Origin of the sequence: Brachybacterium sp. HMSC06H03, assembly GCF_001807385.1 — a bacterium.
GTDB classification, from domain to species: Bacteria; Actinomycetota; Actinomycetes; order Actinomycetales; family Dermabacteraceae; genus Brachybacterium; species Brachybacterium conglomeratum.
Window position 1 is genome coordinate 51,618 of the sequence record NZ_KV788689.1, and the last position, 48,828, is coordinate 100,445.

Below are 48,828 nucleotides of genomic sequence, written 5' to 3' on the forward strand. Positions count from 1 at the left end.
GGATACAGCAGTTGCGGCCCGAACATGCTGTGGGTGGGTGGACGTTGATTAGACGGGGAGTCATCACTGCCTCTTTGCATCGGTGGAATCGGGCATGAAAATAGCCGCCCCGGTGTCGGGTGCGGCTTCGGTGCGTTCGTGGCGGGAAGGGGCGTTTACTCGCCAGTAGAGGCGGCGTCTGGCTTCGGATCACCCTCGTACTGTGCGAGCTCGCGCGACGTCGCCATGTACACCTCGAATCTCGCGGCACGGTCGGCACGCTCAGCCTCGATCCGGTCGAGCCGCGCCTGCAACAACCGGTTCGCCTCGGCCAGCTCCACAGCACGGCCATCCGGAGCGCCAACGTTATGCTTGTCGTCCATCCCGTCGAGATAGCCGCGCCAGTACGGGTCCGACTCGGCCAACAACTTTAAAGTGTCACGCCTGCTGTTCACGGGGGCCTCCTACAATTTTTCTTATCTTCGGGTTTGAGTAGCGCGATGACGGCGTTCTCCTGCCGGTGTAGTTCGGCGTGGAGCGCGGCACGATTCCCGGACTGGCCGAGACGGAGCGTGTTCATCGCCCAGGCGTACTGTTCGCGCCGCTCCTCGATGCTCAGCCGGACCATCCGCTGCCCATCGTCATCGCGCGGGAGTAATGCCCCTCGAACGCCAACTGGATGTTTCCGGTCGGGCCGTGACGGTTCTTCCCAACCTTCATGAACAGCTCACCGGGGGACTGGTCGCGGTCCTGATGCAGAAGGATCACAACATCCGCGTCCTGCTCAATCGACCCGGACTCGCGCAGGTCTGCGACACCAGGCAGCCCGCCATCCCTTCCGGCGCTATTGCGGTTCAACTGCGAGAGAAGCACGACGGGGACCTGCATCTCCTTCGCCAGCATCTTCAGCGACCGGGAGAATCCGGCGACCAGCTCGTGGCGGGGCACGGACGACTTGCCTGCGCCCTGCATTAGCTGCAGGTAGTCCACGACGATGCCGGACAGGTGGCCTCGGCGTGCCATTGTGCGGGCGGTGGAGCGGATCGCGCCGGGGGTGAGCGTCGCCCGGTCGTCCAAGTGGATGTTCGACGCGCGCAACTGCTCGGCATGGGCCTGGATGCGTTCGGCCCTGTGCGGCTCCATCCCGCCCGGATCAAACGTGGACAGGGGCACGGTGGCAGTCTGTGCGATGAGGCGCTTCATGATCTCGTCACGCGTCATCTCCAGGCTGGAGAACAGGACGTGCCCGCCGTCGTGCTTCACCATCGCGTCTGCGAGCTGTAGACCAACAACGGACTTGCCCACACCGGGGCGAGCACCGATGACGTACACGGCACCGGGGCGCAACCCGCCGATGAGGTGGTCGAGGTCAATCCATGGCGTCGGGATCATCTTCACGGACTTCCCGACCTCGGCGAGGAACTCGTCGAAGTAGTCGCCCGCGCGGATGCCAGCAATCGACGTGCCGATCTTCGCGGCGGCGTCAATCTCGGCACGCGACACCTCAGCCACATCCGTGAGCTGATCGAGGTCGGCCTCCTGCGCGAGCTGGGCGACACGAGTCCCCGCAGCCCTGAGACGATCCCGCAGCGCCTCCTTCGCCACAATGTCGCCGTAATAGTCCGCCGACGCGCCCATCGGGGCCATGATCGCCATCGACTGCACATCGTCGGCAGTAAGGCCCTCGATGCGTGCACGTGCCGTGATGGCGGTGACGTCGTGAGGCTTGCCCGCCTGGTGCTGTGCACGGATCAGCGCCCACAACTCGCCCAGGCGCTCGTCCCGGAAGTCGTCAGGCTCGAGCAGGTCGAGGTCATCGAGTGCGCGCCTGTCATTGAGCGCGATCCCGATAACAGCCGCCTCGGGAGACGGGTCAAGCATGAGTCACCAATCCTTCATGGGGTCGAGTCCCGCGCTAGTCCTCTTGACCCAGTCGCGGGAGAGCCAGTTAGTGAACGCGCGGTCCCAGTTCGCGTACCGCATGTCCTTGGCGAGAGCGTTGTTGCGGAACTTCTCTGCCTCGTGGTCGAGGTCGATCCGCTCCTTAGAGCACTTCTCGATGTGAGAGGGGGAGGGAGTCCATGACTCGGGGAGGGGGCGAGATGGGGTGCGACGCGATCCCCCTCCCTCTCTCTTTCTCTCTTTCTCTCTCTCTGCATTGCTCGAATCGTCGCCAAGCATTGCGGGATGCAATGCATCGGGCATGCGAGTCGCATCGGTGGGGGTGTCCTGCTCGGCTCGCTGCCGCTCCCACCGCTCCTTCGCCGCCTTCGATGCACGCTCAGATGCTCGCTTCGCCTTCGCGGCGGTGCGGTTGTGCTGTAGGAAGTCGTGCACGTAGACCTTGTTCGGCTCGGGCTGCTCGCATGTGGGGCAGTCGTGTCCCGGCTCGTGCCACATGCCCGCGTCGATCAGCAGTCGGTCGTCGTCCTTCGTCCCGCCAACCTTGCGGCGCGCGATGCCGGGGGCGATATGCCCGTCGGTGAGGTGCTGTGCGCAGTACAGGACGGATGCGAGATGCATAAGCGCCGCAGTGCCGGATGCATCGAGTACGTCGAGCATCTTCGGGTTGTCGAGGTAGCCGGTATCGACTGGTGCCCATCCGCGCTGGTCCTTAATCTGCGGCTCGGCCATCGTTCTCCTTCCCGTCGTCTCGGAGGATTGACGGCGTGACGTAGTGCCCGCCGTCGTATTCGGTGTCGTGGTCGTCGGCGAGAGCGCCTATGGCGTACAACTCATCTAGGAATGTCACGCCGCCTCCTCCTCGCTTGTCCAGATAACTTCTCGGCTCACCCCGGAGCGGCGCGCGCCAGCAGTGCCCTTGATGTCTCGAAACTCCCGGAACGGGAGCCAGTCGGCACCGAAGTTCTCGCACACGACCGCCTGGCCGCTCCGAGAGCGGCACCAGTCGGCCAGGGCAGGAAAGTCGATACCCTGCGCGCCGTGCTTGTACGCGCGTCCCGCATCGGCGTAGGGCGGGTCCACAAACCACGTCGCCTCCATGTTCGGAAGGGCGCTGTAGTCGCGGTTGGTGACGATCCAGTGCCGGACGTGCCGCTGCTGGGATGCGATGCGGGCGCGAACGCCCTCCCCCCATGCGTTCTCGCCCAGGGTCTCCATGTCGCGGACCCACTTGGAAGGCTTCTTACACGGCCTTGCCGCGCCCTTGTTGAGCCACCACCCGATGAGCCAACGCGCCTCTTGGGGGAGGTTCAGGTCGTCGGTGGTCTCCCATGTGCCGTCGTAGAGGGGAAGTGTCAGAATCTCGGCCTCGGGCGCGCGGATGATGTAGTCCCATGTTCCCGCGATCACGGGGTCAAGGTCGTTGAGGATGACGTTCTTGGCGGGGTGTCGGAGCGCGTAGCCAGCCGCCCCGGCGAACGGTTCGATGATCGTTGCGTGCGCGGGTGCGGGGTAGTGCTTCGCTGCTCGCCACTTCCCGCCGAAGTAGGTGAAGAACGGGCGTAGTGTTGTCATTCGTCCTCCAGGAAGTGTTTAGCGGCACCGAGAGGGTCGTTTTCCTCTGGGTGCCGCTGCAGGTATTCGATTAGGTTGGCAGCCCGCGCTTGGCGTTCGTCGCAACCGGGGCAGTTGTCGTCACTCACAGTGCGTCTTCCTCGATCATGTGTATGACGGTGCGGGGGTTGTCGCTGTAGCGTTTCCGGGGGAACCAGCTGGTGATGCGCGCGTCGTCGGCGATGATCCCGGAGATGGTGAGGACATCTCCTAGTGCGCGCTGCAACTTGTCGAGGTCGGGTTTCACGGACGGCAGTTCGCGTGTGACGGTCTTTCCGCGCGGGAGGTAGAAGGTCACGTCCACGTGTAGCGGCCCGTCCCAGGGTTCCCATGCGCCGAACCATGTGCCGATGTAATGGTCGAGGGCGATGCTGGCTTCTTTGCGCCATGCCTTGAGTCGCGGGTTCGCTTCGAACATCGTGCGTGTCTTCCGGTTCACTGCCTTGCTGCCCTGGGGGATTGGCTCGCCGGGGATGATGATGGGGGACTCGCTCACCCTCGCTCCTTCCCCTCGAGGATGCGCAGGATCGTGTCGGGGTCGATCAAGGCCCGGTTGCGTTGCGCGGTGTAGGTGATGCGGCGGATTTGCGCGAGTATCAGCGCGGGACGATCCTCCATGACTAGTCCTTTCAGGCATGGTTAAGGCCCGCCGTTAAAGTTAACGACGGGCCGGTTTGGATTGCTTTGTACTTGCTGGTCAGGAATCCAGTGCGCGGATCGTGGGGCACGGCCAGTCGAGCCGCTCCCCGCTCTCGTCGCGGCAGTGGTCGCACAGCGTGTAGAGGGGGCGCTGGTCGCAGTACTCCTCGCCGTAACCGTCGGAGTCCACGTGGTGGTGTGCCTCGCGGTGCTCGTCGGTCGTGTCCGGGCAGTCATCCTCGTGCTCGTAGACGCCGAACTGCCGGTGCAGTTCCCGCACGGCCTTGATTCGCGCCTCGGCCTTCCAGAGATTCCCCTCGGCCTCGTATGCGCGGGTCATCCAGTAGTCAAGCTCCCGCTCCTGCAGGTCGATCTGCTGCTCGGTCACGGGGCCTCCTCGGGGTACAGCAGGTTCATTTCGTGCCGGATGCGACTTGCCACCTCGTCGGTGGGCATGTCCTGGTGCCACATGTCGAAGTCGTCTGCGAGGTCTTCCATCGCGGACCTCGCGGCGTCTCGGCGGACACGGGCGAGGAAACGGTCGAACTCCTGCTCGGCGTCGGAACGCCGAATGGTGGCGGGGTCGTAGTAGTAGACATAGGCACGCCGAACCGCCTTCTCGCTCGGCGTGTACTGTTCATCGTTCGTCGTCATGCCCGGTCTCCTGTCTCGTACTTGATGGCGAGGTTCATCGGTGGCCGCACCTTGGGCAGGGCAGACGCACGGGCACCATCTGCGGCGGCGGAGGGTCGAAGCGGACCTGTACCTGCCGACTCTCGCGCGCCTCGACAGCGGCCTGCACCTCGGCGGCGATGATCGGGAGGACAGCGGCGGCGTTGTGCAGGTACATCCGCTGCCAGAGGGGTGCGAGGTCACCGAAGTCGTCGGCCGGGCGGTCCATCTCGTCCTTGTCGCTCCGGTGGATCGCTCGTGCGATGCGTTCCTGTAGCACGGTGGTGTCGGTGGTCATTCGGTTCTCCTTAGATGTTGAGTGCTACGAGGATGGTCGTGAGTAGCAGTAGTGCGGTCGCGGTGGCCCATGCGGCGATGGTGACGGCGTGACGGTAGACGTTCACGCGTAGTCCTCCTCGATCAAGTGCGCCTCGAAATCTGGACCCCATTCCTGTACGCCGCCACCCGCCGACGCCTGGGAAAAGAACTCCCACTCGCCGCATGAGCAGTAGACGGTAATCTCGGCGGGCTCTTCGAGAGTGCCGGGGAAGTAGCCGCCCTTGGGGATGATCGGGTAGTGGTCGTTGATGCGTGCGCCGAAGCCATCAAAAGCCATAGCGGTGCTCCTTAGATGTGGGCATGTGTAAAGCCGCCCCGGTTGGGACGGCTCGTGTTGTTTCGTACCCCCGCGCCTTTCGACGGGCTGGACGCACATGGTATGCGTCGCGGGGGCTGCTACCCGGTCACGGTGTAGTGGTCACATGACCGGGCAGACTGTGGGGATTACGCGAGTAGCGCGCCTGCGATCCCCGCAGCGATGATCAGTGCGGGGAGTGCGGCGCTGATGATCAGGTACGGGGATCGGTTTCGGACCTGATGGACGATCAGCGCGCCGTACAGTGCGAGGAACGCCAGTAGGGCGAGCAGGGCGACCATCAGGCACGTGCCGGTGACGAAGCCGTCGATCAACCGGCATCACCGACGCTCGTCTCGATGTCCACGTCCGGAATGATCGTCTCGGGCCGGAAGATGATGCGCGGCTTGTACGGGTCCACGCTCTCGGTTTCGATCTGCTCCGACAGGTAAGTCACGTTGTCAGACAGGCCAAGGAAGTGCTTTTCGTACTGGTCGTCACCTACCTTGCATGTCACTTCGAGCTGCGAAACCGATCCATCGCCGCCCTGGTCCTCCTTGATTGAGCAGAACCCCTCGATGGTGAGGAGGTACGTGTCGGTGATGCCGTTGATGAACGTGATCCGCCGCTCGATCTCGAAGTTATCAGCGGCCACGGACAAGTTCCGCGACGATCGGTCGGCGGCGGAACAGGCCGCGAGGGTGCCGACCGCGAGGAGGGCGGCGGTTGCGGCGATGATCTTCTTGAGCTTCATGTGAGCCTTTCGGATGCAGTAGAGGCCCCCGCTGTTGCGAGGGCCTCTGGGGTGGGGCTGGTTCAGAACGGCGGGTCGGTGGGGAATCCCTGCTGCTGGGGCGCGGGCTGGTATCCCGATCCGGGCTGTGCGGCGGTCGGCCACTGCGCACCACCGCCCGTGCCCGACCCGTACTGCTGAGCGTTGTTCCACTGCTCCCCCTGCGGAGACGGGCGCGGCGAGGACTGTGCCTGCTGGATCGGGACGACGCCGAAGCTGTTGGCCGTCGTCTCCGTCCAGTTGCGCTTCTCGCCATCCTTCTCGTAAGCGCGTGACTTCTGCGTGCCAGCGATAGTGACGACCGCGCCCTTGACGAGTGCGGGGTTCTCGGCGTGACGACCGAACAGAGTCACATTGTGAAAGGTGACCCCTGAGTCCTCCCACTGCTGAGTGTCCCGGTTGAGCTGCCGGAAGTTCTCGGCGACCGTGAACGATGCGCGGGGCTTCCCATCGTTGCCGTACTTGATCTGCGGGTCAGCGGTGAGACGACCCTCAAAAGCGATCTGTGCCATGTGTTAGTGACTCTCCTCGGTGTTGCGGGTGTTGGGGGCGTGCTCGGGCTGGAAATACCATGCGTCGGGGCCGATCTCATCGGACCAGAATCCGTACTGCATCCCCGTGCTATCGACCAGCCGGATTTCCAGGATGGTGTCCTCGGCGGTGGGGCCATCCGGGTAGGGGAGCGTGTTGAGTAGGTCGGTGACCTTTGCGATGTACGCGAGCTGATCCGCGAACAGGTTGGGGGCGCTGCGTGGCATGTCAGCTTCCTTCGTTGGTGGGGGCGTTCTGCTGGATCATTGCCAGCTCTTCGGGGGTGGCGCCGTTCTGGGCGCGGTGCCGGTAGTAGTCCTGGTATTGGGCGAGCGTCTGCACGTCCTCAGGGATCGGCGGCGGGGTGGGCGCGTCGGGGAGGACTTCAACCCGGAACGCTTGCTTCTTGCCGCGCGTGATGGGGAGCTTCGCGGTGAACGGCTGCTCCATGCCAGACAGGGCGACGACGCGGATGCCGCCGACCTTCTCCCTCCCGAACATCACTTCGGGGTCGAGGGCGAGCTTGATGCGGCGTCCGGGCCATGTCGTGTCGTCCTCGCCCCATCCGATGGCGATGAGGCGGAGGTTGGTTGCGGAGGGCTTGAATGGCCGGTCGGGTGCTTCTGCGAGGTGGACGTTGACCTTTGCGCGGCCCTTCTCGTCTCGGTAGTCGCTGGTGCCCGCGACTGTGAAGACCTTTGGACCGGTCTCGTAGTCCACAGCGTTCTGGCGGTCACTCTGCGGCTCGATTGCTCTCGCAATGTCAGCCATAGATCACTTCCTCCTGTTCGTTGAACGGGTCCCACCATTCGGTGGCGGGGAGTCCGTGGGTGTTGTGTTCGTATCGGGCGGTTGCGCTGCGTGCGGTTTCTTCGAACTGCTCTGCGGCGGAGATGATTGCCGTCTGCCATCGCTCGTCCGGGTAGTCGCGGATGATGAACAGCGGCTCGCCAGGCAGGTAGGAGATGAAGTCGCACCATTCCCGCCCGGTGACGTGGAGGAATGCTTGGACCTGTGCACGGTTGTAGTCGGGGATCGCACCGGACAGGACGGTCGAGATGTGCACCTTCGCGGACGGGGACTTAATCTCGATCCCGCCCGTCTCGCCCACCAGTCCGTCCGGGGAGCTACCGAGCGTGTACGTGTCCGTGTCGAGGCGAGCAAACCCAACCTCGTCCACGTCCTGCCCGGTCCGCTCGGCGTAGATGCGGCGCGCCTCAGGCTCAAGCAAGGTGCCACGGGTCATCGCCCTGTTCGGAAACACAGGCTCGACATGGCCCGTGATGCGCTCCGCGATGAGTGTCTGGCAGAGTCCACGCGCACGGTCGTTCATCGCAGGCTTGACCGTCTTCGGGGTGATGAGCTGCCCGATGGTGGAGGCGGTGAGGATTCCTGCACGCGCTTCGAGCCATTCCGGCGTCCCCTGCTCGAGTTGGTCGAAGATCGTTAGCGCCATGCGTTTGCCTTTGCTGCGAGTCGGGTTGCGGCGTCGTTTGCTGTGGCCGCACTGGTGTAGCGGTCGGGGAGTGCGTGGTCGCTGTGTCCGATGAAGATTCGCCACCAGCCGCACCAGTGGCGGACGAGGGGGCGGGTCATCGGGTCACGGCCTTCCACAGCTCGAACGGGTGCGCCTGTGACGAGTCCTCGTGCACGGTTTCCCCGTCCACGACAACCTCGGCTCGACGCTCGGCGGTCCAGCCGTTCTTGATGTGCTGCGTGCCCTCACAGAGCCGCGCGACCTCGGAGGGGCGGAGAGCGGTGGTCATCGGTTCATCTCCTCGGCGATGCGGTCGGCGAGGTCGGCGATCTGCTGGGCGGTGAGTGACTGGTAGTCGAGGGAGTCGATGAGGAAGTCTTCCCATCGTTCGGCTCCTTCGGGGCGTGCCGGGGGATCGGTGAGAGCGGCCTCGAGGAGTGAGGTCATGGATTCGCGAGTGGTCTCATAGGGGAACGCCATTCGCCAGAACGTCATCCCCCGCTCGACCATCTCGTCGGTGATCGCGTCCGGGGTGAGGGGGCGGGGGGCCTGCACCTTCACGGGGGTCCACTTGCCTCGCCGCTGAATTTCAGCGTCACTCATCTTGACTAGACCGTTCGAGAGCCGCCATATCTTCTCGGACGGGTTGCGAATGGCGTCGGCGTCTCCGGGCTTTACGGCGATTGCGTAGTTCGCCTTCTCGAAATCTTGGATAGTGTAGTCGGTCATGTCATCTGCTCCTGTATTCGAGTCCATACGGTGTGATGTAGAGGTGTGCGCGGATGTGTCGGCCACGGAGTCGCGTGTATGCGTCTGCGTCGGCGGCGAGCATTCCCGCATAGGTGGTAGCGGTGAGGGTCATGCGGTGATCCATTTCGAGAGGCCGCGAATCATGTCGGCGCACTGTGTGTTTGTTGCGCGGCGGGAGAGGAGTGACTGGATGGCCATGCCTGCGATGACGCCCAGCTCGACCTGTTCGCGTTCGCGGTCTGCGCGGTTGGCGGCGGTGTCTCCGGTGGGGTCGGCGTATCCGCGATGTTCAGTAGCCACGCCGGGTCACCTCGCGCACGGCCTGGTATGCGATGGGGTCGCGGCGTCGCTGCCACGTCTCGTCCCATCGCTCGGGACGCTGGTACTCGGGAACGAACGGGTTGCGGGGGCGTGCATTCATGGCGGGCTGCTTTCGGGGTGCGGGGCGGTCAGCGGTCATTGGGGCGGGTGGCGAGGTAGGCGAGTCCGGCAATGAACCCGCCCACGCCAATGGAGACGAGGGCGAGGCCGATCACGGTCTCGGTCACGTATGCGAGGTTCATCGAGTCACCCCCACGCGAGCGCCCTCCGAGCGGTGGTCGGCGGAAGGCTCAACGATCACGGGAGACCCCTCCCTGCACGCGCAAGACGCTCCACCGCACATGCACTTGCAGCGCGGGTAGCAGCCCATCTCGTGACTCGAAACCCGCACAGTGGGCTTAGTGGGCTTGGACGAAGGTGCCTTAGTCGCGGTTGCCATCGGTGTTACCTCTTGTTCTGTTGTGCTTTGGAGCGTGTGTTGCGGGGTGCGAGCGTGGGTGTGGGCGGGTACAGGAATGCGTGCACGTCATCGACGGGGATGAGGTGTTTCCTGCCGACGGTGCGGGTGTTGGGGAACTTCCCGGCGCGGACGTATGCCTGGACGGTTTGGACGTTGAGGTGGAGTGCGTCGGCGACTTCCCGTGTCGTGTACAGGTGGGGAAGGTCAGGCATGGGTGCGGCCGATGTTCGCGTTAACGGCCCGCAGCTCGTCGAGGGTGGGGCGGGGTTCGCCGCGATGCGTGGGGGCGGATGTGCGGGCGTATGCGCGGTCTCGTGCCGCCTTCACGTCCACCTTCCCTGGCTTGCGGTGCGTGTGAACGATGGGCGGGCGGGGAGCCCAGCCGCGTCGCTTGTGCTCCGCGTCCTGCTCGGCGGGCGTCGCGTTCAGGTAGTCATTCAGGGTGTGCATGCTGCGATGTCTCCATTCGGTGACACTGGTGGGCAAATAAAAAGAGAGGTCAGGCGGTCTTGCTCTTGCGGGCGATGATCCGCTTTCCCTTTGCGGGGGTGAGGTTGACGGTCTTGGTGGTGGAGTCGCGGAACTCTCCGGCGTCTAGTGCGCCGGAGACGGTGCCGTGGAGGGTGATCGTGGGGGACACGGCGTTGACGTTCTCGGAGAACGCGGCGAGGGAGGCTGTGGCGCGGGCGTGGTTGGCGCGCCGGTTCTCGACCATGTAGTCGAGGTCTTCGGCGGTGAGCGCGCCGACGAGCTTGCGGCGTCCGTTGCCGAGCACGGCGATGGTGCGCTTGATTTCTGCGGAGCGCCAGCCGGTGGGGGTGTCCACGTCTCCGTCTGCGAGGGCGGCGAGGATCTTGTCTGCGGCGCGACCCTGCCTGTCGTCGTACTCCTCGATGGCTGCGCGTGCGGCGGTTGTCGCCTCGGGCGGGAGGCAGTGCCTGGCCTCGACGGCGAGAGCGGCCTCGCTCGCGGCCTCGGCCAGCAGCTCGCGCCGGTCGGCGTTCTCGTTGCTCGCGATGAGCTGGTGGTAGCACTGGGTGGCGTACTCGTTGAACGTGGGCTTGCGGGTCATGGCTGCTCCTCTAGGGCGGTGGCGTATTCGGTGAGGTACTGGGCGATGCGGCGGATGTCTGCGGGGTTGTGGTGCTTGTTGGGGAAGTCGGGGCGGGTGGTGGAGATGCGGTGGATTTCGAGGAAGTTTTCGACGTGCCGGGGGTCTCCGAGCATGTTCAGGCGGTTGAGCGCCCCGGTGAGGTTCTGGGCGTCGGTGTAGAGGTTGAGCATCCGCTCGCGCTCGGCCTGTCGTTCGGCGCGGTTCTCGGGGGTGAGGGAGTCGGGGGCGATGACTTCCCCGGTCGCCATGTCGATCACGCCGTCTGACTTGAGCTTGCGGACGACGTTGGCGCGGGACACGTTGCCCTCGTCGCGGGCGGTCGTGAGCGCGGACTCGAACTCGGCATCCGTGGCGTTGTCCGCCAGGGCGTAGATGCCGCGCTCGGGGTGCGTGAGGTCGACCTGTTTCGCGTAGTCGCTCGGGCTGCTTACTGCGCCGCAGGAAGCATGCTGCCCGTTGCTGCGAATCTCTCCGACCGCCTGCCCTTCCCGGATCGCGGTGCCGAGAGCGCGCTCCCAACGGCGCTGTTGCATCTGCGCTTCCAGCACCGTGTCCTTCGACAGGTCCAGGCGCTTAGAGAACTCGGCGGCGCGGACAGCGGTCAACTTCGCCGCCCCGATCCCCGCCGAAGCGAGGTCCGCGCCGGTCGTGGGGGACTGCGCGGTCACGTCGGACACGGCGCGCAGCATCTCGTTGCTGAACGTGAGCGCGTCCGTAATCTCCAACTCGGCCCGCTCAGGGTCGGACGCTTCGAGCGCGGCGATGCGAGACTTCCAGGCAGTCATCTCACCGGATGACGGGGCGGCGATGATGTCGCCTTCGATGATGTCTGTCATGGTGTCTCCGTTCGGTGACATACGTGGGCAAAAAAGAGAGGTGCCCGCCGAGACTTGAACTCGGAGTGCAGGCCGTTCCTGTCGGGCGGTGCTTGGTGGTGACCGGCAGCGGCGCCGGTGCGCCCCATGCAGTACGGGGGCGCTCGCTCTATCACGTCTACTCAGGTGATAGTCTGGGGAGTGTTTGGCTCGTGTGCCTTGGCCCTAGCTCCTGGCCATCTCGCGGCAGTCATAACGTCGTAGCGACTGCTGGCCGCGAGGGTGATGCTGTTCAGTTAGGAAGCTGCCCTGCCACTCGGTGCCGGTGCCTTCGCTGGTCCGTTCGTCCGGGGCGTTGAGACGAAGGTATGTCACCGCACGGTGACACGTCCACCAGATTCGGCCGATCTGTCCGATTCTTTGCCAATCCTTTACGCTACTGGCGGGTAGATCAAAGATGCGCCCAGCACTTGCGCGTCGTGTCACCGAACGGATACAGTTCTGTGCTATGAACGCAAACGACTCGACCGCCGCCGCGCTGGGCGCAATCATCCGCCGCGCAGCAGAGGATCGCGACATGACCCTCGTGGAGCTGGCAGAGCGGTCCGGCGTGCCGCGCGGAAGTCTCTACAGGTATATCGACGGCGACCGCGACATGACCCTGCCGACGATTGAGTCAATCGCCGCCGCGCTCGGCCTCGACCCGGGCGCGATGATTCAGGACGCGATACAGCAGGCTCGCCGGAACGCCCGTAGCGTCTGACAGGTCCAACAGGTCCCCCAGCGTCGCCGTCTCCCAATCCAGGGAGGCGGCGATCTTGCTGTGTGCGGGCGGGATGTGAGTGGTCACGCGTTCGTCCCCTTCGATCGTTCGAACACTTGTGCGAGCAGGGTACTGGGGCCGACCGACACCTGTCTGGCGAACGCGGTTACGGTCTGGGCACGACAAAACGCCCCCGCACAGTCCGGTGAGGGACCGCGCGGGGGCGTCAGTGATGCGAGGGGTTGTCAGGTGGCGATCTGGGCAGGCTTGAGCGCGTCGAGGCGGGCGGCATGCACGGAGGTCGGTCGAGTCTTCGACGGCACAAGATGGCCATACACGTCGGCGGTGATGGACACGGAGGAGTGACCGAGCGCGCGCGAGACCTCGAACAGGTCGGCACCCTGGGCCAGCATGTGCGATGCGGCGAAATGCCGCAGGCCATGGACCTTGGGGCGGGGCAGCAGGTTCGCGGCCTCGCATGCGGGCTTCCAATGATCGGCGTAGAACGTCTGATAGTTGACCGGCGCGCCCGCAGCGTTCGTGAACACGAAAGCGTTATCCGGGCCGCGCTCGCCCAGCGATGCGATGACGGCGGGGGTGGTCTCGACACGTCGGTAGCCCTTCGCGGTCTTCGGCTCGCCCAACTCGCGCCGCGATCCGCCGCCGTGCTTCCACGCCTGCGACACCGTGATCGTGTCCCTACCGATGTGCCGCCACTGCAACGCGGTCGCCTCACCCCAGCGCAGTCCCGTCGCGCCCAGCAGCCACACAAGCGGCTTGTACCGGTCACTCATCGCCGACCACAGCGCCACGAACTCGGCATCGGTGAGGATGTCCAGCTCGTGACGGCGAGGCTTCGGGAGGCGGACACCCTTCGCGGGGTTGTCGAGACGGTGCCCCCGCCGAACGGCATGCTCGAGGATCGTGGAGATGAGGCCGTGCTCGTTCGCCACGGTCTTCGGGGCGGGCGGTCGTTTCGTGCGCTTCGTGGGGGTGGTGGAGCGGTGCTTCACCCACGCTTCGATGTCGGCGCGGTCGATCATGTCCACGCCCACGTCGCCGGTGATGTCTGCGAGGCCGGAGCGACACAGTACGGCACGGTATTCATTGCCGGTTCCGGGTGTGAGGTCGACGGCCTGGTCGATGTAGTCGTTGAGCACTTCGGTCATGGTTGGCCCGCCCTCGTGGTGGGCTTGTGCGCGCTTGGCCCGCGCTGCTGCGCCGCCGATCCGCTCGACGAGGCCCTTGAAATATTCGGCCTGGTCTGCGGTGTCGAACGTCTCGGAGACGACACCGCCGCCCTTGTGTTCGCGGAACATGACGCGGTAGGCGACTGTGCCGTCTGCGCGTTGCCGGTGCTGGATGGATGCCATGACTACCCCTAAGTGTTGCCAAATCTGTTGCCCTTAGACGTTAATCGTAGCGGTTCGGGGCTGTGAGCAGGCAACTTAAAGTACCCCCAACGGGATTCGAACCCGTGTCGCCGGCGTGAAAGGCCGGTGTCCTGGGCCTCTAGACGATGGGGGCCCGGGGCGGTCGGAACCGCCCGTGCCAGAGCATACCCGCGCGCCCGGCGCCGACGCTCGCGGGTTCGGGCGAGGTGCGTGCTATCCGACACGGATCCGACCGGCCCGGAGGCCGACGGCCCCACGGCGCGGGCGGGCGTGGTTCGATGACCGCATGATCCAGATCAGCCGCGCGGAGTTCGAGGAGGCGGTCGACGACGCCCTGGACTCGCTGCCGGACGAGGTCGCCCGGGCGATCGCGGAGGCGGTCGCGATCCTCGTCGAGGAGGAGCCGACGCCCGAGCAGTCCCGCGGTGCCGAGCTGCTGGGCCTGTACGAGGGGGTGCCGCTGGATCGGCGCTCCGTGTTCGACGGGTTCCGCCAGCCGGACCGGATCTTCGTCTTCCGCGGACCGCTGCAGCGCCACGCCCGATCCCGCGAGCACCTGGTCCGCGAGATCGCGGTGACCGTGCTCCACGAGCTCGGCCACCTCTTCGGCATCAGCGACGAGCGCCTCCACGAGCTGGGCTGGGGGTAGGCCCCGTCCCGCCCCTCAGAGCTGGTCGGCGTCGAGGTCCGTCAGCCCGGCCTCGTGGGCGATGATCGCGATCTGCACGCGGTTGGTGCAGTCGAGCTTCGCGAAGATCTTCGAGACGTGCGCCTTCACGGTCGCCTCGCTCATGAACAGCCGCATCCCGATCTGGGCGTTGGACAGCCCCGCCCCGACGGCGCCGAGCACCTCGGTCTCGCGCTCGGTGAGCTGGTCGAGGCCCGGGTGGCGCTCCTGCCGGGAGCCCGGGTTCGCGTCGGAGAAGTGGGAGAGCATCCGGCGGGTCACGGTCGGGGAGAGCATCGCCTCGCCGCCGGCGACCACGTGCACGGCCCGGGCGAGGTCCTGCGGCGGGGTGTCCTTGAGCAGGAACCCGCTGGCCCCGGCCTCGAGCGCCTGGAAGACGTACTCGTCCATGTCGAAGGTGGTCAGCATGATGATCTTCGGCGCGCCGGTCAGCGCGGTGACCGCCTTCGTCGCCGCGATCCCGTCGAGGGTGGGCATGCGCACGTCCATCAGCAGCACGTCGGGCCGGTGCTTCTGCACCAGCGGCACCGCCTCGGAGCCGTCGGCCCCCTGACCTACCACCTCGATCCCCGGATCGGCGCCGAGGATCATCGCCAGCCCGGCCCGGACCAGGGAATCGTCGTCGATCAGTCCCACGCGCGTCACGTCGCCGTCGGCCACGGGATCACCGCCCTCACTTCGAATCGTCCGTCGTCGGTCGGGCCCGAGGTGATGGACCCGCCCGCATGGGTCACCCGCGTCTCGATGCCGGACAGGCCCATCCTGGCCCCCGGCAGATCCGTCGTGAACCCCTTGGGGAGCACATTACTGACCTCGATCACGAGGTCGGTGCCGGGCTCGCCGATCAGCGCCACCCGGGCCCGGGTGTGCACGGCGTGCTTGTGGATGTTGGTCAGGCCCTCCTGGACCACGCGGAAGGCGGTGCGCGCCAGGGGATCGGGGACCGGGTCGTCGATGAAGTCGAACAGGTCCACCGACACCCCCGCCTCCTGCGAGGTGGTCACCAGGCGCCGCACGTCCTCCCAGGTGGGCTGCGGGGCCAGCGGCGCCTGCTCCTCGTCCCCGCGCAGCACCCCCAGCACCTCCCGCAGCTCGGACAGCGCCGTGGTCGCGGTGCCGCGGATCAGGGAGGCGGACTGCTGGACCTGCTCGCGGCCCATGTCGGGGTTCACCTCGAGCGCCCCGGCCTGCAGGGCGACCAGGGAGATCTTGTGCGCGACGATGTCGTGCATCTCGCGGGCGATGCGGGTGCGCTCGGCGCGTCGGGCCTGCTCCTCGGCCGCGGCCCGTCCGGACTCGGCCTGCTCGGCCCGCTCCCGCAGCTCTGCCAGCAGCGCTCGCCGCACCGCCGTGTAGAGGCCGATCGAGGTCGACGCGGCCACGACCAGCGTGGTCAGCACGATCGTCATCAGGGCCGCCTCGGGCTGGTCGCCCATCAGCAGCAGCGGGGTGAGCGTGGCGGTGCCCGCTGCGAGCAGCGCGAACAGCAGCGTCAGCACGCGGTTCGGGCAGCGGGTGGAGAAGGTGTACGTGGCGATGATCAGCACGGTGATCGAGCCCGAGAAGGCATTGGCGATCTGCACCAGCGGCAGCAGCCACGGCCAGTGCCGGTGCCGGGCGAGCAGCGCGACGCCCAGAAGCAGCGCGATGACGCCCTGCCAGCGGCCGATCGCGGAGGTGGCGAGCAGCGTCGTCGCCGCCGCCTCCGCGGCGACGGCGACGACGATCAGCCCTTCCTGCCAGCGACGACGGGCGGGCGCTCCTGGGTGGTCCACCCGGTCACTGTAGCGGCGCATACGGGCCGCGCCGCCGCTCGGGACGGGGTCGGCGACCATCGTCGGACGGGGACCGTCAAGGAGCCGACGTTCGTCGCCCGCGCACGGACCCGTGGTCGCTGTCGCCGCGCCGCGGCGGGGGAGGAGCGTGAGGCCATGACCTCCACCACCGCCACCGCCCCGACCCTCGAGGTGCGTGCGCTGAGCAAGCGCTACGGCGCCCGCGCCGCCGTCGACGCCCTCTCCTTCTCCTGCAGCCCCGGCACGGTCACCGGCTTCCTCGGCCCCAACGGGGCGGGGAAGTCCACCACCCTGCGGATCCTCACCGGTCTCGCGGAGGCCGACGACGGCATGGCCCTGATCGGCGGCCGCCGCTACCGCGCGCTGGAGAATCCCGCCCGCACCGTCGGCGTGATGCTCGATGCGCGCGCTCTCCACGGCGGCCGCACCGGGATCGAGACCCTGCGCCTGACCGCCCGCACCCTCGGCATGCCGCGCGACCGCGTCGAGGAGGTGCTCGAGACCGTCGGCCTCGAGCAGGCCGCGACCAAGCGCGTTGGCGGCTACTCCTACGGCATGCGCCAGCGGCTCGGGATCGGCGTCGCGCTCATGGGCGACCCCTCGGTGCTCGTGCTCGACGAGCCCGCCAACGGCCTGGACCCCGAGGGGATCCGCTGGATGCGCCGCCTGCTGCGCTCCTTCGCCGACGCCGGCGGCACCGTGCTCCTCTCCAGCCACCAGCTGCGCGAGGTCGAGGCGACCGTGGACCGGCTGGTGGTGATCTCCGAGGGGCGCCTGGTGCGCGAGGGCCCGCTCGAGGAGCTCACCGCCGTGACCGGCACCCGCGTTGCCGCGCTGGACCAGGCGGCGCTGCGCCGTGCCCTGGACGCGCACGGCATCGCCTTCGAGCTGCGCGCCGGCGGCGAGCTCGCCGTCAGCCTCGCCCCCGAGGACATGGGCCGCCTCGCCCTGCGCGAGCAGCTCGTGCTCACCTCCCTCGGCGCGGGCGCCGGCACCGGCCTGGAGGAGGTGTTCTTCGCGCTGACCGGGCACGAGGAGCCCTCCGCCGACGAACTCGCCCCCGCCCTCTGACCTCCGCCCTCCGACCGCCAGGAGACCCTCGTGCGACCCGACGTCGACCTGCGCGCCTTCCTCGACACCCGAGGCGCGAAGATCCTGCTGACCCTGTCCCTGCTCGCCGTGGCCGGCTTCGCCGCGCTCGGCGGCCTGATCCAGCCCGCGCTCGTCCCCGACGGCACCGCCGATCTCGAGATGACCTTCTTCGTGGTCTCGCTGCCGCTGACCCTGATCATCCCTGCGCTGACCGTGTGGATCACGGCGAGGGAGTGGTCCGACGGCTCGATCCAGATCACCCTCCTGCAGCGCCCCGGACGCCTCGCCGTCCTGGCCTCCAAGGCGATCGCGGCGCTGGTGGTGTTCGTCGCGCTGGCGGCGGTGAGCATCGTCCTGGCCGCCGCGAGCACCTTGATCGGCGGGGAGCTGATCGGCGAGGGCGCGCTGCTCTCGAGCATCGAGGGGGTGCTGACCACGCAGCTCGCGAACCTCGGTGCGACCTTCCTGTTCTCCCTCGCGATGGGCATGCTGCTGCAGTCCACCGTGCTGGGCCTGGTCGCCGCGATCGGCATCCCCTTCGTCATCGGGACCGCCTCGAACCTGGCCATGGCCTTCGGCTCGCAGACCCTGGCGGACGTCATCGCCGCGGTGGACCTCTCCGGCGCCTCGCTCGCCCTGGCGAACGGGGAGGCCGGCGCGTTCGAGCTGCTGCCGCTGGTCCTGCTCGTCCTGCTCCCCGCCGCGCTCGGGGCGCGGAGGTGGCGCCACCGCGAGATCGGCTGAGGGCGGACGCTCCGCCGGGGCCGGACGCTCTGCGGACGATGACGGGGCCCTGACGTCGGGAGATCGGCGGTGAAGCGTCCTAGGATGGCCGGGCCCCACGGATGCTTCCCCCCATGGACAAGGACCCCGCATGACGCCCTTCCCCGGCACTCGACGCCCCCTCGCCCGCCTCGCCGCCGCGGCCGCCGTCGCGACGATGCTCCTGGCGGGGTGCACGGAGGGAGCCGCTCCGGAGGAGGACGCCCCGGCCGGCAGCGAGGCGAGCGACTCCGGCGGCGCGGACGAGGACTCCGCTGACGAGGGCCCGGCCCTCGAGGAGTCCGGGACCTCCGCGGCGGTCGACCTGCCGACGGACCCGGCCGAGGACCCCGCCTACGAGGCCTACTACTCGCAGCAGATCGAGTGGGGCCCCTGCGAGGACGTGGACGCCGAGGGCGCCGAGTGCGGGACGATCACGGTGCCGCTGGTCTGGAACGACCCCGAGGCCGGGGACATCGAGATCGCCGTCGGCCGCCTCGCCGCCGACGGCGAGTCGAAGGGCTCGCTCGTGACCAACCCGGGCGGCCCCGGCGGCTCGGGCGTGAACTTCCTGCCGTCGGCGGAGATCCTGATCTCCCCCGAGGTGCGCGCGAGCTACGACGTCATCGGCTTCGACCCCCGCGGCGTGAACCGCTCGGAGGGGATCGAGTGCCTCGACGACGCGGAGACCGACGAGTACCTCGCCGCGACCGGGGACCCCGCAGCGGAGGACGCGAGCGCGCTCGCCGAGGAGTGGGGTGCGCGCGTGGCCGAGGCCTGCGAGGCGAACTCCGGCGACGTCCTGCCCTATCTCGACAGCTACTCCGCGGCCCGCGACATGGACGTGCTGCGCGCGGCGCTCGGCGACGAGGAGCTCGACTATCTCGGCTACTCCTACGGCACCTATCTCGGCGCGAGCTACGCCGAGCTGCACCCCGAGCGGGTGGGTCGCTTCGTCCTGGACGGCGCGATCGACCCCGACATGTCCATGGACGAGTTCTCCGCCGGCCAGGCCGAGGGCTTCGAGCACGCGACCGAGGCGTTCCTGGCCCGCTGCCTGGAGGCCGGCGACTCCTGCCCCTTCCGCGGCGACGAGGCCGAGGCGAAGGAGCAGCTGCTGAGCTTCTTCGAGAGCGTGGACGAGACCGCGCTGGACACCGGCGACCCGGAGCGGCCGCTGACCGGGGCCCTCGCCCGCTCCGCGGTGCTGACGCTGCTGTACGACGACGCGCAGTGGGAGTACGGACGCGAGGCGCTCGCCGCCGCGATGAACGGCGACGGCTCCCAGCTGCTGTACATCGCGGACCTCTCCTCCGAGCGCCGCTACGACGGGACCTACCGCACCAACGCCGCCTTCGCGATCACGGCCGTGAACTGCCTGGACCACCCCGGGGTCGCCGACGAGCAGTGGGTCGAGCAGGAGGCCGAGCGCCTCGCCGAGGAGTTCCCGACCTTCGGCCCGATGCTCGGCGGGGACGGCTGCGCCCAGTGGCCCGAGGAGCCCGTGCGCGAGCCCGCGCCGATCACCGCCGAGGGCGCCGGCCCGATCCTGGTCGTCGGCACCACCGGCGACCCTGCCACCCCCTACGCCTGGTCGGAGGAGCTCGTCTCCCAGCTCGACGACGCGACGCTGCTGACCTACGAGGGGGAGGGCCACACCGCTTACGGCCGCTCGGGCGGGTGCATCGAGGAGCAGGTCGACGCCTATCTCCTCGAGGGCACCGTGCCCGCGGAGGGGCTGCGCTGCTGACGCGCGCGCGGCGCTCGACGACCCGGCGCTCCGCCGCGGACCGGCTGTGCCGACGAGCGTGACGCGGATCGCGCCGGGACGCTTTGCGCCTGGCCAGCCAGGTCACGTACAGTGAACCGGTCCGCCGCGCGTGCGCGACGATGCCGCCTTAGCTCAGTCGGTAGAGCGATTCACTCGTAATGAATAGGTCGCCGGTTCGATTCCGGCAGGCGGCTCCGGATCACGGGCCCGGCCCCCTCGGGGGCCGGGCCCGTTCTCGTCGGCGGGGGAGGAGCCGGCGTGGACGGCCCCGCTCGTTTTCTTGAGATTGTCCAGATAGAAGGCTAGGGTGGGGTCCATGACGACCACCGACCACACCTCCGCCCTGCGGAGCGCTGGCCTGCGCGTGACCGCTCCGCGGCTCGCGGCCCTGGCCGCGGTCGAGGCCCACCCGCACTCCGATGCGGAGGCGATCGCCCAGGCCGTGCGCGAGAACCTCGGCACGGTCTCCCGTCAGGCCGTCTACGACGTGCTCAACGCCCTCTCCGACGCCGAGCTGCTGCGACGCGTCTCCGTCGGCGGGCGCTCCATGCGCTACGAGATGCACCGCCACGACAACCACCACCACCTGGTGTGCCGCAGCTGCGGACGTCTCGAGGACGTCCCCTGCGCCGTCGGCGCCGCGCCCTGCCTGATCCCGCACGAGGATCACGGCTTCTCGATCGAGATGGCCGATGTCGTATATCGCGGGACCTGCAGCGACTGTCGCGAGCGCGAGGCCGCCACCCCCTGAACCCCCTGACCCGGCTCCGGCCGGACCAGGGTCCTTGACCGCCCACGACTGTCAGAACGTTTCGTCACGACCTGTCAGAAAGACCCGAGGAGAACTCCATGACCCATCTGGATCCCACGGCCCATCACGATTCGACGATCGCGTCGACCACCGAGTCCGGTGCGCCGCGCGAGTCCGACGCGAACTCGCTGAGCGTTGGCGCCGACGGCCCGCTGATGCTCCATGACGTCGCCCTGGTCGAGAAGCTCGCGCGCTTCGACCGCGAGCGCATCCCGGAGCGCAGCCCCCACGCGAAGGGCTCCGGCGCCTTCGGCGAGCTCGAGATCACCGAGGACGTCTCGAAGTACACCAAGGCAGGGCTCTTCCAGAAGGGCGCCAGGACCCCGATGCTGGCCCGCTTCTCCACCGTCGCCGGTGAGCTGGGCTCGCCCGACACCTGGCGGGACGTGCGCGGCTTCGCGCTGAAGTTCTACACCCAGGAGGGCAACTTCGACATCGTCGGCAACAACACCCCGGTGTTCTTCGTCCGCGATCCCATGAAGTTCCCCGACTTCATCCACTCCCAGAAGCGCACTCCCGACTCCGGCCTGCGCGACAACACCATGCAGTGGGACTTCTGGACCCTCTCCCCGGAGTCGGCCCACCAGGTCTCCTACCTCATGGGCGACCGCGGCCTGCCCAAGACCTGGCGCCACATGAACGGCTACTCCTCGCACACCTACATGTGGGTCAACGAGGCCGGCGAGAAGTTCTGGGTCAAGTACCACTTCCTCACCGAGCAGGGCCTGGAGTTCCTCACCAACGAGGAGGCCGACGAGATCGCCGGCACCGACGCGGACTACCACCGCCGCGACCTCTTCGAGTCGATCAAGAACGGCGACTTCCCCTCCTGGCGGCTCGAGGTGCAGGTCATGCCCTACGAGGACGCGAAGACCTACCGCTTCAACCCCTTCGACCTCACCAAGATCTGGTCGAAGAAGGACTACCCGCGCATCCCCGTGGGCCGCTTCACCCTGAACCAGAACCCGGTCAACCACTACGCGCAGATCGAGCAGGCCGCCTTCAGCCCCTCGAACCTGGTGCCCGGCACCGGCGTCTCCCCGGACAAGATGTTGCTGGGCCGCGTCTTCTCCTACCCGGACGCGCAGCGCAACCGCCTGGGCACGAACTTCAACCAGCTGCCCGTGAACCGTCCGGTCATCGCCACCAACTCCTACGACAAGGAGGGCGCGATGAACTTCTTCCACAGCGGTGATGCGCCGGTGTACGCGCCGAACTCCTTCGGCCGCTCCTACCAGGACGCGCAGGGCCCGGTCGACAACGGCTGGGAGGCCGACGGCACGCTGGTGCGCGCCGCCTACTCCCTGCACTCCGAGGACGACGACTTCGGCCAGGCGCACACCCTGGTCCGCGAGGTCATGAGCGAGGACGAGCGCCAGCGCCTGATCGACACGGTCGCCGGCGGCCTGTCCACCGTGATCGAGCCGGTGCTCTCCAACGCCTTCCAGTACTGGAAGAACATCGACCAGGAGGTCGGCGAGGCCATCGAGGCCAAGGTCAAGGCCGGTCATGAGGAGCAGATCCCCGGCGCGGACCCCGTCTCCGAGTGACTCTCGCGCGGGCGACCCCCTGAGCGGACCCGCACAGCGCAGCGGCCCGGTCCCTTCTCCGGAAGGGGCCGGGCCGCTGTCGTCGGCGTACGGGACGGCGTCGACGGACGGGGTCCGGCCGAGCGGCGTCCGTGGTCGGGCCGTGGGCGGCCCGAACCGGAGCTCAGACCACCAGCACGTCGCTGGGGGAGGAGAGCAGGAGCTTCTGCACGGTCAGGCCCAGCAGGTGGCGGGCGAGGTCGTTCTGACGGCGCACGCCGAGCACGAGCAGCTCGGCCCTCTCCTCCTCGACCACCTGCAGCAGGACGTCGGCGATGTCGTCCTCCGTGGTCTCCTGGCGGAAGGCGACGCGCACGGTGGTGCGGCGGAGCTCGTCACGGGCGATCTCGAGCTGCTGCTCGTCCGCGTGGCGGGGATCCTCCTCGACGCCCGCGCGCAGCACGTTGACCACCACCAGCGGCCCGCCGCGCTGCTCGGCCTCCTCGCGTGCCGCGGCCAGCGCCTTGAAGCCCACCTCGGTGGGGATGAATCCGACGACGACGGCCATCTGCTCTCCTGGCTGGGGTGCTCTCGGGCGGCGGCCGCGACCTCGGTGTGCGGCCTGGTGCGATCCTACTGGTCCCGGGACCGTGCCGAGGGACCGTCGGCCCGGCGCTGACCGGACAGCGCCTGGATCTCATCCATGATCCGGGCGGTCAGCAGGCGTCGGCGCGCCCCCTTGGAGGCGGAGGGGTCGATCTCCTCGAGGGTGATCGGGGTGCCCACTCGGATCGTCATCTCGCCGCGGCGGGGGATCAGGGAGGAGAACATGTGCTGGGTGCCCTTGAGCCCGACCGGGATCACGGGGCAGCCCGACTCGAGCGCGAGCCAGGCCGCGCCCTGCTTGCCCGGGTGCAGCAGTCCGTCCTTGGAGCGGTGCCCCTCGGGGTAGACGGCGAAGCCCTCACCGTTGCGCAGCACGTCGAGCCCGGCCTGCAGCGCGCCCTTGCCGGAGGAGAGCGCCTCGCGGTCCACCGGCACCGCGCCGACGGCGTCGAAGAACCAGCGCAGCACCGCGCCGTGCGGGCCCTTCTGCGTCCACAGCGACTCCTTGGCCACGAAGCGGATCGCTCGAGGCAGGACCACCGGGATCATGAAGCTGTCGATGTTGGCGAGGTGGTTCGAGGCGATCACGAAGCCGCCCTCGTGCGGCACGTTCTCCAACCCGCTGACCCGCGGGTTCCACAGCAGCCTCACGATCGGGCGCACGAATACCCGCGCACCGGTGTAGAAGCGTCCGACCACGGGTCCTCCTCAGGGTTCGATCAGCGCCCCACGATAGCGCCGCGGGCGTGTGCGACGGAGCAGCGTCCCTGTGATCGTCGTCCCTGCCCGTGTGGTAGAACAGGCGTGCGATCGCGCCCGGTCCAGGTGCGATGCCGGAGACGGCCCGGCGCCCGTCGTCCCGGCGGCGCAGCCGCCCCTCCCTGCCGAGCCCCCGAGGAGCCTGTCGATGCCGAAGATCCTGAACATCGCCGTGGTCGGCGCCGGAACCATGGCGCAGGCCGTGCACCTGCCGGTGCTGCGCCGGCGCTGGGACCGCTTCAGCGTGGCCGCGCTGGTGGACCACTCGCCCCGTCGGCGCCGCGAGGCCTCCGAGGTGTGGGGCATCGAGGAGGAGCGCCGCTACGAGACCGTCGCGGATCTCGTCGCCGCGGTGCGCGCCCGGACCCTCTCCCTGGACGGCGTGCTGCTGTCGACCGACGGCCTCCACGTCGACGACCTGCTCGCGATCGTGCGCCGGGGCCTCCCGGTGATGGTCGAGCCGCCGCTGGGCTATTCCGAGGAGGAGATCGCGAAGGTCGCCGAGTTCGAGCGGATCGCGGGACGGCGCCTGGTGATGCTGGCCCATCCCCAGCAGTACGACGACTCCGTGACCCGGATGTCCGAGCACATCGCGACCAAGGATCTGCGGATGGTGGATCACGAGGTCCTCATGCCCGCGAGCCAGCCCCTGTTCGGCCAGGCCCACGTCACCACCTCCTCCTACGACCTGCCCACGGAGCAGCGCACGGCACGGCGCAAGGCGCTCCAGGCCGCCGTCGAGGCGGGCACCGGCGACGGCGCCACCCAGCGCGACCGGGACCTGTACGTCAAGGGTCTGCTCACCGGCGTCGCCCATCAGATGGCGGTCACCGAGGCGGCCTACGGACCGATCGAGAAGCTCGTCGCGGTGCGGCACTGGCCCAAGGGGGTGATCCCCGGATCGATCGAGCTCCTCGGCGAGCTCGGCAGCGGGGCACAGGTGCGCCTGGTGTGGCACTACCTCCCCTTCGCGCCCGAGTACTCCGAGACTCTGCAGGTGCTCTCCGCCCGGCGCCGCATGCGCCTGGAGCTTCCCGCGCCCTCCCACGGCGACGCGCGCTCGACGGTCTCGCTGCGGGAGAAGAAGTCGGGCGTGGTCCAGGAGATCGCGACCACCGCGCCGAAGGGCTCGGCCGAGCTGATGTGGGAGGCCTTCCACGCCTTCGTCGAGAAGGGCGAGGCGCCGCTGGCCGGTGCCGCCGAGGCGCTGCGCCAGGTGGTGCTGCTGCGCGAGGTGCTCGCCACCATCGTGGAGGCCGACGGCCGCAGCCTCGAGGCAGAGCCGGAGGAGGCTGATGCGGCGACCGCTCCGCGGGCGGCGGAGCAGGACGATGCGGAGCAGACCGACGCGGTGCCCGCGGCCGCGACCGTCGAGGTCGAGCTGCCCGGCACGGAGCCCGCGCCCGAGACGCTCGAGCAGCCCGCGGCGCCGAGCACGGAGGAGGTCGTCGACGCCTGGGCCGGCGGCGGCGAGGGCGGCCCGGCCGCGTCCGAGGACCCCGCCGTCCCTCAGGACCCGCGCCGCTGAGCCGCCGCGTCTGTCCAGGCGGTCCGCAGACCGTCGCCGGGAGCCCCCGTCGTCCCCTGCCGGGGAGGGCGGGGGCTCTCCGTGTCGGTGTGCCCACGTCCGGGCCCCGGACCGGTGGTCCGCGGCCCGGATCCGTCGCCCCGACGGGGGACGGGCGGGGGATGGACGGGGGACGGCGGGGGACACGCCGACGACACGCCCGCGACACGCCGGGGCGCGCGCGGGACACGCCGGGAGACACCTCACTCGGAGGGTTGTTCCGACCGCTCCGGGAGGGGTGCGGAGGGTGCCTGTCCACCGTCGTCGTCGGCCGCCCGGAGCACCGTCCACAGCGGGTTGTGCACGTATCAGCGGTGCTCGCACGGGAGGCGGCCGCTCCGTCCCCAGCGAGCACCCCTCCATCCACATGCTGTCAACATCGCATTGTGGATGACACTCCTGTAACTCAGTACATCTTGTGGTCGTCGCGCCGAGTCACCACTAGGTGTAGTGTTGACGTTGTCGCGGCGCACAGGGCTCCTGCGGGAGCCCATAGCCTCGCGACACGGTCCTCGGACCTCCTGAACATCTCCTTCTCGCCCCTGTCCTGCGCCTCGGCGCGACGCTCCTGAAAGGCACTTCCCTTGGACATCACCGTGTACTCGAAGCCCCTCTGCGTGCAGTGCGATGCCACCAAGCGCGCGCTGAACAAGGCGGGCGTCGCCTACGACGTCGTCGACATCACCGAGGACGCCGACGCGCTCGCGAAGGTGAAGTCCCTCGGCTACGTCCAGGCGCCCGTCGTCATCACGGGCGAGGACCACTGGTCGGGCTTCCGCCCCGACAAGATCAAGGCGCTCGCGGGCGTCGGTGCCGAGCAGCGCCGCACCGCCGCGATCTGAGAGGCCGGGGAGGCGTCGGCGTGACCCGTCTCGTCTACTTCTCCTCGGTGTCCGGCAACACCAAGCGCTTCGTCGAGAAGCTCGGCCTGCCGGCCCATCGGATCCCGCTCTACCCCAAGGACGATCCCCTCGTCGTCGACGAGGACTTCGTCCTGCTGGTCCCGACCTACGGCGGGGGCAACGGCCGGGGCGCCGTGCCCAAGCAGGTCATCAAGTTCCTCAACGATGAACGCAACCGACGGCACATCCGCGGTGTGATCAGCACGGGGAACACCAACTTCGGGGAGGCCTACTGCTTGGCCGGGGACATCATCTCCGCCAAGTGCCAGGTCCCCCACATGTACAAGTTCGAACTGTTCGGCACTCCGCGCGATGTGACGCGGGTCCACGACGGATTGGAAGAGTTTTGGCGACACTGACCGAGATGCCCCCGGTCGAGCACAACAGGCAGCTCGACTACCACGCGCTGAACGCGATGCTGAACCTGTACGGCCCGGACGGCAGCATCCAGTTCGAGAAGGACCGCGAGGCCGCGCGGGAGTACTTCCTGCAGCACGTGAACCCCAACACGGTGTTCTTCCACTCGCTGCGCGAGAAGATGGACTACCTCGTCGAGAACAACTACTACGAGCCGGAGGTGCTCGAGCAGTACGAGTTCTCCTTCATCGAGTCGCTCTCCGAGCAGGCCTTCGCGAAGAAGTTCCGCTTCCCCACCTTCCTCGGCGCGTTCAAGTACTACACCTCGTACACGCTGAAGACCTTCGACGGCAAGCGGTACCTCGAGCGCTTCGAGGACCGCGTGGTGATGGTCGCCCTGACCCTCGCGCGAGGCGACGAGCAGCTCGCCCGCAACCTCGTCGACGAGATCCTCGACGGCCGCTTCCAGCCGGCCACCCCCACCTTCCTCAACGCCGGCAAGGCCCAGCGCGGCGAGCTCGTCTCGTGCTTCCTGCTGCGCATCGAGGACAACATGGAGTCCATCGGCCGCTCCATCAACTCCGCGCTGCAGCTGTCCAAGCGCGGCGGCGGTGTCGCGCTGCTGCTGAGCAACCTGCGCGAGTACGGTGCGCCGATCAAGCACATCGAGAACCAGTCCAGCGGCGTCATCCCCGTCATGAAGCTGCTCGAGGACTCCTTCTCCTACGCCAACCAGCTCGGCGCGCGTCAGGGCGCCGGTGCGGTGTACCTCAACGCCCACCACCCCGACATCCTGCGCTTCCTGGACACCAAGCGCGAGAACGCCGACGAGAAGATCCGCATCAAGACCCTGTCCCTCGGCGTCGTGATCCCCGACATCACCTTCGAGCTCGCGAAGAAGAACGAGCCGATGTACCTGTTCTCCCCGTACGACGTGGAGCGCGAGTACGGCAAGCCCTTCGCGGACGTGAACGTCTCGGAGGTCTACCACGAGATGGTGGACAACCCCCGCATCTCGAAGAAGAAGATCAAGGCCCGCGACTTCTTCCAGGTCCTCGCCGAGATCCAGTTCGAGTCCGGCTACCCGTACATCATGTTCGAGGACACCGTGAACCGCGCGAACCCCATCGCCGGCAAGGTCACCCACTCGAACCTGTGCTCCGAGATCCTGCAGGTCTCCACGCCCTCCACCATGAACGTCGACCTCACGTACGACGAGATGGGCCGGGACATCTCGTGCAACCTCGGCTCGCTGAACATCGCCAAGGCGATGGACTCCCCGGACTTCGCCCAGACCATCGAGACCGCGATCCGCGGCCTCACCGCGGTCTCGGACACCTCCGACATCGAGTCCGTGCCCACGATCGCCGAGGGCAACCGGAAGTCCCACGCCATCGGCCTCGGCCAGATGAACCTCCACGGCTATCTCGCCCGGGAGCGGGTGTTCTACGGCTCGGAGGAGGGCATCGACTTCACCAACATGTACTTCTACGCGGTCACCTATCACGCGATCCTCGCGTCGATGAAGCTCGCGAAGGAGCGCCAGGAGAAGTTCTACGACTTCGAGAACTCGAAGTACGCCACCGGCGAGTACTTCCAGAAGTACACCGAGCAGGTGTGGGAGCCGGCGACCGACAAGGTCCGCGAGCTGTTCGCGAACTCGAACGTGCACCTGCCCACCCAGGACGACTGGAAGCAGCTGCAGGCCGAGGTCGCCGAGCACGGGATGTACAACGCCTACCTGCAGGCCGTGCCGCCCACCGGCTCGATCTCGTACATCAACCACTCCACCTCCTCGATCCACCCGATCGTCTCCAAGATCGAGATCCGCAAGGAGGGCAAGATCGGCCGGGTGTACTACCCCGCGCCGTACATGACCAACGACAACCTCGAGTACTACGAGGACGCGTACGAGATCGGCTACGAGAAGATCATCGACACCTACGCCGCGGCCACGCAGCACGTGGACCAGGGCCTGTCGCTGACGCTGTTCTTCAAGGACACCGCCACCACGCGCGACGTCAACCGGGCGCAGATCTACGCCTGGCGCAAGGGCATCAAGACCCTGTACTACATCCGCCTGCGCCAGATGGCGATCGAGGGCACCGAGGTCGAGGGCTGCGTCAGCTGCATGCTGTGACGGCCTGACCCGCATCGAGCGGCCCGTTCCCGGAGAGATCCGGGGACGGGCCGTTCGTCGTCGTGGGGCGGTGCTGCGGGCGGAGAGGCCGCGGCGGGCTCAGGACCTCAGGGGTGACTCTGCGAGTCCACGGATCGTGAGGACTTCAGCGCCGCGGCGTGAGCAGCGCGAAGATCGTGCGGGAGATTCCTGTCGGGTCGCTTCCTACGAGAGTGGTGCTCAGTGCGCCTCGCTCGACCCGCAGGTAGCGTCCTCGGAGCATGAGCGCCTCGAAGGTCCGATCCTGACGACTCACGCGGAGGGCGCGGACTGGAGCGTCCTCGAGCTCTGGGTCCTCGGCGGTCGGAAGTGCACGAGCGATACGCCTCATCTCGGCCCAGCCACGTGAGCGCTCCTCATCGTCGGTGGTCCAGAGCCGGTCGAGGACTTCGGGGGGAGCAGCCAGTCGATGTTCGTCGTCGAGGGGCTCGACCGGGGCCAGACCCAGCAGGCGCATCATCACGCCGGGGAGGATGGGCGTGAGGAACACTGCGATCTCGTCCCGTCGGGCGCTCGCCCTGCTGCGTCGCAGCGCCCCGACACGGGAGAGGACGATCTCGTGTCGGTGGTACAGCGGGTCACCGCTGAGCTCCAGGGTGAGGCTGCCGCGTGGGTCGGACAGGATCTGATGCGCCATGGTGACGAGACGCGCGTCGAGCTGATGTGAGCCCTCGAACTGCGCACCGGCGGTGAGAGCCTCCAGGACGTCGTCCGTCGCGTCCGAGTCGACTCCGAGGACCATCGGTGACGTCGGGTCGTAGTGGATCATGAGGTCGTCTCGTCCTCCAGCGTCCAGGATTCGGCGATGGAATCGAGCAGATCGCCGTGGACAGCATCGATCATCGGCAGTGTGGTGAGGGTCAGCGTGAGGCCGCGATGGTTGACCAGGCGTGACCACTGGCGTGTCAGCACGGTGGTGCCGCCCTGATTGGTCATGACGGAGGACCTGTACCAGGTGGGGGTGCGGTCCCTTTCGAGAGCACGGTCCTCGAGCACCTGCAGATCGGGGAGGGAGGCGAGCTGTCGAGCGCGGGCCTCGCTCTGCCAGGTACGCAGGTCGAAGTCTGCAGGCAGGTCCTGGCTCAGCACGACAGCGTTCGTCGCGATGGCCGGACTCAGGGTCCGGTCGTCGGAGAACACGGCGAGGACTTCTGCGCGCATCTCCTCTGTCACCTCGACCCACGAGGCGGGAAGCGTGAGTGACATGCTGGGCGATGCTCCAGTGGGGTCATGGACCATTGCGGAGCGGGTCTGCGCAGTCATGGGGTGAGTCTAGGTCTTCGTATGTGGAATCGAAGTGGGTCAGTCGAGGATGGCGTCGATGACGGCGTCCCCGGCCGCGGCGCCGAAGTAGCTGCCGATCACATCCCCGATCACGCCGCCGGCGATCACTCCGGCCCCGCCTCCGGCGAGAGCCCCGGGGACGCTGCCGGTGACGGCGCCGATCCCGGCGCCGACGAGGGTGACGGCGCCGGCGCCGATCGCACCGCCGATGAAGCTGCCAGCCATGGACCCGACGAAGTTCGCACCGCCGTCGAGGGCCGCCCGTCCCAGTCGCTCCCAGAAGGGGCGATCCGGCTCGGAGTTCCACCGCTCCACACCGGCCATGAGACCCGTGAAGGCATCGCCGATCATGGGGATGAACCGCGGCACGGCCCCCTTGCCCCAGGCTACGTCGCCGAATCGCTTCGCCCAGCTGTGCACCGTCGAGACGATCCCACCCGCGCTGTCGACAGGCTCCGGCTTGACCGTCTCAACGAAGTTGTCCCATACCTCTCCGAAGAAGTCGCCGACCCCGCCGAAGAAGTCGCCGACCCCCTCGAAGAAGTCACCGATCGCCTCTGCGACCCCGGCGGTCGCGCTCGAAGCGGTGTCCTGCTCCTGGACGTGTTCGGACAGCTCCCGGGCACGGGTGTCGAGCCCGTCGATAGTGGAGGAGACCCGCGACAAGATGTCACTGCGGAACGACTGACCGAAGGAGTCGGCATCGCTCCCGACCCACTGTGCACCGACGATGCTGTCGACGAGCGAGCTCAGGCTGTCGAACCGCTCGCGCAGCGTGTCGGCGCGCTCCGTCAGGAGTCCGCCGAAGTCGTCGACCTCTGCGGTGTCCATCCCCATGAAATCTGCCATCGTGCTCCCCATCCCAGGTCGTCGTATGAAATGACCGTAGCCGAGCGATGATCCGGGGGCGATGGGGAGAACTCCCCGTCGGCGCGAGGAGTCTGCGTGCAGACCCGTGCGACCATGGGCGCATGTCGATGGATGTCGCGATCTCCTTCCTGATGGGCCTGGTCGTGGCCGGAGCAGGAGCGGCGCTGCTGCTCCTCGCGGCATGGTTCCGCTGGGGCCGGTCGACGGCGGCCCGTCGATGGGCACGACGAATCCACATCGATCAGGCCGCCAACTACGCCGCCGTGGAGGCCCTCGCGCTGGCGTGGACGCCGATGATCGCGCAGACCCTTCTCCTCGCAGCGCCGGCGATCCCGCTCGTGGCCCTGCTCGGTCGCGGTTCGGAGGCGGCGAGCACGGTGATCGGGGTGCTGGTGATCGTCGAGCTGGTCCTCTGGATGGCCATGCTCCTGCTGACCGTCTATCGCTGGATACTGCCCCTGTGGATGTACCCGGCCTGGCTGCGGGAGACCCGCCGTGCCGAGGTCGAGCACCTCAAGGCGCAGCGAGGCCGTCGCCGCTGAGCCGGAGGCGGCCTCAGCGCGTCGCCGGCGTCTGGTCGATCTTCCCGTAGGTCATCCGGCGCAGCAGCCTCTCGGCCGGGCCGCGCATCCCGCGCGCTCCCATCCACGCCGCGATCGGCAGCGACACCAGCCACACCGCGAACGCGATCGCGAGCGCCGGGGCGGTGGAGAGCGTGCCGCCGAGACCCAGCCCCCACGAGGCCATCAGCGGCGCGAGCAGCAGCGACTGGAACAGGTAGAAGGTCAGCGAGCGCTGCCCGACCGCGGCGAGGGTCCGCTCGAGGACGCCGAGGTCGCGGCTGCGGTCCGGTGCGCTCTCTTCGCGGGGCACGCCGTAGGCGCGCTCGGCGGGGGAGAGGTCCCGGTCGGCCGACGGGTCGGGTCGATGCGCCTCGTCGGCGGGCTTTCGGCCTTCGAGGCGCAGGGCGAGCAGCCCGAACAGGGCCGCGTAGCCGATCCCGCAGGCGATGCCGGTGAGCGAGGTGAGCCCCGTCAGCATCCACGGCGCCGCGGCGGGCAGCTCGTAGAGGTCGAGGATCGCGGCCGCCTCCGGCGCGCCGCCGAGCCAGCCGATCGCGATGCCGATCACCGCGGTGCGCCGCAGCAGGCGCACGTGACGCCACGGCTCGTCGAGGATCCGTCGGCGGGCCGCGAGCCAGCCCAGCAGGATCGGCAGCGGCGCCCCCATCAGCGCTGCGAAGGGCAGCGCCACCGCCCACAGCCCGAGCCGATACAGCACCGAGACGAGATAGGGGGTGTCGTAGGCGACGGGGCGGACGAAGCCGGTGCCCATGTCCGTCGCCGCCATCTCGGCAGTCACCTCGGCCGGCACGAAGTACGTCAGTGCCACGCCGCTGAACATGCTGAACAGTGCGAACAGCGCCATCACCGCCGCGAGCACGATCACCCAGATGCGCAGGGTGCGGGAGCGTCGGCCGAAGAACCACCACACCAGCACCAGCGCGCTGACCGCGTACACCCCGAGGATGTCCCCGTAGAACAGCAGCGCCGCGTGCAGTGCCCCCAGCAGCAGCATCGCCCAGTGGCGACGGCGCATCATCACCCGCACCGCGCCGGGGGCGAGGCCGCGGTCGATCCGCGAGCGGTAGAACTGCACCATCCCGTAGCCGAACAGGAACGCGAACAGCGGCATCGCCCGGTGATCCACCGCGACCGTCATCACCGCCTGCGCGATCGAGTCCAGCGGCCCGTCGGCCGGGATGTGCGGGGTGCCGCCGACGGGCTCCGAGGATCGCCACAGGTACCAGGAGACGTTGGCCACCGCGATCAGCGCGAGCATCAGCCCGCGCGCGACATCGGGGGCGAGGGATCGGGGCGGCGCTGACGAGGGGTCGGGAGCGTGCGCGGAGACGGGAGCGGAGGTCACGGCAGGGCCTTCCGGAGCGGCGGACGTCGTGCCCGTCACACTAGTGCGCAGGCGCCCGCACGCCCCACGACGAAAGTCATGGATCGGGCTCTCGATCGGTGGTGGGAAGCACCTCTCCGAGGCGGGCCGGAGGGCGCCGGGCGAGCCTTCGATGCCTAGACTGGAGGGCACACGACGACGACCCTTGAGGAGCAAGTGAGGCTGCGGTGAACGACCACCTGAAGACGACGGTCCAGGCGATCAACTGGAACCGGATCCCGGACCCGAAGGACCAGGAGGTCTGGGACCGCCTGACCGGCAACTTCTGGCTTCCCGAGAAGGTGCCGCTGTCCAACGACGTCCAGTCCTGGAACCGTCTGACCGAGTCCGAGCAGCAGCTGGTGATGCGCGTGTTCACGGGCCTGACCCTGCTGGACACGGTGCAGGGCACGGTGGGCGCGGTCTCTCTGATCCCCGACGCGATCACGCCCCATGAGGAGGCGGTGTACACCAACATCGCGTTCATGGAGTCCGTGCACGCGAAGTCGTACTCCCAGATCTTCTCGACGCTGTCGAACACCAAGCAGATCGACGAGGCCTTCCGCTGGAGCGAGTTCAACGAGCCGCTGCAGAAGAAGGCGAACATCGTCATGGACTACTACCAGGGCGACGACCCGGAGAAGCGCAAGGTCGCCTCGACCCTGCTGGAGTCCTTCCTGTTCTACTCCGGCTTCTACCTGCCGATGCACTACTCCAGCCGCGGCGAGCTGACGAACACGGCGGACATCATCCGCCTGATCATCCGCGACGAGGCCGTGCACGGCTACTACATCGGCTACAAGTTCCAGAAGGCCGTGGAGAAGGCCGACGCCGCCCGCCAGGCGGAGCTGAAGGACTACACCTTCTCGCTGCTCATGGAGCTGTACGACAACGAGGAGGAGTACACCGAGGACCTCTACGACCCGGTCGGCTGGACCGAGGAGGTCAAGACCTTCCTGCGCTACAACGCGAACAAGGCGCTGATGAACCTCGGCTACGAGGCCCTGTTCCCGCAGGACCAGGTCGAGGTGAACCCCGCGATCCTCGCCTCGCTCTCCCCGAACGCGGACGAGAACCACGACTTCTTCTCCGGCTCCGGCTCGAGCTACGTCATGGGCAAGGCCGTCGAGACCGAGGACGACGACTGGGACTTCTGAGCCCCGGCCGCCTCGGAGGCCCGGAGACGCAGCACGCTGCCTCTCCGGGCCTCCTGCCATCCGCCTGCGCGGGGGTCGACCCGCTGCTGCAGGCCCTGTTCCGAGCCGTCGATCCGCGTCGGCGAGGCCTCGCGATCGTGCACGACCCGATCGCGGTGCGGGAGGATCCGGCGGCGACCTGGTGCTGGCTCGTGCCGCTGAAGTCCGTGCCCGATCGGTACGTGCCGTGAGCGCCGGTCTCCCTGCCGACATGCTGCGTCTGCATCCCGTCACGGACGACGCCGACCGGGTCCTCGCCGCCCACGTCGCCGACGTGGTGGGCGTGCAGCCCGACGGGATCAGGGTGGGGCGGCACTGCCCGTCCTGCGGCGCGGTCTCCCACGGCCGGCCCTGGGCGCGGGTCGTGGGTACAGCCGACGGGGGCACGGGGACCTGGGGCAGGGCGGACGGGCGGGCGACCGCAGGGCGAGGCGCTGCCACGAGCCCGCGTCCGGTGCTCGGCGTGAGCCTTTCCCGCTCGGGCCCGCATCTGCTCACCGCCGTGCGCGTCGGCGGCGGGATCGGGGTGGACCTCGAGGAGATCGCGGCGGTCGACCGCGGCTGGGACCCCGCCCTCGTGCTGCACCCGGCGGAGGTCGGCCAGGACCGCACCGCCGAGGGCCGGGCCCTGATCTGGGCCGGCAAGGAGGCGGTGCTCAAGCTCCTCGGCACCGGGCTGCGCACCCCGATGTCCGAGGTGCGCCTCGCGGAGCATGATCTGCGCGAGGTGGAGGCGCCGGCAGGGTTCGTGGCGCAGGTGGCGCTGGCGCAGGAGTGACCGCGCCCCGCCGTCAACTGCGAGGGAACAGAGACCGCAGCCCCCGATGGGTCGGCTCGCGAGAGACCGGCTGATCGGTGAGCTCCGGCAGCTCCTCGTCGTGGAGCCACGCGGCGAACAGGTCCGTGAGGTCCTCGCCGCTCTCGCGCGCGGCATGCTCCTCGAACATCTCTGTGGTCACCGAGCCGCCGAGGTTCTGCGCCAGCCACGACCGGATCAGCGGGAAGAACGTCTCGTCGCCCACGCGGCGGCGCAGGGCGTGCAGGGCCAGGGCGCCGCGCTTGTACAGCCGGTCGTCGAACATCAGCTCCGGACCGGGATCGGCGACCAGCAGGTCCTCGGGCAGCTCCGCGAGCGCCGCGTGGTGGTGGCGAGCCTCCTCCTCGACGGTGGAGCGGCCGGTCTCCTCCGCCCACAGCCATTCGCTGTAGCAGGCGAAGCCCTCGTGCAGCCAGATGTCCTGCCACCGCTCGAGGGTCACGGCGTTGCCGAACCACTGGTGGGACAGCTCATGGGCGATCAGCCGCTCCGCCTCCCAGTCCTCGGCCAGGTGGTTGCGGCCGAAGGTGGACAGCGCCTGGGACTCCAGCGGGATCTCCAGCTCGTCCTCGGTGATCACCGCGGTGTAGGAGGGGAAGGGGTAGGGGCCGTACATGCGCGTGAAAAGCTCGAGCATCTCGGGCTGCCGGGCGAAGCCCGGCGCGAGCTCCTTCGCGCCCACCCCGGCGGGCACCAGGGAGCGCACCGGCACCGACGCCCCACGGTGCGGCACCTCGGTGTACCGGCCGATCTGGACCGTGGCGAGATAGGTCGGCATCGGTACGTCCTGGCGGTAGCTCCAGGTGGTGGCGTTGCCCTTGCGGCGCTTGCCCTCCAGCTCGCCGGAGACGGCGACGTGATAGGCGGGGTTCGCGGCCAGGCTGATCTCGTAGACGGCCTTGTCGTCGGGGCGGTCGTTGCAGGGGAACCAGGAGGGGGCGCCGTGAGGCTGGGCGGCGACGATCACCCCGTCCTCCAGCTCCTCCCAGCCGGTCGGCCCGTGCAGGCGCGAGCGGACCGGGCGCGGCTTGCCGCCGTAGCGCACCTCGACAGTGGCCTCCTGCCCCGCGGTGAACGAGGACTTCACGGTGAGGTCGCCGCCGTGGTGGCTGTGCTTGATCGGCTTCCCGTCGAGCTGCACGGAGGAGACCTGCAGGCCGTAGAGGTCCAGGTGCAGCGCGCCGGTGTCCTCGTGCACCTGGCAGCTCAGGGTCGCGGTGCCGTCCAGACGGTTCGTCTCGACCTTGTAGGCGAGGTCGAGCGCGTACCGCTGCACGGAGTAGGAGGCGTCGCCGTGCCCCGGGAGATAGGGGTCGCTGCCCGGTCGGGTGGTGCTCATGCGCGCTCCTCCATGTGCTCGCGCTCGCGCGCGTCGTCCTCGTCGTCGTGCTCGTCGGCGGTGCCGTCCAGCGGGGCGTCGTCGTCGGCCCAGGGGCCGATCGGGTTGCCGGTCCAGCGGGTCCCGGTCGGCACGCGCTCGCCGTGATCCCGCGGTGTTCCCTCTCCGATCCCGCAACGCTCCCTCTGCGGAGGGGCGGACGCGCGCGGACCAGCGGAGGGGCCGAGCGGCAGGGGACGATTCATGGGAGGCGGCCGGACCGGGAAGGCAGTACCGGATCAACGCTCCGACCGATGGGTCGGTCGCGAATGCCGGAACATGAATGCACAGAGCGTTACATTGGATACGCACACCCTTCCCCGATCTCAAGGAGTTTCACCATGGGACTCATCGGTCTGATCATCTCCTGGCTGATCATCGGCGCGATCATCGGGCTCCTCGCCCGCGCCGTCATGCCCGGCAAGCAGAGCATGGGCCTGGGCATGACCATCGTCCTCGGCGTCATCGGCGCGATCGTCGGCGGCTTCATCGGCAGCCTCTTCGGCGGCGACGGCATCTCGGGAATCATGAACAACCCGTGGAGCATCGGCACGATCCTGCTCGCCGTGATCGGCGCGATCGTCGTCATGGTGATCTACGGACTCGCGACCAAGAACCGCGCCTGATCCCTGGGGGCGCGGCCTGTCCGCGCCCTACCTCCGCCGCGCCGTCCCGGGACCCCGGGGCGGCGCGGCGCCGTTCGTGGAGGGGAACGCGGGAAATCCCCGCACCGATGGGCGAGGCTGAGGGCATGACCTCCACCGACCCGCAGGCCACCGCATCCCCGGTGATCACCGCCGATCTCACACGCGCCGGTCGCGCTCTCGCCCAGGTCTCCGCCGCCGTGCTCGCGGCGCGCACGGGACTGGAGGCGGAGGACGTCCTCGCCTTCGAGCGCGGCCGCCAGGACCTCGACGAGGAGCGCCAGGAGATCCTGCGCGCAGGCCTCGAGGAGCTCGGCGTCGAGTTCCTCCCGGCCGACGACGAGGCCGGCGTCGGCCACGGCGTGCGCCAGAAGTTCAACCCCCGCACCGCCAGGCGCATCGAGAACTGGGAGAACGAGGGCGGCCCCGCTCTCGAGGACGACATCTGAGCCGCCCGGCGGGAGGCCGTCACAGCGGCACGTCGGCCGTGCGACGGCCGGTGACCTCAACGGTGCGCCGCCCCGCGGACCAGCGGGCCGTGTCCTCGCGCAGGTCCTCGAGGTCCGAAGGGGCCACCAGCACGGTGAGCAGCGCGGCGCGTGCCCCGTACTCGGTGGGCTCCACCGCCGCGCCGCGGGCGGCGGCCCAGATGCGCACCGCGTTCTCCGCGATCCCCGCATCGACCGGCGGCACCTCGATCCGCGCCTCCAGCAGCTCCGTGCGCCGCAGCAGCGTCGCCGCGGCGACGGCCTGCTCGACGCCGGCGGTGTAGGCGCGCACCAGCCCGCCCGCCCCGAGCTTCACCCCGCCGAAATAGCGGATCACGATCGCGAAGACGTCCACGAGATCGGCGTGCAGCAGCGACTGCAGCATCGGCATGCCCGCAGTCCCGGAGGGCTCCCCGTCGTCGTTGCTGCGATGGACCTCTGCCCGTTCGGCCGTCTCCTCGAGCACGAGGGCGGTGCAGTGGTGGCGGGCGCCCGGATGCTCGGCGCGGGCGGCACGCAGCAGGGCGTCGGCCTGCTCGACCTCGCCGACCCGGTGCAGCCGGGTGAGGAAGCGGGACTTCTTCTCCACCAGCTCGGTCTCGACATCGGCGGCGAGGACGAGGGGAGAGTGCATGCAGGCGAGTCTAGGCGTGCCGGTCACGGCATGTGCCTGCCGGTCGGGGCCCCCGCCGGATAGCCTGTCGGTGTCGTCGGGGGTCGGCATCCGCTCCTCGTGACCGTCCCACTGCGCGATCCCCCCAGGAGCATCCCGTGACACAGCCGCCCTCATACTCCGGTCCGCTCGCCCCGCCGCCCGGCGGAGGCTGGAACCAGCCCGGCCCGCAGCCCGGTGGCGCGCCCCAGCCCGGCGGCTGGAACCAGTCCGCGGCCGCCCCGGCGAAGAAGCCGTCGAAGGCGCCCAAGGTCCTGATCATCCTCGGCGCCGTGATCATCGGGCTCAGCCTCGTGATCGGGATCGTGACGGCCGTGATCGGGTTCGGCCAGGTCGCCAGCGGCGCCGAGAAGTATCAGATCCTCGAGAGCGGCTCCGGCACATACACCGCCGAGGCCGACGAGACGGTGCAGCTGTACGCCGAGGAGGGCACGCCCGCTCCGCAGTGCACGATCGACGGCCCAGCGGTCGGCGAGGGCACCATCCAGACCAGCGGCTTCGGCAACGAGGGACGCGAATGGGACTCCTTCGACTCCTTCACCGCCGAGGAGGCCGGCGACTACACGATCGACTGCGGCGGCACGCCCGTGATGATCGGCCCGCCCGTCTCGATCGGCGGCATCTTCGCCGGCCTCGGCGGGATCTTCCTCGCCATCGGCGGCGGCGTGCTCGGCTTCCTGCTGCTGGTGGTCGGCGTGATCATCCTGCTCGTGCGTCGCGGCCGCGACTGAGCCGGACTGGTGCGCCCGCACAGCGTCGGCGAGACCGCTGCGGACGGGCGCCCGCCGGCCCGCGGACGCCGCACGCCGGGGATGCACGACGGGCCCGGCAGGAGCGATGCTCCTGCCGGGCCCGTCGGCCGCTCAGCGCAGGGGCTGCGCGGGCGGGACGCTCAGGCGTCCTCGGTGATCAGCGGGTACACGCCGTTCTCGTCATGGACCTCGCGCCCGGTCACGGGCGGGTTGAACACGCACACGCACTTGATCTCGGTGCGGGGGCGCACCTTGTGCTTGTCGTGGTCGTTGAGCAGGTACAGCGTGCCGGGGGCCAGCTCGTGGATCTCACCGGTGGCGAGGTCCTCGATGGTGCCCTCGCCCTGCGTGATGAAGACGGCCTCGATGTGGTTGGCGTACCAGAAGAAGCTCTCGGTGCCGGCGTAGAGGGTGGTCTCGTGGACGGAGAAGCCCACTCCCTCCTTCGCCAGGATGATGCGCTTGGAGCGCCAGTTCTCCGACTTGATGTCGGCGTCGGTGTCCTCGACCTCGGCGAGAGTGCGAACGAGCATGGTGGGTGGTCCTTCCGGTGGGGATTCTCTGGTCGTGGTCCGCGGGCGCGCAGGGCGACCCGCGGGCGTCGGCCCGACGCGCGAGGCGACGGGCCGACGGGGAGCGGGGCCGAGGCGGCCGCGCGCGGGACCGTCGGACCTGGGGTCTTCGGGGACCCCGGGCCTCCGGGCCCCGGACGCTTCGGGCTCGAGGCGCCTCGGACGGTGGCGCCTCAGGCGGCGGCGAGGGCCTCGTCGACGGCGGCCTCGATGATGTCCAGCCCCTTCTCGAGCAGCTCCTCGGGGATGGTGAGCGCGGGCAGCAGCTTCACGACCTCGTCGGAGGGGCCGGAGGTCTCCACCAGCAGGCCCTCCTCGAAGGCGCGCGCGGCGATCGCGCCGGCGATCTCGCCGGAGGGCATCTGCAGGCCACGGGCGAGACCGCGGCCCTTGACCACGAGCTCGTGGTCGGCGTGGCGGGCCGCGATCCGGTTGAAGCGCGACTCGACGTAGGCGCCCTTGGCCTCGGTGGACCGCTGCAGCTCGTCATCGCTCCAGAACAGCTCGATGGCCTTGGTGGCGGTGGCGAAGGCGGGGCCGAAGCCGCGGAAGGTGCCGTTGTGCTCGCCGGGCTCCCAGATGTCCAGCTCGGGCTTGATCAGGGTGAGCGCGAGCGGGTGGCCGTAGCCGCTGATCGACTTCGACAGGGTGACCATATCGGGCTCGATCCCGGCCTCCTCGAAGCTGAAGAATCCGCCGGTGCGGCCGCAGCCCATCTGGATGTCGTCGACGATCAGCAGGATCTCGTGCTCCTTGCACAGGTCCGCGAGGCCCCGCAGCCACTCGGCGCGGGCGGCGTTGATGCCGCCCTCGCCCTGCACCGTCTCGACGATCACGGCGGCGGGCTTGTTCAGCCCGGAGCCGCCGTCGGTGAGCAGGCGCTCGAGGTACATGAAGTCGGGGACGACCTGGCCGAAGTAGTCGTCGAAGGGCATCGGGGTGGAGTGCACCAGCGGGATGCCGGCACCGCCGCGCTTCATCGAGTTGCCGGTGACGGACAGCGCACCGAGGGTCATGCCGTGGAAGCCGTTGGTGAAGCTCACGACGGACTCGCGCCCGGTGACCTTGCGGGCCAGCTTCAGCGCGGCCTCGACCGCGTTGGTGCCGCCGGGGCCGGGGAAGGCGACCTTGTAGTCCAGGCCGCGGGGCCTCAGGATCTTCTCGTCGAAGGTCTGGAGGAACTCGCGGCGCACGTCGGTGAACATGTCCAGGCCGTGCACCACGCGGTCCTCGAGGTAGTGGTCGATGACGACCTTCTTGAGCTCGGGGTGGTTGTGGCCGTAGTTCAGGGTGCCGGCGCCGGCGAAGAAGTCGATGTACTCCTTGCCGTCCTCGGCGGTCAGCACGGAGCCCTTGGCGCGGGTGAACACGGCGGGCCAGCCGCGGGAGTAGGAGCGGACTCCGGACTCGAGCTCGGTCGGGTCGACGGACGGGGCGCCGGCCTGGTCGGCCGGCTGGCGCTTCGCGGTGGTCTCGGTCGGGGCGGTCGTGGTCATGCCATCTCCTCGGGTGGGGTGGTGCGGTGGTCTGCGGGGAGCAGGAGGGCGCGCGGAGGCGCCCCTGCCCGGTGGTGGGGCACGGGTGGGGAGCTCAGTTCCCGGCGTGCAGGGGACTGATCGTGTGGAGCAGCTCCGCGCCGTGCCCGGCGTCCGGGAAGTGCTCCTCGGTGATCAGCTCGGTGATCTCCTCGCTCGCGCCGTGACGGCGGGCGAAGGAGGCGAAGAGCCGCTGCGAGGCGGTGTTGTCCTCCGTGATGGTGGTCTCGAGCCGCCTCACCTGCGGGAGCTCCTCGAGCAGGGCGTCGAGCATCCGGCCGGCGACCTGCTTGCCGCGCTGGGAGGCGTCCACCGCGATCTGCCAGACGAAGAGCGTCTCGGGCGCGGCGGGACGGAGGTACCCGAGCACGAAGCCCACGCCCTCCCCGTCCCGCACGGCGAGGCGCGAGGTGGCCGCGAAGTCGCGGGCCAGCAGGAGGTAGGCGTAGGAGGTGTTCAGGTCGAGCGTGCCGCTGTCGCGGGCCAGGCGCCACATGGCGGCGCCGTCGGCCAGGGACGGGGGCCGGATCTGAAGGCCGGGGCTGTCTCCCGCGGCCTGATCGGTGGGTGAAGGGTGGTCTGCGCTGTGCGTCGTCAACGGGCCCATATCGCCGACCACGCTAGCCCGGCGACGCGACGATCGGGACCCCTCGGTCGGGCCGCGGAGGGGGTTCCTCGGTGTGTCGTGACGTAATTGTGACGATCTGGCGTCCGCTCCACGGATTGTCCGACAACCCTGTTCGATGTGTAGCGACCTGCGGCGTTGTCCTGCAGGCCAGTGGGCGGATCTGAGGTGCGCAAGGACGGGAGTGGTGTGCGTCACGTGTCCGTGCACTGGGACACGAGCCTCGCGCGCGCGGGGGCGTAAAGGTCTCCGGCGCCCGGCCCGCCGGGAGGAGAGCCCGGGGAGGGCCCGCCCCTCCCGCTACCGTCGAGCCCATGAACCCCCTCGAATCCCTCAACGAGTTCCTCGGCAGCGCCGAGGGCTGGCTGTGGACCTGGGCAGGGATGCCCGTGGTCATCCTCCTCGGCCTCTACTTCACCGTCCGCACCGGCGTGGTGCAGCTGCGGATGATCCCCGCGATGCTCTCCGCGATCGCGCAGAAGCCCGTGCAGGAGGAGGTCGAAGGCCCCGGCACCGACGCGAAGCGTTCGAAGTCCCTCAGCGCCTTCCAGGCCTTCTCCGTCTCCGCCGCGGCCCGCGTGGGAACCGGCAACATCTCCGGCGTGGCCGGCGCGATCTTCCTCGGCGGCCCCGGCGCGGTGCTGTGGATGTGGGTGATGTGCGTGCTCACCGGCGCGGCGAGCTTCATCGAGTCGACCCTCGCCCAGCTGTGGAAGACCCGCGCGGACGACACCTACAAGGGTGGCCCCGCCTTCTACATCCACCGCGGCCTCGGCTCGCGCGGCTTCGGCGCCTTCTTCGCGGTGCTGTTCATCTTCTGCTTCGCCTTCGCCTTCACCTCGCTGCAGGCCAACACCATCGTCGACGCCGTCACCGGCGCGGTTGCCCTGTACACCGACCCCGACGGCCTGCCCTGGCTCGCCCCCGTGCTGGGAATCCTGCTCGCGGCGCTGACCGCGGGGATCATCTTCGGCGGCATGCGCCGCGTGGCGACCGTCGCCCAGAACATGGTCCCGATCATGGCTGGGCTCTATCTGCTGATCGGCATCGTCATCGTCGGCCTGCACCTGGGCGAGCTGCCCCGCGTGCTCACGCAGATCGTCACCGAGTCGGTCTCCCCGCAGGCCGCGATCGGCGGCGGGATCGGCGCCGTGATCGTCAACGGCGTCCAGCGCGGCATGCTCTCGAACGAGGCCGGCATGGGCTCGGTCCCCAACGTCGCCGCGACCGCCTCGGTCAGCCATCCGGTCAAGCAGGGGCTCGTCCAGACCCTCGGCGTCTACTTCGACACCCTGCTGATCTGCTCGATCACCGCGTTCATCGTGCTGGTCTCCTTCCCCGACGTCTCCACCGGAGGTGAGGGCCTGACGATGGTCCAGGAGTCGCTCTCGAGCACCCTCGGGCCGTGGGCCGCGATCCTGCTGGCGCTGATCATGTTCCTGCTCGCCTTCACCTCGGTGCTGGGCAACTTCTCGTACGGCGAGGCGAACATGCACTTCCTGACCTCGAAGCGGGGCTGGCACGTGGCCTTCGGCGTCGCCGTCGTGGCGCTGGTGCTGATGGGCTCCGTGATCGCGGTCGACCTCGCCTGGACCATCGCGGGCGTCTCGATGGTGTTCATCGCCCTGATCAACCTCGTGGTGATCGCGCTGCTCGCCCCGACGGCCGTGAAGCTGCTGAAGCACTACAACGCTCAGCGCGCCCAGGGCCTGGACCCGATCTTCCTCGCCTCCGACCTGCCCGAGATCAAGAACGTCGAGGTCTGGGTCGACGAGGACGTGTGCGACTACCAGGACGCCCGCGAGGAGGCTGCCGCCCGCTGACCTGCGGGACGCGGCGGGGCGGTGGGCCGACGGGCTCGTCGCCCCATGTCCGAAGGGCGTCGAGCCCGTTTCGAAGGGCGCCGACCCCGCCTCGGAGGTTCGTCGCCCCCGCCCCGATGGGCACAGGGTCTTCACGCGCCGCGCCGAGGACGTGCACGCTCTCGGCGCGGCGCGCTCGTAGTCTCGTGCGCGATGAGTAGCAGTACCAGCAGCACCGCGAGCCCTGCGACAGGGACGAGGACCCTCTCGGGCCCCGCGGCCTCGACGAGCCCAGCGAGCGCGACGAGCGCCGCGGCGCCGACGGGAGAGCCGACCCGTCAGCACTGGATGGACCTCCTGCGGGGCACGGCGATCCTGCTGGTGATCGCACACCACCTGCGCCTGGTCCAGCAGATCTGGGACGGCGGCACGCCCTGGGCGATGGTCGAGCTGTCCGAGGCGCTGGCCCCCTTCCGGATGCCGGCGCTGCTGTTCGCCTCCGGTCTGCTGCTGGCCCGCCCGGCCGCTTCCTCGCCGGGAAGCTTCGCGGCCTGCTGTGGCCGTGGCTGCTGTGGTCCGCGGTGATGCTGCCGATCCTCGGCTGGGGCCACGCTGACGAGCCGCTGTGGTGGCTGAACGGGATGTACACCTGGTTCCTCGCCGCGCTGTTCTGCTACTACGTGATCGGGCTGGTCACGAGGCGGATTCATTCCGGCTGGGTGGCGCTCGCCTCGGTGGTGGCGTGGATGGCGCTGCCGCTGCTGGGGGTGGCGCACGACATGGTCGGGCCGCGCCCGGACAAGTTCGTGTTCTATGCGGTGTTCTTCTTCGCGGGCGCCGCGCTGCGCCCGGTGCTCGCCCGCGGGCCGGTGCCCTGGATCGTGACGGTGCCCGCGCTCGCCGTCGCGGCGGCCTGGGCGCTGCACGCCGCCCGGATCGACGTCGAGCCGCAGGTGCCCGTGCTCACCCAGGTCGTGGTGCTGCTGGCCGTGGTGGGAGCAGTGGGCGTGCTCCAGCGGCTCCCGCGCCTACGCGCGCTGCGCCCCGTGGAGTGGCTGGGCCGCAACTCGATCGTCCCGTATCTGGTGCACCTGCCGGTGATCGAGCTGCTCGGCCGGCACATCGACCTGCCCGCCGGGCCGGGGACGTTCGCGCTGTACTACGCGGTGACCATCGGCGTCTGCGTGCTCGCGGTGCTGCTGCGGCCAGTCACCGGTTTCCTCTATGCGTTCCCGGCGCGGAAGGCCGCGGGGGCGCCCGCTGCGGCGGCTGGCGAGGTGGTCTCCCAGGCCGCGGAGCCCGTCGTCGATCGCGCCGTCGACGCGATGCCTGCGGCAGGCGCCGCCCCCGTGGGCGAGGCCGCCCCTGCCTGCACGCGCCGGTAGGATGGGCAGGCCCGCTCGGCGGGCACGGGCCTGTAGCTCAGTCGGCAGAGCATCGGACTTTTAATCCGCGGGTCGAGGGTTCGATCCCCTCCGGGCCCACCGCAGGTCAGATCGGAGAAGTTTCCTCTAGGGTAAGTGCTTCGAGCCGGAGTTGACAGCAGCTTTGACAGCAACGCGGCTGTGCGGGTGCAGCGTGGCAAGTTGTGGATAGGAACGCCGAGTCGGCACCTTTGTGCAGGCCGTGATTCGTCAAATCGCGGACTTCGGGGGCGCGGCCCCCTTTCAGTCAGTCGAGCAGTCGTCGCCCTCATTGCTATCTGGGGGATCGAAAACTGTAGTGAGTTCGTCTCGGATGACGAGCGCGTTTGCGCAGTTCGTCGGGTATCCAGTCAGTAGATCTCTGTCACCACGGAAAGTGCAGTTCTCCGCTACAAGAGTGATGCTCTCGGCAATCTGGTACATGTAGCCTGACAGTCCGGATGTGTAGAGGCCGTCTTTGCCTTTCGGGTAATTTTCATACTTTGTACGATTGTACTTGACTCCCAGTAGGTCAATGAAGGCCTTCTCGGCATCGGCGATTACCTTCTTTTTCTCGAGAAAGTCGGGCCCGCCGGGGTGTCCAGTCAGTCGGTCCGTCAATGCGAGCGTTCGCACAGATACTGGCTCGATATCGAAGGCGAAGAGGTAGATCTCCTCAGAGATCCGTCCGCCGCCATATATCGCGAACTCGTTATTTAGGATACGCTGGCGAGCTTCGTGTGATCCGCTGAACAAGCGGACGCCAGTGTTGTTTTCATTGGAGATGCCGACGTACAGGAGTTCATAGTTGGTAAATTTTCGTAGATGGTGCAGCCCGGAGATTCCAGGCTTATTCCTCCATCGGTCGAAGAGTAGCTTCTCTGTCGTGAACCAGTCGAGAAGTGGTGCACGATCCGCGTCTACTTCACTCGCGGACCCCTCGTGTATTGAAATGAACTTGTGGCGCTCGTCAAAGGAAAGGGTGATATCGGCGTGAGGGGACGAGGATGGAAGTTCGTCCAGGTTGATCTCGGCGCAATCCTCAACAGTCTCGCCTGTGTCCAGCGTCATCTTCAGGGGGAGTGTTAGGAGGGTCTCATCACTTGAAATCTCCGGATGGCCAAAGAAGATCTGCGGGCGCTTTGCGATCATATAGAAGTTGCTGTCTTCCAGTACAGCTTTCACCTCACTGTCAGATACTATGTATTCTGCTTCAAAGCTTGAAACGGGCGGGTATACAAGTCGCAGGTAGTTCAAGGCGATACGGGACGAGTCCATGCGCTCATTATGCTGCGTGCAGGGGCGATGTGAGGGCGTGATTCCGGCTTAGGGCGCCAGTCAGCGTTGCTCGGGGTTGCGACAGAGCGGCTGTGGTGGTTGGTGCAGCATGTTCGCAGCTCGGCGCATAAGGCCATGAACGTCTTGGCGCGGTCAGAGCGGATCCCCAGCTTTCCGCATTTTGATGCGTTCCTCGTCGGGGCAGCCGTCCCAGCGGTCGCTGAAGTCCTTAGCGATGGCCAGGGCGGCGGTCAGCTCGTAGCTGGCGTCGATGGTCACGTTGACCCGAAGTGCCGCCGTCTCGAGAGCCGTCTGGAAGTAGTGGCAGACCGTCTGCAGGCCCCACAGCTCCTTCAGGATGCCGGCGACCTCGCTGTGTCTGAGGTGGTGTGGCACCGGTACCGCGACGACATCTTCGGCGATTGCCATTAGCAGCTCAACGGTGAGCGGGCGATGGCTGCAGTCGGACGATTCGAGGCCCTCGGACTCCTGCTCCCAGATGTCGGCGACGCTCACTTGCTCCGGAGAGGGGTCGTCATCGACCAACGGGAGGCGGCGCCCCGCGTCGTCGGCGAGGGGCGACTCGCGCGGGATCGAGACCGAGATCGGAGCTGGTCCGCTTCTCGAACTCGGGCTGGAGTCGTCGTGAGCGGAGCCCCTTCGCTCCGAAGCCCTGGTTCCAGATCGGTCGACTCTGACCGATGCGTTCGTACACTTCCTCAGTCCCGATGCGAACGCGGTCGTACTTCTCGTCGCGGAAGAGGGCGACGGTCCCCGCGAACGGCTCCCGGTGCCAAAGCCCGGTGTTGGCCACGTACGCGTACTCCGACACTCCGTCGTCAGCGACGATGATGCCGTTCTCGTCGGGGTGGTGGTCGTGGAAGACGCGGTAGAAGTCGACCATCGTCAGACGTCGCCGAGCAGTAGCGCCCAGGATTCTGCGTACTTCGCCGCGAGCCGGATCCTGGTTGTCTCTTCGAGCAGCGCGGTGCGCTCCGGATCGGTGTTGTCGATGAGGTCTGCGGTCTTCACAACTCGAGCCACCGCATGGGCGCGGATGGCCGCGAAGTAGTCGGCTCGTGCGAGGTCGGGCTTCTTCGTCAGCCGGTCCACCGCCTCGAGGACGAGCTGCGGGAATCCCTGCTCGCGTAGATCCTCATGGGTCACGTCGGTGTCTTCGACGACGTCATGGAGCCAGGCTGCCGCGATGCACTCGGTCCGCAGATCGGCCGGAGCGATGAGCGCTGCGCGCTCCGCGACGCGACGAGGATGGTCGATGTAGTTCAGAACTGACTTGTCGGTCTGCCCGGCATGGGCGCGGTGCGCGATGGCTTCGGCGCGTTCGATGGGATCCAACGGGAACCTCCTGAGGGTGTCTATGTGTGCGGGATGGGGTCGACATGCCAGGGAGTGATCCACTCGGGCGTGCCGTCGGATCGTTCGTTGTGAAGCTGAGCATCGACGACGAGGGAGTGTTCGTCTCGGCCGGTTCCCGCGTTGAACTTGGTGATCGATGCTGCGCGGAAGATGAACGATCCGTGAGTGTGGATGCCCCGTCGGGCGAGTCTGATGAATTCCCGGGCTTCGTCGATCGTCAGGAAGAAGACCCCTTGCGATGCGCCGTTCAGGGAGCGCCATGCGGCGATGTAGCCCACCTCGATCTGGCAGTCGTCAGTGTGGCGTCGCCTCGGCATCCGGTCGACGTACAGGATCGGTCCCGGAAGCGCGGGGGCGGCGTAGGGCGGGCTCGAGGAACTGTGCTGCGCGGCGCGGTCCTCGCGCTCCGGGTTGCTGCCGAAGAACGATTGCTCGGAGAGGTCGCTCTCGGATATGGCGCCGAGGACCTCGAGGGAGGGAACGAGCGGGTGTCGCATAGTGATTCTCCTTGTCGATGCAGTCGGTGGAAACGTAAGTGGATCGGCGCGGAAACGCAAGGTGACCTGCGGATTCGTAGTCTCGTACTTACCGAACCTCGTAGTCTCGTAGATTCGTATTCTCGGTTCCGAAGAGCGCGTCCATGCGCTTCGCAGACTCGTCCTGGAGCGCCGGGATCACGTGCGAGTAGGTGTTCATCGTGACCGCGATGGCGGAGTGCCCGAGCAGCTCCATGACCACCCGAGGGGCGACGCCTTCCGCGAGCAGCAGCGAGGCGCAGGTGTGGCGGAGGTCGTGCAGTTTGACCCGGCGCAGCTTCGCCTTCTTCAGCAGTGCCTCGAAGGCGCGGTTCACGTTGCGGGGCTCGATCGCGGTGCCGGCCTGGGAGGTGAACGCGAGCGTCGCCTGGTCAATGGGTAGCTCGAGCGAAGCAAGCTTCTCTCGCTCGGAGGTGCGGTGACGGATGAGTGCGTCGATGCAGAACCCGGGGAGCACGACACGACGCCGAGAGGTGTCGGTCTTCGGGCTCTTCAGCCGCAGCTCCCCTCGCGACCGCTGGAGTGACTGCACGACGTTGAGGTGGCCGTTGTCGAGGTCGATGTCTCCCCAGCGCAGTCTCAGCGCCTCGCCGCGTCGAAGGCCGAGACCCACGTACAGCGTCCACAGAGCCTCCCAGGAGTTCCCCTGCGCGGCCTTGAGGAGCGTGCGGGATTCGTCGGGAGTCAGCGGCTCGACATCTTGCTTCGGAGGCGTGGGCACCACGACGAGCTGTTCCTGCTGGCGTCTCTCGGTTTCGCGAACGAGGCCGAGCGCGAGGCCAAAGATCTACGGACGCTCCTGACGGCCTACGCTCACGCCGTCGCAAGCGAGCGGCCCAGCCTTCAGGAGGTCGCGAGCTGGCAAAGAGTCACCCCGGGCAACCTGCGGCGTAGGTACTCGCCGATCCACGTAGACGCCGTCAGGTCGCTCCTGAGCGACCGGGTGGTCAAGTCCCCGGAAGTGGTGTAGCGAT

Annotated in this window: 65 protein-coding genes, 3 tRNA genes and 1 pseudogene; 21 read left to right on the forward strand and 48 right to left on the reverse strand. The window is 68.3% G+C overall.

Annotated features, from left to right (window positions below):
- Positions 1 to 155 precede the first annotated feature (155 nt).
- The 26 genes from HMPREF3159_RS03520 to HMPREF3159_RS17385 form a co-directional block, all read right to left on the reverse strand.
- On the reverse strand, positions 156 to 434 hold the full coding sequence (locus tag HMPREF3159_RS03520) for a hypothetical protein (protein ID WP_070499699.1): 279 nt from the start codon (positions 432 to 434) through the stop codon (positions 156 to 158).
- Positions 431 to 559, reverse strand: a complete 129-nt coding sequence (locus HMPREF3159_RS18030) for a hypothetical protein (RefSeq protein WP_256374504.1) — start codon at positions 557 to 559, stop codon at positions 431 to 433. Before HMPREF3159_RS18030 ends, HMPREF3159_RS03520 begins: the two co-directional genes overlap by 4 nt.
- Positions 560 to 594: 35 nt before the next feature.
- A complete protein-coding gene (locus tag HMPREF3159_RS03525; protein ID WP_070499700.1) occupies positions 595 to 1,860 on the reverse strand; it encodes a replicative DNA helicase in 1,266 nt (421 codons plus the stop codon).
- A gap of 3 nt (positions 1,861 to 1,863) precedes the next feature.
- Positions 1,864 to 2,613 carry a hypothetical protein gene (locus tag HMPREF3159_RS03530; RefSeq protein WP_070499701.1) on the reverse strand — a complete coding sequence of 250 codons (750 nt, stop codon included), beginning with the start codon at positions 2,611 to 2,613 and terminating at the stop codon, positions 1,864 to 1,866.
- Positions 2,594 to 2,731: a hypothetical protein gene (locus HMPREF3159_RS17630; RefSeq protein WP_210388827.1), complete on the reverse strand. Its 138-nt coding sequence runs from the start codon at positions 2,729 to 2,731 to the stop codon at positions 2,594 to 2,596. The genes HMPREF3159_RS03530 and HMPREF3159_RS17630 overlap by 20 nt, the downstream gene beginning before the upstream one ends.
- Positions 2,728 to 3,456 carry a DNA adenine methylase gene (locus HMPREF3159_RS03535; RefSeq protein ID WP_070499702.1) on the reverse strand — a complete coding sequence of 243 codons (729 nt, stop codon included), beginning with the start codon at positions 3,454 to 3,456 and terminating at the stop codon, positions 2,728 to 2,730. The genes HMPREF3159_RS17630 and HMPREF3159_RS03535 overlap by 4 nt, the downstream gene beginning before the upstream one ends.
- Before the next feature lie 124 nt (positions 3,457 to 3,580).
- The gene (locus HMPREF3159_RS03540) at positions 3,581 to 3,991 is read right to left on the reverse strand and encodes a RusA family crossover junction endodeoxyribonuclease (RefSeq protein WP_070499703.1); all 411 of its coding nucleotides are present in this window, start codon (positions 3,989 to 3,991) and stop codon (positions 3,581 to 3,583) included.
- Positions 3,988 to 4,113 (reverse strand): hypothetical protein, encoded by a 126-nt coding sequence (locus tag HMPREF3159_RS18035; RefSeq protein ID WP_256374505.1) that lies wholly within the window; start codon positions 4,111 to 4,113, stop codon positions 3,988 to 3,990. The genes HMPREF3159_RS03540 and HMPREF3159_RS18035 overlap by 4 nt, the downstream gene beginning before the upstream one ends.
- Before the next feature lie 79 nt (positions 4,114 to 4,192).
- Complete coding sequence (locus tag HMPREF3159_RS03545; protein ID WP_070499704.1) at positions 4,193 to 4,522, reverse strand: hypothetical protein; 330 nt, start codon at positions 4,520 to 4,522, stop codon at positions 4,193 to 4,195.
- Positions 4,519 to 4,788, reverse strand: a complete 270-nt coding sequence (locus HMPREF3159_RS03550) for a hypothetical protein (protein WP_070499705.1) — start codon at positions 4,786 to 4,788, stop codon at positions 4,519 to 4,521. The genes HMPREF3159_RS03545 and HMPREF3159_RS03550 overlap by 4 nt, the downstream gene beginning before the upstream one ends.
- A gap of 34 nt (positions 4,789 to 4,822) precedes the next feature.
- Entirely contained in the window at positions 4,823 to 5,104 is a 282-nt protein-coding gene (locus HMPREF3159_RS03555; protein WP_070499706.1) for a hypothetical protein, read from the reverse strand.
- 102 nt (positions 5,105 to 5,206) lie between these two features.
- A complete protein-coding gene (locus HMPREF3159_RS03560) occupies positions 5,207 to 5,422 on the reverse strand; it encodes a hypothetical protein (RefSeq protein ID WP_070499707.1) in 216 nt (71 codons plus the stop codon).
- 167 nt (positions 5,423 to 5,589) lie between these two features.
- Positions 5,590 to 5,775 carry a hypothetical protein gene (locus HMPREF3159_RS03565; protein ID WP_070499708.1) on the reverse strand — a complete coding sequence of 62 codons (186 nt, stop codon included), beginning with the start codon at positions 5,773 to 5,775 and terminating at the stop codon, positions 5,590 to 5,592.
- Positions 5,772 to 6,194: a beta-sandwich lipoprotein gene (locus HMPREF3159_RS03570; protein ID WP_070499709.1), complete on the reverse strand. Its 423-nt coding sequence runs from the start codon at positions 6,192 to 6,194 to the stop codon at positions 5,772 to 5,774. Before HMPREF3159_RS03570 ends, HMPREF3159_RS03565 begins: the two co-directional genes overlap by 4 nt.
- A gap of 62 nt (positions 6,195 to 6,256) precedes the next feature.
- Positions 6,257 to 6,745 carry a single-stranded DNA-binding protein gene (locus tag HMPREF3159_RS03575; RefSeq protein WP_070499710.1) on the reverse strand — a complete coding sequence of 163 codons (489 nt, stop codon included), beginning with the start codon at positions 6,743 to 6,745 and terminating at the stop codon, positions 6,257 to 6,259.
- 3 nt (positions 6,746 to 6,748) lie between these two features.
- On the reverse strand, positions 6,749 to 6,991 hold the full coding sequence (locus tag HMPREF3159_RS03580; protein ID WP_070499711.1) for a hypothetical protein: 243 nt from the start codon (positions 6,989 to 6,991) through the stop codon (positions 6,749 to 6,751).
- Between the two features lies 1 nt (position 6,992).
- The gene (locus tag HMPREF3159_RS03585) at positions 6,993 to 7,535 is read right to left on the reverse strand and encodes a hypothetical protein (RefSeq protein ID WP_070499712.1); all 543 of its coding nucleotides are present in this window, start codon (positions 7,533 to 7,535) and stop codon (positions 6,993 to 6,995) included.
- Positions 7,528 to 8,220: a lambda exonuclease family protein gene (locus tag HMPREF3159_RS03590; protein WP_070499713.1), complete on the reverse strand. Its 693-nt coding sequence runs from the start codon at positions 8,218 to 8,220 to the stop codon at positions 7,528 to 7,530. Before HMPREF3159_RS03590 ends, HMPREF3159_RS03585 begins: the two co-directional genes overlap by 8 nt.
- Positions 8,221 to 8,356: 136 nt before the next feature.
- Positions 8,357 to 8,530, reverse strand: a complete 174-nt coding sequence (locus HMPREF3159_RS17380) for a hypothetical protein (RefSeq protein ID WP_168165372.1) — start codon at positions 8,528 to 8,530, stop codon at positions 8,357 to 8,359.
- On the reverse strand, positions 8,527 to 8,970 hold the full coding sequence (locus HMPREF3159_RS03595) for a hypothetical protein (RefSeq protein ID WP_070499714.1): 444 nt from the start codon (positions 8,968 to 8,970) through the stop codon (positions 8,527 to 8,529). Before HMPREF3159_RS03595 ends, HMPREF3159_RS17380 begins: the two co-directional genes overlap by 4 nt.
- A 129-nt stretch (positions 8,971 to 9,099) precedes the next feature.
- The gene (locus HMPREF3159_RS16980) at positions 9,100 to 9,291 is read right to left on the reverse strand and encodes a hypothetical protein (protein ID WP_141748055.1); all 192 of its coding nucleotides are present in this window, start codon (positions 9,289 to 9,291) and stop codon (positions 9,100 to 9,102) included.
- Positions 9,281 to 9,412, reverse strand: coding sequence for a hypothetical protein (locus HMPREF3159_RS18040; protein WP_256374506.1), 132 nt, complete (start codon positions 9,410 to 9,412; stop codon positions 9,281 to 9,283). Before HMPREF3159_RS18040 ends, HMPREF3159_RS16980 begins: the two co-directional genes overlap by 11 nt.
- A 344-nt stretch (positions 9,413 to 9,756) precedes the next feature.
- The gene (locus tag HMPREF3159_RS18170) at positions 9,757 to 9,984 is read right to left on the reverse strand and encodes a helix-turn-helix domain-containing protein (RefSeq protein WP_083305774.1); all 228 of its coding nucleotides are present in this window, start codon (positions 9,982 to 9,984) and stop codon (positions 9,757 to 9,759) included.
- Positions 9,977 to 10,222: a hypothetical protein gene (locus HMPREF3159_RS03600; protein ID WP_070499715.1), complete on the reverse strand. Its 246-nt coding sequence runs from the start codon at positions 10,220 to 10,222 to the stop codon at positions 9,977 to 9,979. The genes HMPREF3159_RS18170 and HMPREF3159_RS03600 overlap by 8 nt, the downstream gene beginning before the upstream one ends.
- Before the next feature lie 49 nt (positions 10,223 to 10,271).
- Positions 10,272 to 10,844: a hypothetical protein gene (locus HMPREF3159_RS03605; protein ID WP_070499716.1), complete on the reverse strand. Its 573-nt coding sequence runs from the start codon at positions 10,842 to 10,844 to the stop codon at positions 10,272 to 10,274.
- Positions 10,841 to 11,722, reverse strand: a complete 882-nt coding sequence (locus tag HMPREF3159_RS17385; RefSeq protein WP_070499717.1) for a hypothetical protein — start codon at positions 11,720 to 11,722, stop codon at positions 10,841 to 10,843. The genes HMPREF3159_RS03605 and HMPREF3159_RS17385 overlap by 4 nt, the downstream gene beginning before the upstream one ends.
- Positions 11,723 to 12,209: 487 nt before the next feature.
- Between HMPREF3159_RS17385 and HMPREF3159_RS16570 the strand changes: the two genes are divergently transcribed.
- Complete coding sequence (locus HMPREF3159_RS16570) at positions 12,210 to 12,464, forward strand: helix-turn-helix domain-containing protein (protein ID WP_168165373.1); 255 nt, start codon at positions 12,210 to 12,212, stop codon at positions 12,462 to 12,464.
- Positions 12,465 to 12,709: 245 nt separating this feature from the next.
- On the opposite strand, the gene HMPREF3159_RS03620 is transcribed toward HMPREF3159_RS16570, so the two are convergent.
- Positions 12,710 to 13,837: a tyrosine-type recombinase/integrase gene (locus tag HMPREF3159_RS03620; protein ID WP_141748056.1), complete on the reverse strand. Its 1,128-nt coding sequence runs from the start codon at positions 13,835 to 13,837 to the stop codon at positions 12,710 to 12,712.
- A gap of 81 nt (positions 13,838 to 13,918) precedes the next feature.
- Positions 13,919 to 13,991: transfer RNA gene (locus HMPREF3159_RS03625), tRNA-Glu, on the reverse strand.
- Between the two features lie 153 nt (positions 13,992 to 14,144).
- Between HMPREF3159_RS03625 and HMPREF3159_RS03630 the strand changes: the two genes are divergently transcribed.
- Positions 14,145 to 14,507, forward strand: a complete 363-nt coding sequence (locus HMPREF3159_RS03630; RefSeq protein ID WP_070499720.1) for a metallopeptidase family protein — start codon at positions 14,145 to 14,147, stop codon at positions 14,505 to 14,507.
- Between the two features lie 15 nt (positions 14,508 to 14,522).
- On the opposite strand, the gene HMPREF3159_RS03635 is transcribed toward HMPREF3159_RS03630, so the two are convergent.
- Together HMPREF3159_RS03635 and HMPREF3159_RS03640 are read right to left on the reverse strand one after the other, a co-directional pair.
- Positions 14,523 to 15,206: a response regulator gene (locus tag HMPREF3159_RS03635; RefSeq protein WP_010550476.1), complete on the reverse strand. Its 684-nt coding sequence runs from the start codon at positions 15,204 to 15,206 to the stop codon at positions 14,523 to 14,525.
- Positions 15,188 to 16,321, reverse strand: coding sequence for a sensor histidine kinase (locus HMPREF3159_RS03640; protein ID WP_246821455.1), 1,134 nt, complete (start codon positions 16,319 to 16,321; stop codon positions 15,188 to 15,190). Before HMPREF3159_RS03640 ends, HMPREF3159_RS03635 begins: the two co-directional genes overlap by 19 nt.
- A 156-nt stretch (positions 16,322 to 16,477) precedes the next feature.
- Between HMPREF3159_RS03640 and HMPREF3159_RS03645 the strand changes: the two genes are divergently transcribed.
- The 6 genes from HMPREF3159_RS03645 (at position 16,478) to HMPREF3159_RS03670 (ending at position 22,328) form a co-directional block, all read left to right on the forward strand.
- Positions 16,478 to 17,413 carry an ABC transporter ATP-binding protein gene (locus HMPREF3159_RS03645; protein WP_070499721.1) on the forward strand — a complete coding sequence of 312 codons (936 nt, stop codon included), beginning with the start codon at positions 16,478 to 16,480 and terminating at the stop codon, positions 17,411 to 17,413.
- 30 nt (positions 17,414 to 17,443) lie between these two features.
- The gene (locus HMPREF3159_RS03650; RefSeq protein ID WP_070499722.1) at positions 17,444 to 18,178 is read left to right on the forward strand and encodes an ABC transporter permease; all 735 of its coding nucleotides are present in this window, start codon (positions 17,444 to 17,446) and stop codon (positions 18,176 to 18,178) included.
- Between the two features lie 130 nt (positions 18,179 to 18,308).
- Positions 18,309 to 19,946 carry an alpha/beta hydrolase gene (locus HMPREF3159_RS03655; RefSeq protein WP_070499723.1) on the forward strand — a complete coding sequence of 546 codons (1,638 nt, stop codon included), beginning with the start codon at positions 18,309 to 18,311 and terminating at the stop codon, positions 19,944 to 19,946.
- A gap of 142 nt (positions 19,947 to 20,088) precedes the next feature.
- Positions 20,089 to 20,161 (forward strand) — tRNA-Thr (locus HMPREF3159_RS03660).
- 122 nt (positions 20,162 to 20,283) lie between these two features.
- Entirely contained in the window at positions 20,284 to 20,718 is a 435-nt protein-coding gene (locus HMPREF3159_RS03665; protein WP_070499724.1) for a Fur family transcriptional regulator, read from the forward strand.
- Between the two features lie 98 nt (positions 20,719 to 20,816).
- Positions 20,817 to 22,328 (forward strand): catalase, encoded by a 1,512-nt coding sequence (locus HMPREF3159_RS03670; protein WP_070499725.1) that lies wholly within the window; start codon positions 20,817 to 20,819, stop codon positions 22,326 to 22,328.
- A gap of 163 nt (positions 22,329 to 22,491) precedes the next feature.
- On the opposite strand, the gene HMPREF3159_RS03675 is transcribed toward HMPREF3159_RS03670, so the two are convergent.
- Together HMPREF3159_RS03675 and HMPREF3159_RS03680 are read right to left on the reverse strand one after the other, a co-directional pair.
- Positions 22,492 to 22,875 carry a universal stress protein gene (locus HMPREF3159_RS03675; protein WP_010550469.1) on the reverse strand — a complete coding sequence of 128 codons (384 nt, stop codon included), beginning with the start codon at positions 22,873 to 22,875 and terminating at the stop codon, positions 22,492 to 22,494.
- Positions 22,876 to 22,940: 65 nt separating this feature from the next.
- A complete protein-coding gene (locus tag HMPREF3159_RS03680) occupies positions 22,941 to 23,612 on the reverse strand; it encodes a lysophospholipid acyltransferase family protein (RefSeq protein WP_070499726.1) in 672 nt (223 codons plus the stop codon).
- Positions 23,613 to 23,820: 208 nt separating this feature from the next.
- On the opposite strand from HMPREF3159_RS03680, the gene HMPREF3159_RS03685 reads away from it, so the two are divergent.
- The 4 genes from HMPREF3159_RS03685 to nrdE all read left to right on the forward strand — a co-directional run bounded on the left by HMPREF3159_RS03685 (position 23,821) and on the right by nrdE (position 28,638).
- Positions 23,821 to 25,200 (forward strand): Gfo/Idh/MocA family protein, encoded by a 1,380-nt coding sequence (locus HMPREF3159_RS03685; RefSeq protein ID WP_070499727.1) that lies wholly within the window; start codon positions 23,821 to 23,823, stop codon positions 25,198 to 25,200.
- 623 nt (positions 25,201 to 25,823) lie between these two features.
- Complete coding sequence (gene nrdH / locus HMPREF3159_RS03690) at positions 25,824 to 26,081, forward strand: glutaredoxin-like protein NrdH (protein ID WP_010550466.1); 258 nt, start codon at positions 25,824 to 25,826, stop codon at positions 26,079 to 26,081.
- Between the two features lie 20 nt (positions 26,082 to 26,101).
- Positions 26,102 to 26,500, forward strand: a complete 399-nt coding sequence (nrdI, locus tag HMPREF3159_RS03695; RefSeq protein ID WP_070499728.1) for a class Ib ribonucleoside-diphosphate reductase assembly flavoprotein NrdI — start codon at positions 26,102 to 26,104, stop codon at positions 26,498 to 26,500.
- 5 nt (positions 26,501 to 26,505) lie between these two features.
- Complete coding sequence (gene nrdE / locus HMPREF3159_RS03700; RefSeq protein WP_070499729.1) at positions 26,506 to 28,638, forward strand: class 1b ribonucleoside-diphosphate reductase subunit alpha; 2,133 nt, start codon at positions 26,506 to 26,508, stop codon at positions 28,636 to 28,638.
- A gap of 145 nt (positions 28,639 to 28,783) precedes the next feature.
- Here the strand turns inward: nrdE and HMPREF3159_RS03705 are convergent, their stop codons facing one another.
- The 3 genes from HMPREF3159_RS03705 to HMPREF3159_RS03715 form a co-directional block, all read right to left on the reverse strand.
- Positions 28,784 to 29,446, reverse strand: a complete 663-nt coding sequence (locus HMPREF3159_RS03705; protein ID WP_070499730.1) for a hypothetical protein — start codon at positions 29,444 to 29,446, stop codon at positions 28,784 to 28,786.
- On the reverse strand, positions 29,443 to 29,883 hold the full coding sequence (locus HMPREF3159_RS03710; RefSeq protein ID WP_070499731.1) for a hypothetical protein: 441 nt from the start codon (positions 29,881 to 29,883) through the stop codon (positions 29,443 to 29,445). The genes HMPREF3159_RS03705 and HMPREF3159_RS03710 overlap by 4 nt, the downstream gene beginning before the upstream one ends.
- Before the next feature lie 96 nt (positions 29,884 to 29,979).
- Entirely contained in the window at positions 29,980 to 30,810 is an 831-nt protein-coding gene (locus tag HMPREF3159_RS03715; protein ID WP_141748057.1) for a WXG100 family type VII secretion target, read from the reverse strand.
- Between the two features lie 122 nt (positions 30,811 to 30,932).
- Here HMPREF3159_RS03715 and HMPREF3159_RS03720 point away from each other — a divergent pair, with 122 nt between their 5' ends.
- On the forward strand, positions 30,933 to 31,373 hold the full coding sequence (locus HMPREF3159_RS03720) for a hypothetical protein (RefSeq protein WP_070499733.1): 441 nt from the start codon (positions 30,933 to 30,935) through the stop codon (positions 31,371 to 31,373).
- Between the two features lie 13 nt (positions 31,374 to 31,386).
- Here the strand turns inward: HMPREF3159_RS03720 and HMPREF3159_RS03725 are convergent, their stop codons facing one another.
- The gene (locus HMPREF3159_RS03725) at positions 31,387 to 32,760 is read right to left on the reverse strand and encodes a DUF418 domain-containing protein (RefSeq protein WP_070499734.1); all 1,374 of its coding nucleotides are present in this window, start codon (positions 32,758 to 32,760) and stop codon (positions 31,387 to 31,389) included.
- A gap of 206 nt (positions 32,761 to 32,966) precedes the next feature.
- On the opposite strand from HMPREF3159_RS03725, the gene nrdF reads away from it, so the two are divergent.
- Together nrdF and HMPREF3159_RS03735 are read left to right on the forward strand one after the other, a co-directional pair.
- On the forward strand, positions 32,967 to 33,935 hold the full coding sequence (gene nrdF / locus HMPREF3159_RS03730; RefSeq protein ID WP_062947506.1) for a class 1b ribonucleoside-diphosphate reductase subunit beta: 969 nt from the start codon (positions 32,967 to 32,969) through the stop codon (positions 33,933 to 33,935).
- Between the two features lie 250 nt (positions 33,936 to 34,185).
- Positions 34,186 to 34,752, forward strand: coding sequence for a 4'-phosphopantetheinyl transferase family protein (locus HMPREF3159_RS03735; RefSeq protein WP_141748058.1), 567 nt, complete (start codon positions 34,186 to 34,188; stop codon positions 34,750 to 34,752).
- 13 nt (positions 34,753 to 34,765) lie between these two features.
- Here HMPREF3159_RS03735 and HMPREF3159_RS03740 read toward each other — a convergent pair whose 3' ends face one another.
- Both HMPREF3159_RS03740 and HMPREF3159_RS17390 read right to left on the reverse strand, forming a co-directional pair.
- Positions 34,766 to 36,130 carry a M1 family metallopeptidase gene (locus tag HMPREF3159_RS03740; protein ID WP_070499736.1) on the reverse strand — a complete coding sequence of 455 codons (1,365 nt, stop codon included), beginning with the start codon at positions 36,128 to 36,130 and terminating at the stop codon, positions 34,766 to 34,768.
- Positions 36,127 to 36,264: a hypothetical protein gene (locus HMPREF3159_RS17390; RefSeq protein WP_168165364.1), complete on the reverse strand. Its 138-nt coding sequence runs from the start codon at positions 36,262 to 36,264 to the stop codon at positions 36,127 to 36,129. The genes HMPREF3159_RS03740 and HMPREF3159_RS17390 overlap by 4 nt, the downstream gene beginning before the upstream one ends.
- A gap of 246 nt (positions 36,265 to 36,510) precedes the next feature.
- On the opposite strand from HMPREF3159_RS17390, the gene HMPREF3159_RS03745 reads away from it, so the two are divergent.
- Positions 36,511 to 36,795 (forward strand): GlsB/YeaQ/YmgE family stress response membrane protein, encoded by a 285-nt coding sequence (locus tag HMPREF3159_RS03745; RefSeq protein ID WP_070499737.1) that lies wholly within the window; start codon positions 36,511 to 36,513, stop codon positions 36,793 to 36,795.
- A gap of 125 nt (positions 36,796 to 36,920) precedes the next feature.
- The gene (locus tag HMPREF3159_RS03750; protein ID WP_070499752.1) at positions 36,921 to 37,262 is read left to right on the forward strand and encodes a hypothetical protein; all 342 of its coding nucleotides are present in this window, start codon (positions 36,921 to 36,923) and stop codon (positions 37,260 to 37,262) included.
- 19 nt (positions 37,263 to 37,281) lie between these two features.
- On the opposite strand, the gene HMPREF3159_RS03755 is transcribed toward HMPREF3159_RS03750, so the two are convergent.
- Positions 37,282 to 37,935, reverse strand: coding sequence for an IMPACT family protein (locus tag HMPREF3159_RS03755; RefSeq protein ID WP_070499753.1), 654 nt, complete (start codon positions 37,933 to 37,935; stop codon positions 37,282 to 37,284).
- 137 nt (positions 37,936 to 38,072) lie between these two features.
- On the opposite strand from HMPREF3159_RS03755, the gene HMPREF3159_RS03760 reads away from it, so the two are divergent.
- Positions 38,073 to 38,705: a hypothetical protein gene (locus tag HMPREF3159_RS03760; protein ID WP_070499738.1), complete on the forward strand. Its 633-nt coding sequence runs from the start codon at positions 38,073 to 38,075 to the stop codon at positions 38,703 to 38,705.
- A gap of 161 nt (positions 38,706 to 38,866) precedes the next feature.
- On the opposite strand, the gene HMPREF3159_RS03765 is transcribed toward HMPREF3159_RS03760, so the two are convergent.
- The 3 genes from HMPREF3159_RS03765 to ectA all read right to left on the reverse strand — a co-directional run bounded on the left by HMPREF3159_RS03765 (position 38,867) and on the right by ectA (position 41,440).
- On the reverse strand, positions 38,867 to 39,259 hold the full coding sequence (locus HMPREF3159_RS03765) for an ectoine synthase (protein WP_062947514.1): 393 nt from the start codon (positions 39,257 to 39,259) through the stop codon (positions 38,867 to 38,869).
- A gap of 212 nt (positions 39,260 to 39,471) precedes the next feature.
- Positions 39,472 to 40,794, reverse strand: a complete 1,323-nt coding sequence (gene ectB, locus HMPREF3159_RS03770; RefSeq protein WP_070499739.1) for a diaminobutyrate--2-oxoglutarate transaminase — start codon at positions 40,792 to 40,794, stop codon at positions 39,472 to 39,474.
- Positions 40,795 to 40,888: 94 nt separating this feature from the next.
- The gene (gene ectA / locus HMPREF3159_RS03775) at positions 40,889 to 41,440 is read right to left on the reverse strand and encodes a diaminobutyrate acetyltransferase (RefSeq protein ID WP_083305778.1); all 552 of its coding nucleotides are present in this window, start codon (positions 41,438 to 41,440) and stop codon (positions 40,889 to 40,891) included.
- A 332-nt stretch (positions 41,441 to 41,772) separates the two neighbouring features.
- Between ectA and HMPREF3159_RS03780 the strand changes: the two genes are divergently transcribed.
- From HMPREF3159_RS03780 to HMPREF3159_RS03795, 3 genes and pseudogenes are all read left to right on the forward strand, one after another.
- Positions 41,773 to 43,281, forward strand: coding sequence for an alanine/glycine:cation symporter family protein (locus tag HMPREF3159_RS03780; protein WP_070499741.1), 1,509 nt, complete (start codon positions 41,773 to 41,775; stop codon positions 43,279 to 43,281).
- A 327-nt stretch (positions 43,282 to 43,608) separates the two neighbouring features.
- Positions 43,609 to 44,645 (forward strand): annotated as a pseudogene (locus HMPREF3159_RS03790) (acyltransferase family protein).
- A gap of 26 nt (positions 44,646 to 44,671) precedes the next feature.
- Positions 44,672 to 44,744, forward strand: a tRNA-Lys gene (locus tag HMPREF3159_RS03795).
- Positions 44,745 to 44,927: 183 nt separating this feature from the next.
- Here HMPREF3159_RS03795 and HMPREF3159_RS16990 read toward each other — a convergent pair.
- The 6 genes from HMPREF3159_RS16990 to HMPREF3159_RS03820 all read right to left on the reverse strand — a co-directional run bounded on the left by HMPREF3159_RS16990 (position 44,928) and on the right by HMPREF3159_RS03820 (position 48,575).
- Positions 44,928 to 45,941: a hypothetical protein gene (locus HMPREF3159_RS16990; RefSeq protein ID WP_141748059.1), complete on the reverse strand. Its 1,014-nt coding sequence runs from the start codon at positions 45,939 to 45,941 to the stop codon at positions 44,928 to 44,930.
- 153 nt (positions 45,942 to 46,094) lie between these two features.
- Positions 46,095 to 46,457 carry a hypothetical protein gene (locus HMPREF3159_RS03800; RefSeq protein ID WP_070499744.1) on the reverse strand — a complete coding sequence of 121 codons (363 nt, stop codon included), beginning with the start codon at positions 46,455 to 46,457 and terminating at the stop codon, positions 46,095 to 46,097.
- Between the two features lie 19 nt (positions 46,458 to 46,476).
- Positions 46,477 to 46,845: a hypothetical protein gene (locus tag HMPREF3159_RS03805; protein WP_070499745.1), complete on the reverse strand. Its 369-nt coding sequence runs from the start codon at positions 46,843 to 46,845 to the stop codon at positions 46,477 to 46,479.
- A 2-nt stretch (positions 46,846 to 46,847) separates the two neighbouring features.
- Complete coding sequence (locus HMPREF3159_RS17780; protein ID WP_070499746.1) at positions 46,848 to 47,297, reverse strand: HD domain-containing protein; 450 nt, start codon at positions 47,295 to 47,297, stop codon at positions 46,848 to 46,850.
- 20 nt (positions 47,298 to 47,317) lie between these two features.
- A complete protein-coding gene (locus tag HMPREF3159_RS17785) occupies positions 47,318 to 47,815 on the reverse strand; it encodes a hypothetical protein (RefSeq protein WP_070499747.1) in 498 nt (165 codons plus the stop codon).
- An 88-nt stretch (positions 47,816 to 47,903) separates the two neighbouring features.
- On the reverse strand, positions 47,904 to 48,575 hold the full coding sequence (locus tag HMPREF3159_RS03820; RefSeq protein ID WP_070499748.1) for a site-specific integrase: 672 nt from the start codon (positions 48,573 to 48,575) through the stop codon (positions 47,904 to 47,906).
- Positions 48,576 to 48,828 lie beyond the last annotated feature (253 nt).

What these genes read in the sequence shown, in the direction of transcription:
- HMPREF3159_RS18030 (WP_256374504.1), bottom strand. Translation starts at nt 559, where the DNA reads ATGAACACGCTCCGTCTCGGCCAGTCCGGGAATCGTGCCGCGCTCCAC.
- HMPREF3159_RS03525 (WP_070499700.1), bottom strand. Translation starts at nt 1,860, where the DNA reads ATGCTTGACCCGTCTCCCGAGGCGGCTGTTATCGGGATCGCGCTCAAT.
- HMPREF3159_RS03530 (WP_070499701.1), bottom strand. Translation starts at nt 2,613, where the DNA reads ATGGCCGAGCCGCAGATTAAGGACCAGCGCGGATGGGCACCAGTCGAT.
- HMPREF3159_RS03535 (WP_070499702.1), bottom strand. Translation starts at nt 3,456, where the DNA reads ATGACAACACTACGCCCGTTCTTCACCTACTTCGGCGGGAAGTGGCGA.
- HMPREF3159_RS18035 (WP_256374505.1), bottom strand. Translation starts at nt 4,113, where the DNA reads ATGGAGGATCGTCCCGCGCTGATACTCGCGCAAATCCGCCGCATCACC.
- HMPREF3159_RS03550 (WP_070499705.1), bottom strand. Translation starts at nt 4,788, where the DNA reads ATGACGACGAACGATGAACAGTACACGCCGAGCGAGAAGGCGGTTCGG.
- HMPREF3159_RS03555 (WP_070499706.1), bottom strand. Translation starts at nt 5,104, where the DNA reads ATGACCACCGACACCACCGTGCTACAGGAACGCATCGCACGAGCGATC.
- HMPREF3159_RS03560 (WP_070499707.1), bottom strand. Translation starts at nt 5,422, where the DNA reads ATGGCTTTTGATGGCTTCGGCGCACGCATCAACGACCACTACCCGATC.
- HMPREF3159_RS03570 (WP_070499709.1), bottom strand. Translation starts at nt 6,194, where the DNA reads ATGAAGCTCAAGAAGATCATCGCCGCAACCGCCGCCCTCCTCGCGGTC.
- HMPREF3159_RS03575 (WP_070499710.1), bottom strand. Translation starts at nt 6,745, where the DNA reads ATGGCACAGATCGCTTTTGAGGGTCGTCTCACCGCTGACCCGCAGATC.
- HMPREF3159_RS03580 (WP_070499711.1), bottom strand. Translation starts at nt 6,991, where the DNA reads ATGCCACGCAGCGCCCCCAACCTGTTCGCGGATCAGCTCGCGTACATC.
- HMPREF3159_RS03585 (WP_070499712.1), bottom strand. Translation starts at nt 7,535, where the DNA reads ATGGCTGACATTGCGAGAGCAATCGAGCCGCAGAGTGACCGCCAGAAC.
- HMPREF3159_RS03590 (WP_070499713.1), bottom strand. Translation starts at nt 8,220, where the DNA reads ATGGCGCTAACGATCTTCGACCAACTCGAGCAGGGGACGCCGGAATGG.
- HMPREF3159_RS17380 (WP_168165372.1), bottom strand. Translation starts at nt 8,530, where the DNA reads ATGACCACCGCTCTCCGCCCCTCCGAGGTCGCGCGGCTCTGTGAGGGC.
- HMPREF3159_RS03595 (WP_070499714.1), bottom strand. Translation starts at nt 8,970, where the DNA reads ATGACCGACTACACTATCCAAGATTTCGAGAAGGCGAACTACGCAATC.
- HMPREF3159_RS18040 (WP_256374506.1), bottom strand. Translation starts at nt 9,412, where the DNA reads ATGAATGCACGCCCCCGCAACCCGTTCGTTCCCGAGTACCAGCGTCCC.
- HMPREF3159_RS18170 (WP_083305774.1), bottom strand. Translation starts at nt 9,984, where the DNA reads ATGCCTGACCTTCCCCACCTGTACACGACACGGGAAGTCGCCGACGCA.
- HMPREF3159_RS03600 (WP_070499715.1), bottom strand. Translation starts at nt 10,222, where the DNA reads ATGCACACCCTGAATGACTACCTGAACGCGACGCCCGCCGAGCAGGAC.
- HMPREF3159_RS03605 (WP_070499716.1), bottom strand. Translation starts at nt 10,844, where the DNA reads ATGACCCGCAAGCCCACGTTCAACGAGTACGCCACCCAGTGCTACCAC.
- HMPREF3159_RS17385 (WP_070499717.1), bottom strand. Translation starts at nt 11,722, where the DNA reads ATGACAGACATCATCGAAGGCGACATCATCGCCGCCCCGTCATCCGGT.
- HMPREF3159_RS16570 (WP_168165373.1), top strand. Translation starts at nt 12,210, where the DNA reads ATGAACGCAAACGACTCGACCGCCGCCGCGCTGGGCGCAATCATCCGC.
- HMPREF3159_RS03620 (WP_141748056.1), bottom strand. Translation starts at nt 13,837, where the DNA reads ATGGCATCCATCCAGCACCGGCAACGCGCAGACGGCACAGTCGCCTAC.
- HMPREF3159_RS03630 (WP_070499720.1), top strand. Translation starts at nt 14,145, where the DNA reads ATGATCCAGATCAGCCGCGCGGAGTTCGAGGAGGCGGTCGACGACGCC.
- HMPREF3159_RS03645 (WP_070499721.1), top strand. Translation starts at nt 16,478, where the DNA reads ATGACCTCCACCACCGCCACCGCCCCGACCCTCGAGGTGCGTGCGCTG.
- HMPREF3159_RS03655 (WP_070499723.1), top strand. Translation starts at nt 18,309, where the DNA reads ATGACGCCCTTCCCCGGCACTCGACGCCCCCTCGCCCGCCTCGCCGCC.
- HMPREF3159_RS03665 (WP_070499724.1), top strand. Translation starts at nt 20,284, where the DNA reads ATGACGACCACCGACCACACCTCCGCCCTGCGGAGCGCTGGCCTGCGC.
- HMPREF3159_RS03670 (WP_070499725.1), top strand. Translation starts at nt 20,817, where the DNA reads ATGACCCATCTGGATCCCACGGCCCATCACGATTCGACGATCGCGTCG.
- HMPREF3159_RS03675 (WP_010550469.1), bottom strand. Translation starts at nt 22,875, where the DNA reads ATGGCCGTCGTCGTCGGATTCATCCCCACCGAGGTGGGCTTCAAGGCG.
- HMPREF3159_RS03685 (WP_070499727.1), top strand. Translation starts at nt 23,821, where the DNA reads ATGCCGAAGATCCTGAACATCGCCGTGGTCGGCGCCGGAACCATGGCG.
- nrdE (WP_070499729.1), top strand. Translation starts at nt 26,506, where the DNA reads ATGCCCCCGGTCGAGCACAACAGGCAGCTCGACTACCACGCGCTGAAC.
- HMPREF3159_RS03705 (WP_070499730.1), bottom strand. Translation starts at nt 29,446, where the DNA reads ATGATCCACTACGACCCGACGTCACCGATGGTCCTCGGAGTCGACTCG.
- HMPREF3159_RS03710 (WP_070499731.1), bottom strand. Translation starts at nt 29,883, where the DNA reads ATGTCACTCACGCTTCCCGCCTCGTGGGTCGAGGTGACAGAGGAGATG.
- HMPREF3159_RS03715 (WP_141748057.1), bottom strand. Translation starts at nt 30,810, where the DNA reads ATGGCAGATTTCATGGGGATGGACACCGCAGAGGTCGACGACTTCGGC.
- HMPREF3159_RS03720 (WP_070499733.1), top strand. Translation starts at nt 30,933, where the DNA reads ATGTCGATGGATGTCGCGATCTCCTTCCTGATGGGCCTGGTCGTGGCC.
- HMPREF3159_RS03735 (WP_141748058.1), top strand. Translation starts at nt 34,186, where the DNA reads ATGCTGCGTCTGCATCCCGTCACGGACGACGCCGACCGGGTCCTCGCC.
- HMPREF3159_RS03740 (WP_070499736.1), bottom strand. Translation starts at nt 36,130, where the DNA reads ATGAGCACCACCCGACCGGGCAGCGACCCCTATCTCCCGGGGCACGGC.
- HMPREF3159_RS03745 (WP_070499737.1), top strand. Translation starts at nt 36,511, where the DNA reads ATGGGACTCATCGGTCTGATCATCTCCTGGCTGATCATCGGCGCGATC.
- HMPREF3159_RS03750 (WP_070499752.1), top strand. Translation starts at nt 36,921, where the DNA reads ATGACCTCCACCGACCCGCAGGCCACCGCATCCCCGGTGATCACCGCC.
- HMPREF3159_RS03755 (WP_070499753.1), bottom strand. Translation starts at nt 37,935, where the DNA reads ATGCACTCTCCCCTCGTCCTCGCCGCCGATGTCGAGACCGAGCTGGTG.
- HMPREF3159_RS03765 (WP_062947514.1), bottom strand. Translation starts at nt 39,259, where the DNA reads ATGCTCGTTCGCACTCTCGCCGAGGTCGAGGACACCGACGCCGACATC.
- ectB (WP_070499739.1), bottom strand. Translation starts at nt 40,794, where the DNA reads ATGACCACGACCGCCCCGACCGAGACCACCGCGAAGCGCCAGCCGGCC.
- ectA (WP_083305778.1), bottom strand. Translation starts at nt 41,440, where the DNA reads ATGGGCCCGTTGACGACGCACAGCGCAGACCACCCTTCACCCACCGAT.
- HMPREF3159_RS03780 (WP_070499741.1), top strand. Translation starts at nt 41,773, where the DNA reads ATGAACCCCCTCGAATCCCTCAACGAGTTCCTCGGCAGCGCCGAGGGC.
- HMPREF3159_RS16990 (WP_141748059.1), bottom strand. Translation starts at nt 45,941, where the DNA reads ATGGACTCGTCCCGTATCGCCTTGAACTACCTGCGACTTGTATACCCG.
- HMPREF3159_RS03805 (WP_070499745.1), bottom strand. Translation starts at nt 46,845, where the DNA reads ATGGTCGACTTCTACCGCGTCTTCCACGACCACCACCCCGACGAGAAC.
- HMPREF3159_RS17785 (WP_070499747.1), bottom strand. Translation starts at nt 47,815, where the DNA reads ATGCGACACCCGCTCGTTCCCTCCCTCGAGGTCCTCGGCGCCATATCC.